Source organism: Pseudomonas sp. ICMP 561, assembly GCF_002699985.1.
Taxonomy (GTDB): domain Bacteria; phylum Pseudomonadota; class Gammaproteobacteria; order Pseudomonadales; family Pseudomonadaceae; genus Aquipseudomonas; species Aquipseudomonas quasicaspiana.
Map to the genome: position 1 here is coordinate 1 of NZ_LKBT01000008.1, position 57,671 is coordinate 57,671.

44 protein-coding genes and 1 pseudogene (1 of these 45 running past the window's edge) are annotated in these 57,671 nt (G+C 56.2%); 25 read left to right on the plus strand and 20 right to left on the minus strand.

Going from position 1 to position 57,671, the window contains the following annotated elements:
• The first annotated feature begins 408 nt into the window (after positions 1-408).
• The 10 genes and pseudogenes from poxB to AO242_RS30080 all read left to right on the plus strand — a co-directional run bounded on the left by poxB (position 409) and on the right by AO242_RS30080 (position 11,753).
• Positions 409-2,127 (plus strand): ubiquinone-dependent pyruvate dehydrogenase, encoded by a 1,719-nt coding sequence (gene poxB / locus AO242_RS07635; protein ID WP_099268239.1) that lies wholly within the window; start codon positions 409-411, stop codon positions 2,125-2,127.
• Between the two features lie 289 nt (positions 2,128-2,416).
• Positions 2,417-3,268, plus strand: a complete 852-nt coding sequence (locus AO242_RS07640; RefSeq protein ID WP_099268240.1) for a MurR/RpiR family transcriptional regulator — start codon at positions 2,417-2,419, stop codon at positions 3,266-3,268.
• Between the two features lie 49 nt (positions 3,269-3,317).
• Positions 3,318-3,878: a D-alanyl-D-alanine dipeptidase gene (ddpX, locus tag AO242_RS07645; RefSeq protein ID WP_099268241.1), complete on the plus strand. Its 561-nt coding sequence runs from the start codon at positions 3,318-3,320 to the stop codon at positions 3,876-3,878.
• A 200-nt stretch (positions 3,879-4,078) separates the two neighbouring features.
• Positions 4,079-5,647: an ABC transporter substrate-binding protein gene (locus AO242_RS07650; protein ID WP_099268242.1), complete on the plus strand. Its 1,569-nt coding sequence runs from the start codon at positions 4,079-4,081 to the stop codon at positions 5,645-5,647.
• A gap of 129 nt (positions 5,648-5,776) precedes the next feature.
• Positions 5,777-6,793, plus strand: a complete 1,017-nt coding sequence (locus AO242_RS07655) for an ABC transporter permease (protein ID WP_099268243.1) — start codon at positions 5,777-5,779, stop codon at positions 6,791-6,793.
• A 1-nt stretch (position 6,794) separates the two neighbouring features.
• Positions 6,795-7,694, plus strand: coding sequence for a D,D-dipeptide ABC transporter permease (gene ddpC, locus AO242_RS07660; RefSeq protein WP_099268244.1), 900 nt, complete (start codon positions 6,795-6,797; stop codon positions 7,692-7,694).
• Between the two features lie 2 nt (positions 7,695-7,696).
• Positions 7,697-8,716: an ABC transporter ATP-binding protein gene (locus tag AO242_RS07665; protein WP_099268245.1), complete on the plus strand. Its 1,020-nt coding sequence runs from the start codon at positions 7,697-7,699 to the stop codon at positions 8,714-8,716.
• Entirely contained in the window at positions 8,713-9,699 is a 987-nt protein-coding gene (locus AO242_RS07670; RefSeq protein ID WP_099268246.1) for an oligopeptide/dipeptide ABC transporter ATP-binding protein, read from the plus strand. The genes AO242_RS07665 and AO242_RS07670 overlap by 4 nt, the downstream gene beginning before the upstream one ends.
• Positions 9,700-9,863: 164 nt before the next feature.
• A pseudogene (locus AO242_RS30075) lies at positions 9,864-10,895 on the plus strand (HAMP domain-containing protein); the annotation flags it as partial.
• 93 nt (positions 10,896-10,988) lie between these two features.
• Entirely contained in the window at positions 10,989-11,753 is a 765-nt protein-coding gene (locus AO242_RS30080) for a methyl-accepting chemotaxis protein (RefSeq protein WP_373562200.1), read from the plus strand.
• Between the two features lie 373 nt (positions 11,754-12,126).
• On the opposite strand, the gene AO242_RS07680 is transcribed toward AO242_RS30080, so the two are convergent.
• From AO242_RS07680 to AO242_RS07720, 9 genes are all read right to left on the minus strand, one after another.
• Positions 12,127-12,951 carry an HDOD domain-containing protein gene (locus tag AO242_RS07680; protein WP_095098957.1) on the minus strand — a complete coding sequence of 275 codons (825 nt, stop codon included), beginning with the start codon at positions 12,949-12,951 and terminating at the stop codon, positions 12,127-12,129.
• Between the two features lie 335 nt (positions 12,952-13,286).
• A complete protein-coding gene (locus AO242_RS07685; protein ID WP_099268247.1) occupies positions 13,287-14,240 on the minus strand; it encodes a 2-hydroxyacid dehydrogenase in 954 nt (317 codons plus the stop codon).
• A gap of 153 nt (positions 14,241-14,393) precedes the next feature.
• Positions 14,394-15,668 (minus strand): MFS transporter, encoded by a 1,275-nt coding sequence (locus tag AO242_RS07690; RefSeq protein ID WP_099268248.1) that lies wholly within the window; start codon positions 15,666-15,668, stop codon positions 14,394-14,396.
• A 467-nt stretch (positions 15,669-16,135) separates the two neighbouring features.
• Complete coding sequence (locus AO242_RS07695) at positions 16,136-17,443, minus strand: OprD family porin (protein ID WP_373562201.1); 1,308 nt, start codon at positions 17,441-17,443, stop codon at positions 16,136-16,138.
• A 283-nt stretch (positions 17,444-17,726) separates the two neighbouring features.
• Positions 17,727-18,146, minus strand: coding sequence for a GFA family protein (locus AO242_RS07700; protein WP_027902769.1), 420 nt, complete (start codon positions 18,144-18,146; stop codon positions 17,727-17,729).
• 462 nt (positions 18,147-18,608) lie between these two features.
• Positions 18,609-19,505 (minus strand): arginase family protein, encoded by an 897-nt coding sequence (locus tag AO242_RS07710; protein WP_099268251.1) that lies wholly within the window; start codon positions 19,503-19,505, stop codon positions 18,609-18,611.
• Positions 19,506-19,651: 146 nt separating this feature from the next.
• Positions 19,652-20,107, minus strand: coding sequence for a helix-turn-helix domain-containing protein (locus AO242_RS29935; protein ID WP_306475045.1), 456 nt, complete (start codon positions 20,105-20,107; stop codon positions 19,652-19,654).
• Positions 20,108-20,154: 47 nt separating this feature from the next.
• The gene (locus tag AO242_RS29940) at positions 20,155-20,580 is read right to left on the minus strand and encodes a hypothetical protein (RefSeq protein ID WP_306475046.1); all 426 of its coding nucleotides are present in this window, start codon (positions 20,578-20,580) and stop codon (positions 20,155-20,157) included.
• Positions 20,581-21,312: 732 nt separating this feature from the next.
• The gene (locus AO242_RS07720) at positions 21,313-22,110 is read right to left on the minus strand and encodes an Abi-alpha family protein (protein ID WP_099268252.1); all 798 of its coding nucleotides are present in this window, start codon (positions 22,108-22,110) and stop codon (positions 21,313-21,315) included.
• 617 nt (positions 22,111-22,727) lie between these two features.
• Between AO242_RS07720 and AO242_RS07725 the strand changes: the two genes are divergently transcribed.
• Together AO242_RS07725 and AO242_RS07730 are read left to right on the plus strand one after the other, a co-directional pair.
• Positions 22,728-23,771 (plus strand): AlbA family DNA-binding domain-containing protein, encoded by a 1,044-nt coding sequence (locus AO242_RS07725; protein ID WP_257153396.1) that lies wholly within the window; start codon positions 22,728-22,730, stop codon positions 23,769-23,771.
• Between the two features lie 251 nt (positions 23,772-24,022).
• Positions 24,023-24,700, plus strand: a complete 678-nt coding sequence (locus AO242_RS07730; RefSeq protein ID WP_099268253.1) for a hypothetical protein — start codon at positions 24,023-24,025, stop codon at positions 24,698-24,700.
• A 216-nt stretch (positions 24,701-24,916) separates the two neighbouring features.
• Here AO242_RS07730 and AO242_RS07735 read toward each other — a convergent pair whose 3' ends face one another.
• Positions 24,917-25,915, minus strand: a complete 999-nt coding sequence (locus AO242_RS07735; protein WP_099268254.1) for a DUF4238 domain-containing protein — start codon at positions 25,913-25,915, stop codon at positions 24,917-24,919.
• Between the two features lie 150 nt (positions 25,916-26,065).
• Positions 26,066-27,076: a hypothetical protein gene (locus AO242_RS07740; RefSeq protein WP_099268255.1), complete on the minus strand. Its 1,011-nt coding sequence runs from the start codon at positions 27,074-27,076 to the stop codon at positions 26,066-26,068.
• A gap of 814 nt (positions 27,077-27,890) precedes the next feature.
• Between AO242_RS07740 and nfsA the strand changes: the two genes are divergently transcribed.
• Positions 27,891-28,718: an oxygen-insensitive NADPH nitroreductase gene (gene nfsA / locus AO242_RS07745; protein WP_099268256.1), complete on the plus strand. Its 828-nt coding sequence runs from the start codon at positions 27,891-27,893 to the stop codon at positions 28,716-28,718.
• A gap of 27 nt (positions 28,719-28,745) precedes the next feature.
• On the opposite strand, the gene AO242_RS07750 is transcribed toward nfsA, so the two are convergent.
• Both AO242_RS07750 and AO242_RS07755 read right to left on the minus strand, forming a co-directional pair.
• Positions 28,746-30,137, minus strand: coding sequence for a heavy metal sensor histidine kinase (locus AO242_RS07750; RefSeq protein ID WP_099268257.1), 1,392 nt, complete (start codon positions 30,135-30,137; stop codon positions 28,746-28,748).
• Entirely contained in the window at positions 30,134-30,808 is a 675-nt protein-coding gene (locus AO242_RS07755) for a heavy metal response regulator transcription factor (RefSeq protein WP_099268258.1), read from the minus strand. Before AO242_RS07755 ends, AO242_RS07750 begins: the two co-directional genes overlap by 4 nt.
• Positions 30,809-31,265: 457 nt before the next feature.
• Between AO242_RS07755 and AO242_RS07760 the strand changes: the two genes are divergently transcribed.
• The 3 genes from AO242_RS07760 (at position 31,266) to AO242_RS07770 (ending at position 37,143) form a co-directional block, all read left to right on the plus strand.
• Positions 31,266-32,570, plus strand: coding sequence for a TolC family protein (locus AO242_RS07760; protein ID WP_099268259.1), 1,305 nt, complete (start codon positions 31,266-31,268; stop codon positions 32,568-32,570).
• A gap of 67 nt (positions 32,571-32,637) precedes the next feature.
• Positions 32,638-33,975: an efflux RND transporter periplasmic adaptor subunit gene (locus AO242_RS07765; protein WP_099268260.1), complete on the plus strand. Its 1,338-nt coding sequence runs from the start codon at positions 32,638-32,640 to the stop codon at positions 33,973-33,975.
• Positions 33,976-33,999: 24 nt separating this feature from the next.
• Entirely contained in the window at positions 34,000-37,143 is a 3,144-nt protein-coding gene (locus AO242_RS07770; protein ID WP_099268261.1) for a CusA/CzcA family heavy metal efflux RND transporter, read from the plus strand.
• 316 nt (positions 37,144-37,459) lie between these two features.
• Here the strand turns inward: AO242_RS07770 and AO242_RS07775 are convergent, their stop codons facing one another.
• Positions 37,460-37,669 carry a hypothetical protein gene (locus AO242_RS07775; protein ID WP_099268262.1) on the minus strand — a complete coding sequence of 70 codons (210 nt, stop codon included), beginning with the start codon at positions 37,667-37,669 and terminating at the stop codon, positions 37,460-37,462.
• A 253-nt stretch (positions 37,670-37,922) separates the two neighbouring features.
• Here AO242_RS07775 and AO242_RS07780 point away from each other — a divergent pair, with 253 nt between their 5' ends.
• Positions 37,923-38,252: a DUF2790 domain-containing protein gene (locus tag AO242_RS07780; RefSeq protein ID WP_099268263.1), complete on the plus strand. Its 330-nt coding sequence runs from the start codon at positions 37,923-37,925 to the stop codon at positions 38,250-38,252.
• Positions 38,253-38,314: 62 nt separating this feature from the next.
• Here the strand turns inward: AO242_RS07780 and AO242_RS07785 are convergent, their stop codons facing one another.
• The gene (locus tag AO242_RS07785) at positions 38,315-39,256 is read right to left on the minus strand and encodes a LysR family transcriptional regulator (protein ID WP_099268264.1); all 942 of its coding nucleotides are present in this window, start codon (positions 39,254-39,256) and stop codon (positions 38,315-38,317) included.
• 157 nt (positions 39,257-39,413) lie between these two features.
• Between AO242_RS07785 and AO242_RS07790 the strand changes: the two genes are divergently transcribed.
• Positions 39,414-40,739: an MFS transporter gene (locus AO242_RS07790; protein ID WP_099268265.1), complete on the plus strand. Its 1,326-nt coding sequence runs from the start codon at positions 39,414-39,416 to the stop codon at positions 40,737-40,739.
• A gap of 30 nt (positions 40,740-40,769) precedes the next feature.
• Positions 40,770-41,810, plus strand: coding sequence for a histone deacetylase family protein (locus tag AO242_RS07795; RefSeq protein ID WP_099268266.1), 1,041 nt, complete (start codon positions 40,770-40,772; stop codon positions 41,808-41,810).
• Between the two features lie 146 nt (positions 41,811-41,956).
• Here the strand turns inward: AO242_RS07795 and AO242_RS07800 are convergent, their stop codons facing one another.
• Positions 41,957-43,387 carry a mechanosensitive ion channel family protein gene (locus AO242_RS07800; protein WP_099268267.1) on the minus strand — a complete coding sequence of 477 codons (1,431 nt, stop codon included), beginning with the start codon at positions 43,385-43,387 and terminating at the stop codon, positions 41,957-41,959.
• Positions 43,388-43,504: 117 nt separating this feature from the next.
• Between AO242_RS07800 and AO242_RS07805 the strand changes: the two genes are divergently transcribed.
• Together AO242_RS07805 and AO242_RS07810 are read left to right on the plus strand one after the other, a co-directional pair.
• The gene (locus AO242_RS07805) at positions 43,505-44,410 is read left to right on the plus strand and encodes a LysR family transcriptional regulator (RefSeq protein WP_099268268.1); all 906 of its coding nucleotides are present in this window, start codon (positions 43,505-43,507) and stop codon (positions 44,408-44,410) included.
• Between the two features lie 451 nt (positions 44,411-44,861).
• Positions 44,862-45,731, plus strand: coding sequence for an AraC family transcriptional regulator (locus AO242_RS07810; RefSeq protein ID WP_099268269.1), 870 nt, complete (start codon positions 44,862-44,864; stop codon positions 45,729-45,731).
• Between the two features lie 417 nt (positions 45,732-46,148).
• Here the strand turns inward: AO242_RS07810 and AO242_RS07815 are convergent, their stop codons facing one another.
• Complete coding sequence (locus AO242_RS07815) at positions 46,149-47,330, minus strand: MFS transporter (protein ID WP_257153398.1); 1,182 nt, start codon at positions 47,328-47,330, stop codon at positions 46,149-46,151.
• A gap of 90 nt (positions 47,331-47,420) precedes the next feature.
• On the minus strand, positions 47,421-49,544 hold the full coding sequence (locus AO242_RS07820) for a TonB-dependent receptor family protein (protein ID WP_099268270.1): 2,124 nt from the start codon (positions 49,542-49,544) through the stop codon (positions 47,421-47,423).
• A gap of 318 nt (positions 49,545-49,862) precedes the next feature.
• On the opposite strand from AO242_RS07820, the gene AO242_RS07825 reads away from it, so the two are divergent.
• On the plus strand, positions 49,863-50,519 hold the full coding sequence (locus tag AO242_RS07825) for a transferase (protein ID WP_099268271.1): 657 nt from the start codon (positions 49,863-49,865) through the stop codon (positions 50,517-50,519).
• A gap of 54 nt (positions 50,520-50,573) precedes the next feature.
• Here AO242_RS07825 and AO242_RS07830 read toward each other — a convergent pair whose 3' ends face one another.
• Together AO242_RS07830 and AO242_RS07835 are read right to left on the minus strand one after the other, a co-directional pair.
• Entirely contained in the window at positions 50,574-51,347 is a 774-nt protein-coding gene (locus AO242_RS07830) for an L-iditol 2-dehydrogenase (RefSeq protein WP_099268272.1), read from the minus strand.
• 57 nt (positions 51,348-51,404) lie between these two features.
• On the minus strand, positions 51,405-52,718 hold the full coding sequence (locus tag AO242_RS07835; protein ID WP_099268273.1) for an ABC transporter substrate-binding protein: 1,314 nt from the start codon (positions 52,716-52,718) through the stop codon (positions 51,405-51,407).
• Positions 52,719-53,007: 289 nt separating this feature from the next.
• On the opposite strand from AO242_RS07835, the gene AO242_RS07840 reads away from it, so the two are divergent.
• The 3 genes from AO242_RS07840 to AO242_RS07850 form a co-directional block, all read left to right on the plus strand.
• Positions 53,008-53,952, plus strand: a complete 945-nt coding sequence (locus tag AO242_RS07840; RefSeq protein WP_099268274.1) for a helix-turn-helix domain-containing protein — start codon at positions 53,008-53,010, stop codon at positions 53,950-53,952.
• Positions 53,953-54,176: 224 nt separating this feature from the next.
• On the plus strand, positions 54,177-55,199 hold the full coding sequence (locus tag AO242_RS07845) for an aldo/keto reductase (protein WP_176560586.1): 1,023 nt from the start codon (positions 54,177-54,179) through the stop codon (positions 55,197-55,199).
• A 486-nt stretch (positions 55,200-55,685) separates the two neighbouring features.
• Positions 55,686-57,671, plus strand: partial view of a TonB-dependent siderophore receptor gene (locus AO242_RS07850; protein WP_099268275.1) — the 5' portion only. 237 nt of this gene lie beyond the right edge of the window; 1,986 of the gene's 2,223 nt are visible here — the first part of the coding sequence; its start codon is at positions 55,686-55,688; the stop codon falls past the right edge of the window.

A 57,671-nucleotide genomic window follows, 5' to 3' on the forward strand; every position in this document is an offset into this window, starting at 1 on the left:
CTCCACAGCTACAACAACTACTTGTCGCCAATAGCTATGGAGCAGCAGGCGGCTTGATCACCGTAATCGGTGTCCGGAAAAACTTGACCAGAACAAGTTCGCTCCTGCCGGTTTGCGCTGGGTCAGGTAGGAGGCAACTTGTTGGCGATAGGGCTGATGCGGTGAGTCAGGTCTGACGCCTCGCGAACAAGTTCGCTCCTACCGTTGAGTTCGGGATAGTGCACTGCGGTGCGTCTCAAGAATTTTCGTGCTTGTCTTTCGGGCAAGCACCGCCCGCAGGTAATCCGCTCTTCACAGATTGATCTGTGTTCTGTCACCAGCTGAACTGTGCGCCGCACAGCCTGTCGATCACTGATGCGTACCAAGACACTGGCTACGTTTTCCATCTGTCTCGACAAGGAAACCAGCATGTCCAAAACCATTGCCGATCACCTCGCTCAAACCCTCGCCAGTGCTGGCGTCAACCGTATCTGGGGGGTGAGCGGCGACAGCCTCAATGGCTTGACCGATAGCCTGCAGAGCATCGACTCCATCCGCTGGATGCACACCCGCCACGAAGAAGTCGCCGCCTTTGCCGCCGGTGCTGAAGCAGCCAGCACGGGCAAGCTGGCGGTGTGCGCGGGCAGTTGCGGGCCGGGCAATCTGCACTTGATCAACGGACTTTATGATTGCCATCGCAACCAGGTCCCGGTGCTGGCAATTGCGGCGCATATCTCGTCTTCGGAAGTCGGTCTGGGTTATTTTCAGGAAACCCATCCTCAGGAACTGTTCAAGGAGTGCAGCCACTTCGTCGAACTGGTCAGCACCCCCGAGCAATTTCCCCGGGTGCTGGAGCGCGCCATGCGTGCTGCGATTGGTCAGCGTGGCGTTGCAGTGATCGTGTTGCCGGGGGACGTGGCGCTGAGCGATGCCCCTGACGCCCTCGCCAAGTGGGTGGACACCGCGCCACCGACGGTCACCCCGAGCGAGCCGGACATCCAGCAGATGGCCGACATCCTCAATGAATCCAAAGCAGTCACCTTGTTGTGCGGTGCCGGTTGCGCCGGAGCCCATGACGAGATGGTCGCCCTGGCCGACCGTCTTGGCGCGCCCGTGGTGCACGCCTTGCGCGGCAAGCAGTACGTCGAGTATGACAACCCGTTCGATGTCGGCATGACCGGCCTGATCGGTTTCAGCTCGGGTTATCACGCCATGTTGTCCTGCGACACGCTGGTAATTCTGGGCAGCAGTTTTCCTTACCGGAACTTCTACCCGACTGACGCCAAAATCGTCCAGATCGACATCGATCCCACAGCCCTCGGTCGACGCACGCCGATAGCCCTGGGCTTGACCGGCGGCGTGAAAGAAACCCTTGCCGCGCTGCTGCCCAAACTGAATCGTCAGGAAGACCGTCGCTTCCTCGACAAGGCACTCAAGCATTACGCCAAGTCACGGGAAGGGCTGGATGATCTGGCCACGCCATCGGCACCGGGCAACCCGATCCATCCGCAATATCTGACCCGGCTGATTGATGAGCAGGCCGACGCTGACGCGATCTTCAGCGTCGATGTCGGCACACCCACAATGTGGGCTGCCCGTTATCTGCACATGAACGGCAAGCGCAGTTTGCTGGGTTCGTTCAACCATGGCTCCATGGCCAACGCGATGCCTCAAGCATTGGGCGCGAAAGCGGCGTATCCGGATCGACAAGTGATTTCCCTGTGTGGCGATGGCGGATTGTCGATGCTGATGGGCGACCTGCTCAGCGTTCGTCAACTGGACCTGCCGATCAAAATGGTGGTGTTCAACAACAGCTCGTTGGGTTTCGTGGACATGGAAATGAAAGCTGGCGGCTACGTGCCCCACGGCACTGATCTGTACGAGACCAACTTCGCCGGTATCGCTCTGGGTGCGGGCATTCTGGGTATTCGCGTAGAGAGTTCAGAAGAGTTGCCTGCTGCATTGCGCAAGGCGTTCGATCATCCGGGCCCGGTATTGCTGGATGTTGTCACTGCCAAACAGGAACTGGGCATTCCGCCCAAGATCAAACTGGCACAGGCCAAAGGCTTCAGCCTGTACATGATGCGTGCTGTGATGAGCGGGCGAGGGGATGAGGTGTTTGAGTTGGTGAAGACTAACTTGCGCTGATCGGCCTCCTGCCCCGAAACACTGTCGAAAAGCCGTAAGGACGCCGCGTGCAGGCGCGACCTTGCTGGCTTCTCGGCGGCATCTTCATGATCTTTTTTGCCCGCGTATGGCGCATTTTTCATTTCCTTCGCACCGTTCTGAATCGCAATAAAAGCCCCCGAAATATCCTCCAAAAAAAGCATTGTGCTGGCTGGAAAGTGAATGTTATGTTGGTAACAAGATTTAGTTATTTGATTTATTTATAACATTTCACAGGCGCTCCAGGGATGCCGCAACCAGCATGAATGCCATGGAAAAACATACTTTTCTCGAGATACTCGAACAGCGCTTTACCGAGCTGACGCCCACGGGCAAGCGTATCGGGGGATACCTGCTGGCCAACCCCCAACAGTTGCCGTTCGAGACTGCGGACAGCATCGCGCAGCAGACCGGTACAACCGGAATTTCTGTCGGCCGGTTCTTCCGTTCGCTGGGCTATCGCAACATTGATGACGTGAAGCAGAGTCTTCGCGGCGACTCCACGGGGAGTTGGTTGCTGACAGACCGGCTTGGGGCATTCCGCGAGGAAAGCACCCACGGCGATGCACTCGACCGCTCGCTGACCCGTGAGCTGGAAGCCATCCAGCACGTTTATGGCCTCGCTCGCAGTGATGCGTTCGCAACCATCGTCGAACGCATCTTCAGCGCCGACGCGGTCTTTATCATCGGCATCCAGACCACCCGAGGCATTCTGAATACCTTCTTCAGTCACCTGGAATATATCCGTCCGCAGGTTTACTACGTTGACGGGTTATCAGGTACGTATGCCGAGTCGCTGAACTCGGGTTTCAAAAATCCCTACGCACTCATTGCGGACTTCCGGACGTATTCCAGCATGACCCGCAAATTTTGCGAGGTCGCCAGTGGTCAGAATCTGCCCTTGGCGTTGATTACCGATTTCCATTGTCCCTGGGCGCGGGATTACTCCATGGACTTGTTGCAGTTGAAGTCAGACATCGGGCAGTTCTGGGACTCCCCGGCACCTCTCGCTTGCCTGTTCAACCTTATGGTCTCAGCTGTGGCCGAGAAATACGGTGAGCGGCTCGACGAGCGTCTGGCGAAAAATCGTCAGCTGCAAGAACTTTTCGGTCAGTTCGAATGAATGACCCATTCATCATCTTCTTCGCTGTTTTTGTTAATGGAGTGTTTGAGTGAATAACGGCCCACTTGTGGAAGTCGATGCCCACGCGCTTCAGGTCCAGATCGACCTGATTTATGCCGGTGCCGACAACCTCGCTGGCAAAGTGATTTATCAGGACCCGCGTTGCTTGCTGCATGTAGACGCTGAGCGTTGTCTGCGCATGGCCAGCCGATTGGCGCGGCAGGCCGGTTACCGCTTGAGGATATTTGATGCCTACCGCCCGCCCTATGCGCAGTTTCTGTTGTGGGAGGCGCTGCCTAACCCCGAGTACGTCCGCGATCCGGGGCTGGGGTCGCACCACAGTCGTGGCGTCGCAGTTGACCTTACGCTGATTGATGCCGACGGCCAGCCTCTGGACATGGGCACCGGCTTTGACGACATGCGTGAGCCTTCCCATCAGTTCTTCAGTGATCTGTCACCGCAGGTGCAGCGCAATCGCCTGATGCTTTTGGGGATCATGTTGGCTTCCGGTTTTACCTGGATCGACAGCGAATGGTGGCATTACGAGTTGCCCGATGCTGAGGATTATCCGCTGATCGACGATAAATCGCTCCAGCCTGTCGGCCATTGAGAGACGCGCTCAATAGCGCCGCATGACAACAGTATTCACAAACAAATGACCGGGGCATTAATGAATCCCGGCGTGAATTCGGCAAGACCTGCAATGCAGTGATTGCCCGTTTCGGACGAGAGTCCGAGTTTTAACTGCCCGGTATAGCTTCAATAAAAAACCTGACGAACTTCCACATATCGAATGATCAAGGAACCGGCATGAATCTGATTTTCACTCCGCGCCTCAATCCGCGCTCCCTTGCCACGGCGTTGCTCTGTACGGCCATGGGGCTGGGGGCCTGGCAGTCTGCAAGCGCCGCTGCTCCCAAGGACGTTTTGATGATCGGCAAACCCGCCGACCCGCAAACCCTTGATCCTGCGGTCACCATTGATAACAACGACTGGGCCGTGACTTATCCGGCCTATCAGCGGCTTGTGACCTATAAGGTTGAAAACGGCAAGGGCAGCACCGAGGTCGAGGGCGAACTGGCCTCCGGCTGGACCACTTCGGCGGACAGTCTGGTCTGGGAGTTCAAACTCAAGCCTGGCAACAAGTTCGATGACGGAAGCGAAGTCAGTGCAGAGGCCGTCAAGTTCTCCTTTGACCGCGTCATGAAGCTCAAGCAGGGCCCGTCGGGTGCGTTCCCGGATGACATGGTGGTGTCAGTGGTCGATCCGTCGACCGTGCGTTTTACGCTCAAGACCCCTTATGCGCCTTTTCTCTCGACACTGGCCCATAACGGCGCTGCAATCGTGAACCCTGAAGTGGCGAAGAAAAGTGAAGGTGCCGAGGCGTACCTGTCGACACATACCGCAGGTTCCGGTGCATTCAAGCTGGTCGGCTGGCAGAAAGGTCAGTCATTGACCATGGAGCAGAACAGCTACTACGCCGGACCCAAGCCGACCCTCAACAAGGTTGTGGTGAAAATCATTGGCGAGGCGTCGGTGCGACGCTTGCAACTGGAGCGTGGCGATCTCGACATCATTGAAGATATGCCTGAGGACCAACTCGATGCTCTGAGCAAAAAGCCTGGCGTCGTTATCGGTGACTATCCGTCCTTGCGCGTGACATTGTTGTACCTGAACAACAAGAAAGCGCCGATGGACAATCCCGATGCACGCCGGGCCATCGTCGAAGCGCTGGATTACGACGGCATTATCAACGGCCTTCTCAAAGGCAAAGCCAAGCCCATGAACGGGCCGATTCCACAGGGCATGTGGGCTTACGATGAAAAATTGCCAGTGCCCAGGCAGGACCTGACCAAGGCCAAGGCAGACCTCGCCAAGGTTCCGTCCAAAATCAGTTCGCTGAGTTTCATGTATTCCGACAAGGACCCGAACTGGGAGCCTATCGGCCTTACCCTGCAAGCTGGCCTGGCGCCGCTGGGCGTCAATCTGAAACTGGAGAAGCTGGCTAACGCCACGATGCGTGAGCGTTTGGGCAAAGGTGATTTCGACGTCGCTATCGGTTCGTGGAGCCCGGACTTCGCCGACCCCTACATGTTCATGAATTTCTGGTTTGACTCCAAATTGCAAGGCCTGCCCGGCAATCGCTCATTTTATGAGAACCCGGCGGTGGACAAGCTGATTCGTGAATCCGCAGCCACCAACGACGCAGCCAAGCGTACTGAGTTGTATCAGCAGGCTCAGAAAATTGTCCTTGATGACAGCGTTTACGCCTACCTATACCAGAAGGCTTACACCTTGCCGATGCGCGATACGGTCAAGGGCTATGTGTTCAACCCGATGCTGGAGCAGGTGTTCAACGTCGGGACGATCACCAAGTAATACGTCACGGATTCAACATTTCTACCGTTAACGTTCGGCGCTCCCTTTTGATCCTTAAAGGGGAGTGCTGCGACGCCGTGCCCAAGGCAGCCATTTGAGCTGCCGCTAAACGCATGACTGAGGTGCCTGATGGCCTTCTTGAATATCTTGCGAAAACGACTTTTCGGCCTGCTACTGGTTGTAATTGGCGTCTCCGTGATTACCTTTTCGATTTCCCACCTTATCCCCGGGGATCCAGCGCGACTGATTGCCGGGGATCGGGCCACCGACGCTATCGTGGCCAATATCCGTCATCAGTTGGGGCTGGATTTGCCGCTTTATCAGCAATATGGCCGCTACATGCTCGACCTGGTACATGGCGATCTGGGCACCTCAATTCGTACCAGTCGGCCAGTGCTTGAGGATTTGCAGACGTTTTTTCCTGCCACCCTGGAGTTGGCGATGGCGGCTTTGCTGCTGTCGATTCTGGTCGGCGTACCGCTGGGCGTACTCTCAGCGGTTTACCACAACCGCCTGATCGATCAGATCGCTCGCACGCTGGCGGTCACCGGTATCTCCACCCCTGCGTTCTGGTTGGGGCTGGGCCTGATCGTGTTTTTCTATGGCCACTTGAACTGGTTGCCTGGCAGCGGTCGCCTGGATGATGGGCTGGACCCGCCGGTTACCGTCACTGGTTTTTACCTGATTGACTCATTATTGATGGGCGACTGGGCGCTATTCAGCAATGCCCTGCAGCATCTGATCCTGCCCGCCGTGACCTTGGGTTTTGTCAATCTGGGGGTGGTCGCCCGGCAGATTCGTTCGGCGATGCTTGACCAGTTGGGCGAGGACTACATCCGCACCGCGCGGGCTTATGGTTTGTCGAAGTGGTCGGTGATCCTGCGTCATGCACTGCCTAACGCCCTTATCCCGTCGGTGACCGTACTGGGCCTGACGCTTGGTGACTTGCTCTATGGCGCGGTGCTGACAGAAACAGTATTCGCGTGGCCCGGGATGGGGGCTTACGTGGTCAAGTCCATTGAGGCTCTGGATTTCCCGGCAGTGATGGGCTTCGCAATCGTAGTTTCCTTTATCTATGTGTTGCTCAACATGGTTATCGATCTGCTTTACCGCTTGATCGATCCGCGCATCAGCGAGGTCAACTGACATGACAACTCCACTCACACCTTTGAGTGTTGCACCCGTTGCGCAGGCTGCGGGCTGGCGGGAGCGGTTGAGCTTTTTACGCTACCAGATCGGGCGCAGCCCGCTGACCATTGCTGGCCTGGCGATCACCTGCATCGTGCTCCTGTGTATGATTTTCGCGCCATGGCTGGCTCCCCATGATCCCAACGCGGTCAATCTGGCCCATCGACTGGCTGCACCGTCTGCCCAGTACTGGTTTGGCACCGATGAAGTGGGGCGCGATCTGTTCAGTCGAGTGTTGCATGGCAGCCAGCAATCGGTTGGCGTCGGACTGTTCGTGGCCTTTTCCTCTTGCCTGATCGGCGGCCTGCTGGGCTGTATGTCCGGTGTGATCGGAGGTCGTTTTGACAGCCTGATCATGAGGCTGATGGACATCATGCTCTCGGTGCCCTCCCTCGTGCTGATCATGGCCCTGACCGCTGCACTCGGCCCAAGTCTTTTCAATGCGATGCTGGCGATTACGCTGGTACGTATTCCATTTTATGTGCGGTTAGCCCGCGGCCAGGCGCTGAGCATCCGGCAGATGGGCTACGTGAAGGCTGCGCAGACCTTCGGCGCCGGGCGCTGGCACATTGTGCTCTGGCACGTGGCGCGCAACGCCACGCCGCCATTGCTGGTGCAACTGAGTCTTGATATCGGCGCAGCGATCCTGATGGCTTCCGCGCTGGGTTTTATCGGTCTTGGCGCACAACAGCCCACGGCCGAGTGGGGCGCAATGGTCGCGACCGGTCGCAAATACATCCTTGATCAGTGGTGGTACTCGACCTTCCCGGGTCTGGCGATCCTTATCACTGCCACCGGATTCAACTTGCTGGGCGACGGCGTGCGCGACTTGCTCGACCCGCGTCAACAGGGGAAATGATCATGTCGACTCCATCTATTGCAAGCCCGAAGCTTGCGGCTGCGCCGGTATTGACGATCGATAACCTGAGCATTGAGTTCCCGGCTTATCGCGGCACGGTGAAGGCACTCAACGGCATCACGCTTCAGGTGGATCCGGGGGAGATCGTCGGCGTGATCGGTGAGTCCGGTTCGGGCAAGTCGGTCACTGCCATGCTCAGTATGCGTTTGCTGCCGGAGCGCAGTTACCGGGTCAGCGGCGGCAGCCTGCACATACTGGGTCGTGACATGCTGGCGGCCAAAGAGAAAGACCTGTTGAAGGTACGCGGTCGTGACGCGGCGATGATTTTTCAGGAACCCATGACCGCCCTGAATCCGACCCGGCGTATCGGGCGACAGATGACGGATGTGATCATCCATCACCAGCACGTGAGCAAATCCCAGGCGCGAGCCAGAGCTGTCGAGCTGTTGCGAGACATGCACATCGCCGACCCTGAGCAGGTGCTGGAAAGCTATCCGTTCGAGCTTTCCGGCGGGATGCGTCAGCGTGTGATGATCGCTCTGGCGTTTTCTTGCGACCCTCAGTTGCTGATTGCCGACGAGCCCACCACGGCATTGGACGTTACCGTACAGCGTCAGGTTTTGCTTTTGCTGAGAGAAAAGGCCCGTGAGCGCGGGACGGCAATTTTGCTGATCACCCACGACATGGCGCTGGTTTCCCAGTTTTGTGACCGGGTTTACGTGATGTACACCGGTGCTGTGGTGGAGCAGGGGGATACCGCTGCGGTCATGGCTGATCCGCGTCACCCTTACACCCGCGGTCTGCTCAGCGGCTTGCCTGAGCAGGTGCAGCCCGGGGAGGATTTGATGACGATACCGGGCCAGGTGCCAAATCTTTCTGCGCTGCCCGAAGGGTGTACGTTCCGGGACCGCTGTCCGTCCGCGATGCACAAGTGCATTGAGCGGCCACCGCTACAGCTCATCAATGGCCGCGAGCTACGTAAAAGTGCCTGCTGGTTGAGCGAACAGGAGCAAATTTCATGATCAGCACCGCACGTAAACGCCTGCCTGAAGACAGCTCGCCGATTCTTTCCCTTGAAGATGTTCGCGTGCATTTCCCTGTGGGCAGCGACTGGCTCGGTCGGGCCAAGGGCGTAGCCCATGCATTGAACGGTATCGACCTGCAGGTCCGTGCCGGTGAGACACTGGGCGTGGTAGGGGAGTCCGGATGTGGCAAAAGCACTCTGGCGCAGCTATTGATGGGGTTGATCAAACCCACAATGGGTCGGATGGACTGGATTTATAACAATGCCCGTGAGCAGGGCAGTAATGTGCAGATTGTTTTTCAAGATCCGCAGTCTTCGCTGGATCCTCGCTTACCGATATGGAAGATCATTACGGAGCCACTGTTCGTCCAGCGTTCAGCGCCGCGACGGGACATGCGTGACATTGCTGCAAAAGTCGCCTCTCAAGTGGGTATTCGGACTGAGTACCTGGACCGTTTTCCGCACCAGTTTTCTGGCGGTCAGCGTCAACGAATTGCCATTGCTCGTGCGTTATCGTCCAATCCGGACATTATTGTTCTCGATGAACCAACTTCTGCGCTGGATATTTCGGTACAAGCGCAAATTCTCAACCTGCTGGCAGAGTTGCAACGCAGTCGTGATTTGACCTACATCCTGATTTCGCACAACGTCTCGGTGGTGCGCCATATGGCCGACCGGGTAGCGGTGATGTACCTGGGCCAAATCGTCGAATTGGGCAGTGCAGCCGAGGTGCTTGAGCGGCCTCAGCATCCTTACACTCGCCTGCTTCTGGACGCCGTTCCGCGCCTGGGGGCTCCGCTGGATAACGCATACATCTCGGCACCTACCGAGTTACCGGGCAATCGTAAACTGCCCGCCGGCTGTTTCTTCCGGGACCGCTGTCCGCACGCTACGACAGGTTGCGACAGGCCACAGTTGCTGGCGCCTGCGAAAGAGGGGCAGGGGTCAGTCAGATGTCATCTCATGTCGGGTGTCGCTTAGAGCTATGCACACTATGTCCCACCTCTACTGAGGTGGATCCAATAATATATTTATCGAGATACTTTCTTTTTACTTGGAGAGTACGTAAAACGCGGCACGGCCTTTGCTAACTTGATCCCAGGCCGTCCCGTTGTAACTCTTTTGTAATGGAAGTATCCGCAATGATGAAAAGTCTGGGTTTCAGCAGAAAGATTCTGCTCGCCGCCGCGTTGGTGGTCGTGGTTGCATTTACCTGTTTTATTGTTGTTAACGATTACCGACAACGTCAGACTTTGAAATCCAATGTCTTTGCTGAACTTCAACAGTTGGGTGGCCTGACGACTCAGAATATTCAGACCTGGCTGGAGAGCCGTACCCAGCTGCTGCAATCCATGGCGCAGCGGATCGCGGCGGATGGCAAGGCCATTCCGGATCTGCAGAGCTCCATTGGTATCCCGGCTTATACCGATAATTTCCAGCTCAGTTATTTCGGTGGTACTGACGGCGTGATGTTTTCGGTGCCAGCGGGTAATCGCCCGGCAGATTATGATCCCCGTGCGCGTGGCTGGTACAAGGCGGCGCAAAACGCCCCAGGCACTGTTGTGACTGAACCGTACATTGCCGCTTCGTCTGGCAAGTTGGTCGTGACACTGGCGGCGCCGGTCAAGTACCAGAACCAGTTCATTGGCGTTGCCGGTGCTGACATTTCCCTCGAGAGCATTACCAAGACCATCAATTCGCTGAACTTCGGTGGGCATGGTTATGCATTCATCGTCAGCGGCGACGGCAAGATTCTGATTCACCCGGACAGCAAACTCATCCTGAAGAACATCAGCGAAGCCTATCCGACCGATACGCCGAAGATTACTGCGGGCGTGACCGAGATTGCGTCCGCCGGTAAAGCGGAAATCATGTCGCTGACCAAGGTAGAAGGCGTTTCTTCGGCTAACTGGTATGTGGCGCTGGTACTGGATCAGGATGCGGCCTACGCCATGCTCGGCGAATTCCGTACGTCAGCGATTACTGCGATGGTCATTTCTGTGGTGATCATCATTCTGCTGCTGGGCATGTTGATCAGCGTGCTGATGCAACCGCTGCATCAAATGGGCCGCGCCATGCGTGACATCGCGGATGGTGACGGCGACCTGACCAAGCGTCTGGCCATTACCTCACAGGATGAGTTCGGCGAATTGGCCCAGTCGTTCAACCGATTCGTTGAGCGTATCCACGGCTCCATACGCGAGGTGGCTTCTACGGCTGGCCAGTTGGGCGATGTGGCGATGCGGGTGGTGAAGGCTTCGAATTCCTCCATGACCAACTCCGACCAGCAGGCCAATCGTACCGAAAGTGTGGCGGCGGCGATCAACGAGTTGGGGGCGGCTGCCCATGAAATTGCCCAGAACGCGGCGCGTACTTCTCAGCAATCTTCCGATGCCAGCCAGTTGGCGAGTGATGGTCAGCAAGTCGTACAGCAGACAATCAGTGCGATGAACGAGCTGTCGGCGAAGATCAGCGAATCCTGCGCCAACATCGAGAACCTGAACGGCAAGACGGTCAACATCGGTCAGATTCTTGAGGTGATCACCAGTATTTCCCAGCAAACCAATCTGCTTGCACTGAACGCGGCGATTGAGGCCGCGCGTGCCGGCGAAGCAGGGCGTGGCTTTGCGGTGGTGGCCGATGAGGTGCGCAGCCTTGCACACCGTACTCAGGATTCGGCGCAACAAGTGAAGAAGATGATCGAGGAACTGCAGATCGGCGCTCGGGAAGCGGTGGTCACCATGACCGAGAGCCAGCGCCAGAGTGAAAGCAGTGTGACTGTTGCCAATCAGGCGGGCGAGCGGTTGAGCAGCGTCACTCGCCGTATCGATGAAATCAACGACATGAACCAGTCCGTAGCCGCTGCGACTGAAGAGCAAACCGCGGTGGTGGAGTCGATCAACGTCGATATTACGCAGATCAACACGCTTAACCAGGAAGGCGTCGACAATCTGAAGCTGACGCTGGATGCTTGCTCCTATCTGGAAGAGCAGGCTGCCCGGTTGCAGCATCTGGTGGGGACTTTCAGGATCTGATGTGAAGAGTAAGGCTTGAAACCGGGTCGCCCTTATCGCGGGCAAGCACCGCTCCCACAGTTTGAAATGCAATGCCATGTGGGAGATTCTATGTTGGCCTGCAAACCTGTGGAGCGAGGCTTGCCCGCGATGCAGACGACTCGGTTTTTCAGCTACACCGTGTCATCGTTCATCGCGAGCAAGCTCACTCCTACAGATGAGTACCAATATTGTGAGCGGTGCCTTGGCCGAGCCGCATCCGGACAGGACGATAAACGATAATGTAGTGTGTCTTCCAGCCTGGTCTCATGTATCGCGGGCAAGCACCGCTCCCACAGTTTGAAATGCGATGCCATGTGGGAGCGGTGCTTGCCCGCGATAACGGCGACTCGGTCTAACTCAACAACTCTGCAAACGCCTTGTCCGCCTCCAGTACGGCGGGCAGTCCGGCAAACAATGCATCCAGATTGACCCCTTCAGTCAGCGGTCCGACCACCGCCTGTTGCGCTTCTGGCGTAGCACCGCCGTGGGCTTCGAGCGCATCGGAAACCAGCATCGCCTGAGCCACGATACGCGGCAGGGGAGCATTGCCTGGCGCTTGTAACGGTTTTGCCTGATACGCAATGGCTTGCTGGATCACCTCCGGCAGATGCCAGCGACGGGCCAGTTCCTCACCTACCTCGGGATAGCCAAAACCTAACTGGACCGTTTCATTGGCCGCGCGGCCCGGCGTGCCCGTTTTGCTCGCAGCGTTGATACGCTCGGCGACTTCCGGCGCGCCGGTCTGGATCAACAACTCGCCGATGTCATGCATCACGCCGCAGGTAAACGCAATCTCCGGGTCCACGCCGCTCTGTTTCGCCAGCATCCGGCAGATCCCGGCCACCTGAAAACTCTTCAGCCAGAAACCTTTCAGATCAAAACTCGGTCCGGCTTTGAACGCGCCCGTTACCGCCGAAGCGAGCACCAGCGTGCGCAGCGTGTTGAAACCCAGACGCATGGCTGCGTCTTCGATACTGGACGACTCCCGGGAGCCACGAAATCGGGCCGAGTTGGCCAGGCGGAGAATCTTCGCCGAAATCACCGGATCCTTTTCGATATTGCGAGCAATGCTTTCCAGGCTGGAAGAAGGGCTGTCAAATTGCAGGATCAGATCCTGAGCGACTTTTGGAATGCTGGGGAGGCTATGCAGATTGGCGAACAGCGTTTCAATACTCATGGAAGACTCACCTTTTTTCGTCCTGAAACAGAACGATAGGTGATTCTGGCGAGCTTGCATGGTCAACGATCGTTAAATGCGTGAAACAGTAGGCAAATCCAACAGCTACGCTGGTCAACTTAGGGGAGCTGCCATCTTTGACGAGCAGCAAACACGGACCCTGTAGGAGTGAGCTTGCTCGCGATAGCGTCAGGCCTGACGGTAATTTCTTGAAAGGTCTACCGTTATCGCGAGCAAGCTCACTCCTACAGATCCTGTGTTTGCTTCACGACAACGCGGCATTTAGACGGGGCGTTACCTCCCACCAAACGAGTGTTCCAATCCGTCCGGGGTGATTAACCCAATACTGGCGTAACCAACTCACCCTCATCGATATAACGACTCAGATTGGCGAACACCAGATCCGCCATGGCCTTGCGGGTTTCATAGGTGCCGCTGCCGATGTGCGGGGTCAGTACAACCTGGTCCAGGCTCAACAGCTCGGCGGGTACGTTCGGTTCATCTTCGAATACATCCAGCCCGGCACCGGCGATCTCACCCGCCTGTAGCGAGGCGACCAGGGCTTTTTCGTCGACGACCGTGCCGCGTGCCACGTTGATCAGGAAAGAATCCGGACCCAGTGCCTTGAGCACCGATGCGCTGATCAGCTTCTCGGTATCGGCACCGCCCGGCACGATCACCACCAGGTAATCGCTGACCCTGGCCAGTTCGTGGAGGTCAGCGTAATGGGTGTAGGACACATCGGAATACGCCTCACCGCGACGGAAATAGGCGATTTCCATGTCGAACGCCGCAGCACGAGTGGCGATGGTTTTACCGATCTTGCCCAGCCCGACGATGCCGCAGGTTTTGCCTGCCAGATCGCGGCCCAGAGGGAATTTGCCGTTTGGCCATTTACCCGCACGCACAAAACGCTCGGCTTCACTGATCTTGCGGCTCACGCAGAGCATCAGTGCGAGGGCAGTTTCCGCGACGGCTTTGTTCAAGACATCCGGGGTGTTGCTGAATTTGATGCCGCGCCCTGACAAATAGTCGGTGTCGATGGCGTCGTAACCCACGCCGAAGCTGGTGACGACTTCAAGATTGGGCAGACGATCCAGCACCTGATTGTCGGTGCCGTACACGGCGCTGGTGACGATGGCGCGAATCTTCTCGCCGTGGGTGGAGAGCCAAGCTTCCAGGTCTGCAATCTCCCAGCGATTGTGCACGGTAAAGTCCCGGGCCAGCGCTTCAGTGAGAGAGGCGTGCATCTGGCCCCAGACCAGTACTTCGGCTTTGCTTTGAGTCATAGTGGATCGCTCGTCATTTTATTGTTGGGAAAACATGAAGGCATGCTTAGCGTCATATGTCATCGTACAACTAGGCTTGATCATATACGCATGGTGCCGTCATTCAAGCCCGAATGTTCGATTCCCAGCCTGGCGATGTGTTCAGAAAACCTTCTAGCCAGCGACCTGCCGACCTTTCGGTCCCGTTTCCAGAATCAATAACGCTAGCACGATTGCGAGCACGATGCCCCCCAGCAACCACGCGCCGGCAGCCTGGAATATGGGCAGGGTCAAGGCACCGCCCATTGCCATGCGCGCCAACAAGTAACCGAATACCGGTGTAAGCAGGGCGCTGAAGGTAAAGACCAGAAAGTTGATGGCGCCGGTGGCACTGCCCTTGACGTTGTCGGCGTTGACTTCCTTGATGATCGAGTAGGGGATCATCGCTGCACCGGAACCGATACCTAACAACAGCCCGAACAGATACGGCGGGGCAATACCAGCTGGCAGATACAGAATCGCCGCGCTGGCGATCAACATCAGCGACGCGCCACCGATCAGTACTGGCTTGCGTCTGCCGATGCGGTCGGAAATATAACCGAGCAACGGGCAACCAATCACCCAGCCCAGCGGGATCATGCTGCTGCGGTTGACTGCCTCGCTGTACGTGACCGCCAGACCGTCACGCAGGAATGGAACGCCCCAGATCATGTCGCCGATAGTCGTCGGCAGAAACAACAGGCCCGCCGTGAAACCGCATAACCATGACTGTGGATTACTCAGAACCTGCTTGTAGGGCGTCAATACTGAACCCAGTGAGTTGCTGCTCCCGGCGGGGCGTGGATCGTGACCTTTGGGCGTCATTAACAGCACCAGAATGGCAATCACGAACAGGCAACCGGCAGCGATGAACCAGAATTGTTGCCACGGGATAGTCCCGTGAATGATCGGGCCCACGGCAAATTGCCCGGCGAAGCCGCCCATCATGCCGAAGCATTGAGTGAAACCGACGGCAGTGGCCAGATACCGCGGCGGGAAGCCATGCGTTGCCAGATACACTGCGCCAATGAAGGCACTGGCCGATCCCGCGCCCTGCAGCAGGCGACCGATTTGCGCGACGTGCAACTCACCCAGGCCGAATAAGGCTGCGCCCGCTGCAACCATGAGAATGCCCGCCGGTATCACGTACTTGGCACCCAGTCTGTCCAGTGCCGCGCCCGCAATGATCGAGAAAATCGAGTAGGTGTAGTAATACAGACCGACCAGCGCGCTGACGGCCACCACATCGCGGCCAAACGCTTCGGTCAACTCCGGCATCATCACGCCGGGTGCCGAGCGCAGGGCGTATTGCACAAAGTAGAAGAGGGCGCAGAACAGCCAGGCGACCACGAACCCCATGTGCAGTGGTTCGGAGCGGACGGACAACGGCGCGGACGAAGCAGGAGGCATGAGGATGGCCTTGTTGGAGGGGCGATGGACCTCAGCCTAGTCGCTTTCCGGGATCCGAAAGCTGCGCCGGATCAATGGATGGGCATTGAAGCAGCTCATACCATGCAATTCGCAGCAAACTTCGTCCCCTGTAGGAGTGACCGGGGTGGCGATCCACATTGCTCGCGATGGCGTCATGCCTGACGGTAATTTATCGACGGAAAAATCGAATCGCGAGCAAGCTCACTCTCACCAGACAAAATGCAAATTAATGGATTGAAATGCATTTTCTGTAGGAGCTGCCGAAGGCTGCGAAGCATTTGTCCTGATACACCGCGATCGCAGCCTTCGGCAGCTCCTACAGATCCAGTGTTTACTCTAGACAAAAAAGTAATGACCAAAAAAAGGCGCTCGCGAGAGCGCCTGAAACACCTTGGTTGCAGAGCGGGAGCTTCCAGGGCGGTGTTGCTAAAACCTCATGCCGCTCTTCACAAAACGCTCAGCGGATACTCGACAATCACCCGGACCTCATCAAGGTCTGACTCAAATGCAGTCGCTCGTGTGGTGGCCTGTCTCACGCGCAGTGACAGGTCCTTCAGATTGCCAGTCTGCACGATGTATTTCGCTTCGATATCCCGCTCCCAGCGCTTCTGATCGGTGAGTGGATTGCCATCCGAATCCCGGCGCATGTAAGTGCTGTTCGCATTGGAATAGTCTGCATCGGTGCCTTTGCCGTAGCGCGTCATGAACGATAGGCCGGGTACCCCGAACGTGGTCATGTCCAGGTTGTAAGTGACCATCCACGAGCGCTCTTTCGGTGAGTTGAAGTCGCTGTACTGGATAGAGTTCGCCAGGTAAATCGAGTCAGATTGTCTGAGGTAATCGAAGTCGTCGTCGCCTTCATTTCGCTGGTGAGAGAGGGCCAGGGTATGAGCGCCGTATTGCAGGCCGATCTTCGCACTCCAGATGTCGTTGTCGAATTCACCGAGGAGCTTTTTGCCTTCGTCGGTGGCGTTGTAATAATTCAGGCTACCGGTCAGTGCCAGATTATCCGAGAGCGGCAATGTGTAAGACGTGGAGGCGTAAGTCTGGTCCCACGCGTCTTTCAGCCTGCTGGTATACAGGCTCAGGCTCAGACTGTCGGTGGCAGCGTAATCGCCTCCAAAATAGGCGACCCACGGAGCGTTGACCGAACCTGCATAAAACGTGGCGAAGTTATCGCGCATGCTGCTGGAGGCTGGCTGGCTCATTGAGTGAAGGCGGCCACCCTGAAGGGTTAAACCGCTGATACTGGTGTTGGTCGCTGTTACACCGCGGAAACTTTCAGGCAGCAGTCGCGAGTCGCCAAAAGAAACCACAGGCGTAGATGGAAAGACATCCCCGACCTTTACAACCGTATCGAATACCCTGGCTTTCAGCGCGCCACCGACCTTGCTGTATTCGTCTTCGGCCTCGCCATCACCATCAACCGGCAGCACATCGAACGAACTGCGTCCGCCGTTTCGACCATCACCGGTGTCGAGTTTGATGCCGAGCATTGCGAACGCATCGACACCAATACCAAACGTACCCTGAGTGAAACCGGATTCGAATTTGCCGATAACGCCTTGTGCCCATGCTTCGGAATAGCCATTCCCGGTAGGGCTTGACTCGCCTTTGCGATGGTCACGGTTCATGTAAAAACTTCGATTGAGCACGGTCAACGTACTGCCTTCGATAAACCCTTCCTTTTGCTCTTCTGCAAAAGCGGCAAGCGGTGTGACGCTCGCAAGGGTCGATAAAACGGCCAAAGTCATTTTGTTGAGGTGAGTCATAGTCGCTCCGTTCAAATCGGCAGATTTCTTATGTGTCGACCTGGCTTTTTTATAAATTCGAGCGCTGCCAGTGGGGCACAATCTTGACGAGTTGAAGATGACGACGAGATGGTTGAAAGATTACAAATGTGCAATCAAGCGTTTATGTTTTGGAGACTGAAAGTTGCCGGTCACTGCTGATGACTTATTTGCGGGAGATCGCTGCGTCCGCTTGATGCATCAGCCTTCGACCCAATTTAGCGAGGCCGGAAGGCTGATATCGCATTCAGCCGGGGGCGTTGGTCGGTGGCTCGCGGTCAGCGGGATGATTGACGCCGTCACTGGTCTTGATCTGGCCAAGGTCGTAAGGGTTCACGCCTTCCAGACAGCCCAGATTGAAGCCGTACTGATCCGGTGAGGAGCGCCGCTGGTGATGGGTGTAAATCCCGCAATTGCCGCAGAAATAATGCTTCGCTGTGCGGGTATTGAATTGATAGAGCTTGAGCTGGGTCTGGCCCTGAATGACTTTGACGCCGTCCAGCGCGACCGACGCAACGATGGCACCTTTGCGGCGACACATCGAACAATCGCAGCGCCGAGGGTCGACAATGCCGTCGGGTAAATCCAGCTCCAGCACCACCGCGCCGCAATGGCACGATGCGCGGTGTTTGGGTTTTATTTCAGTGGGGCCGACTTTCTTGATCACGGGCTGTTCCTCCTGAGGTAATTCAACAGGGTAGCCGTTTAGAGTTAACGGTGCACATGTTGGCCAGCAGACACAACTTCCGCGAACTCATTACCAAGAGGCCGGTATACCGCCGGACTTGTGGAAGATTCTATGTTTGCCCGCAAGGTGAATTGCGACGCAGAACCTGTGGGAGCCGAGCTTGCTCGCGATAAGGGCGCCGCAAATATCAGGCAGATTGCGTCCAGCCTCATCGCGAGCAAGCTCCGCTCCTATCAAACAAAATATAACTATCTGATTTGGAATGCTTTTTACTGTAGGAGTGACCGGGGTGGCGATCCACATTGCTCGCGATAGCTCCAGCACAGGCAATATATTCATCGACCAACAGATCGAATCGCGAGCAAGCTCACTCCTACAGGTCCCGTGTTTGCTGCGCGACAGCGTGGTGTCAGGGACACCGGGGCATCTCCCACATGAAAGTCAGGTATCAGCTCGCGGGCAACCGTTGCCCAGCAATGGCAGGCTCGCCAACATGTTTTTAAGCGCCAGCGCGTCCCAGGGCAGATGCTCTGCGACACCCATCCCGACCACATCCACGACGTTTGCCACATCGCGTAGCAGGCGTACGACTTGATCCATGGTCATCTTGCCTTGGGCGATCCCTTCAAAGGTGTCATCCGGGACGTTGGGTTGGGCGAATAGCAGCGAGCGGAAGATGCTCGGGTCCAGCACATCAAGGTCCAGGTGAATGGCCAGATGCCTGGCCCCGGTCTCCTTGAGCCATTTCAGCACGGGTTCGCTGGAGTCCGCCAGGTCAGCAGGACTCGCGCTGCGAAGGCCGAGGCGCTTGATGGTGGCGGTTTCGACTTCCATGGTTTCCTGCAGGCCAGCGTACATGACATTCGCCGGTTTCAGCGGGCGCTTTACTGCCCGGGCAAAGTCCGGATCTCCCTCGCCCAGGAGGTTGCCCAGCACCATTGCGTGTGCATGCTCGAACTCCTTAGGGGTCAAAACGTCAGGATGGGCGTCGACCCAAAGCACTGCCAGCTCGCCGCCGTAGCGTTCATTGAGATAAGCAAATGGTGCAAGGTCGACCAGGCTATCACCGCCCAACACAACCATACGATCCGGTTGATGTTTCTCAATCAATTGCCGCGCGTGGCTCAATTGCTCAAGCAAGCTCTGACGAGCGACGATGCCGTTTTCGTTTTGCAGCGGTTTGCCGTCGGGCTTCGCGACATGCACTTCCTCTACGGGGCCATTCGTCTCGGGGGCGAGCCATGACAGCAGTTGAGCGCCGAAGAAGTACGGAGCATTGTTGCCACCTTGCCATTGCGGGAATAACAGGCGCAGGGTTTTATCTGAGGCGTTAGCCATCTGTTCACCATCGGGTTGGCTACGTTAAATCATTGATTGGTCACCGTTGGCGCGAGTCTAAGCCGCGCACTGTTGATACTGCGCCGTAAAGGAATAAGCCGCTTTGCCGGAAGTGCCAGATGCTGTGCTCAGAATGCCAGGTGTAATCAGGCCCGATGCAGCAGTTGCTGAGGCGAGATGCCATAGGCTTTTTTGAACGCCCGACTGAAGTGTGAGAGGTTGCTGAAACCAAAGCTCAGCGCAGCATCGCTGACCTGGTTGAACGACTTTTTCAGCAGGGCGTCATGGCAGGCCGAGAGGCGCTGCTGCCAAAGCCAGCGAATGACGGTAGTCCCTTCCGTGGCAAAGAGTCGATTCAGTGTTCTAGGCGACATATGCACGGCGGCGCAGATGCTTTCCACGCTCATCCCGGTCTGGCCAAGATTTGCCAGAATGTGCTGTTTTACTCCAGCAAGCTGCTTGTGCCGGTGTGATGCCTGTTTAGGCGTTGCGGAGCCGTATGCTGTCTCGAACGCGCTGGACAACACATCCAGCAGCGCACCATTGAGTCGGTCGCCGATAGCAGCATCAGGCGTCTCGGCCTTCCACATCTCAATCAGCATTCATTTTGCGAGCCCGCCCAGCGGCGACTGGCTATCCAGCGTCCGGCTTAAAAAACTTCGTAATGAGGAATATGGGACAGCAACAGCGAGCGAGGTACCGCCAGCACTATCTGATCGTCGCCAGCGGGAAGGGTGCAGGTGAAGGGTTGAGCGCTGTCGTATAAAACGATGTCCCCGGGTAACTGGCGCGAAGTTCTGCCTGACTGGCTGATGTAGGCTTCCGGGCACAAGGTGAGGGTCAGGAAGAGCGTGCCATTTCCCCGATCGTCTCGGGGGCGTTTGTACTCCACCGGCAAGGATCTGATTCGGCTGAATAACACACTGCCCTTGGTCGCGACGTCCAGTGAGCCATCGAACAGCTCATCTGTTAACTGGCGGTTCTTGGTGGGGGTGTAGGTCGAGCAGACGACATCTTGCCAATAATCGAAGCGCTCCTTCGCATCAATGTGTGCAGTGGGAAAGACAATCGCCATGGGCGCTCCGGTAAACAAGCTGACAAAACTTCGCAAATCACCGTATCAGATATTCGGCGGAGTGGAGGCGTGCGGCGACGTGATGCAACTGGATGCGTCTCTGGCTGCGTCAGTACATTGAGACGCAGCCAATTGAGGCGTTTTCCATCGCGACTTCAGCAGGCTTTAAATCGCACAGCGTCAGAGAAGTTTCTTTCGCAGTCTGCGGTCCCTGCGTCGGTGATGTTTTACCGCAAATAACTCAGCGAACGAGGCAAGGTACCGCCCGCGCTGAAAGTCGGTATCCCCAGATGTGGGCCGTGAACGAAACGAGGCTGAATCCAGCAAACACGCCTGGTTGGGGGGCGTGAGCATTTGCTCGTTCTGGGGCCAGGTGCGTAATTGTATGGACTTGACCAGTCGTTTGCATTGGTTCTGACCAGCACGCTATGTGTCCTTTAGCGGCAGAAATCGGCCAATTGCTGCCCGTAACGAATGGCAAAAACTCTCCCATTATGTCGCTACGCCAGCCTGCTCATGTTCGAGCCGCGCCCGTGCAGGATCAACGAACCCCTACATATTGGACAATGCTTCGAAATCGAACTTTCGCCGCCGGTGAGCAGCGAACGCCTTATCCATGAGCGCAGCAGTTCGGCCATTCGGATCTGTAACCAGATGGGCAATCGGTGAGCTATCGGTAGTCGGTAGGTTTGCTCCGACAACCAAAACCGTGCTTAGCTGGCCTAAAAATGTTCAGTCTCTATTAGCTCTCAATCCGCTTTCCAAGGAGTCTTTGATACAAGCCAAGTGGAACAAACGGCCAAAACTAGTAAGCTCAATAGTCCACCACTTCTTTCCCCACTCATGATTTCCAATCACACTGAAGAACTCTGGATCAGAAGTATTGTTGTATGTTATCAGACCAAGCGACTGGAGGTGATGAACGTACATCTGCAAATAACTTGGAAAATTCAAAGCTTCCGGGTCGACTGCAAACCGGGGAAGCCACTGCCTCGGCTCCCCTGGAAAGCCGCATCGCTGAAGCTCAGCGGCAATTAGGTCAAAACTTACGGTCCATTCTTGAGCAGACAAACCAAAGTAGACCTTTCCCGTTTCAGAAGACAAAATATTTATCAGGTTCGCCTCATCAGGTGAAAGCTGGCTTATCACGTTGACAAATGCAGGGTGCGCTTCGCCTAATCTGTCCCTATCGAAAGTCCTCGATAACAGGTCACTGTACATATTTCCAAGTAATTCGCCATCATCAAAATATTTTAGTTTATCAATAATTGACAATGCCAATGATGGAATTGGCGCTACTCTTCGAGGTTCTGGGACAGACCTGATTGTTTTATCAATCCAGCGTGCCACGCGATCTTGGTAGGCAGCAGTGAGCTGCAAAGGCAATAGTGCTAGCCGAATAGTTTTGACCGCATCCACGCCGATTTTGGATGCTTCCTTGATGGAGTCTTTTGCGGCCTCAGTATAAAAATCTTCCGCAACCTTGCTAAGGTCAACGCTGACTTCTGCTTTTAATTCGGGAATTACCATGGCCTGCCTCCATATCCTTGAGCGACCGAGTATCGTTCAAGGTGTTACAACAGGCCAGCTCTGCTCAGGTATTTCGCTGCAAATCGTGCCGTCAACCGCGGGGGGCGAGCAAAGCCCAGTCCAGTGACAGTAACAAGGCCATGGCCGCGCATCGGGGCTTTTTCCCCCGCCAGCTTTTCATTGTTCGAAGACTGATGGCAGTAGGTAGCATTGTGTACATGGCTTGTGCTCCACGTGATGGAGGACAAGGATCGGCGTGCCAGCAACGCGCACTAAGGGCCGACGTAGCCATCCATGATCCCACTACTGAACGTTGCGAGGGCATGACAACTATAAGAATCCGTAAGCCCTCTTTGCTTAGCATAGGCTTTCGCCAGCGATGGCTATGCACCAAACGCTGGGTGATTTACTGCCGCGCTAGACCTTGGAGGCGCAGCGGGATCGACCGTAAGGATGTGAGTTCCATCTAGTCAGAATCTGTTCTCAAACACGAAAGGAAAATGCGCCTTGATAGAAGAGATGATTACTGCGTTGCGCTACAAGAGTGAGGGCACTGACATTGATTTCAAATCCGCGCAGTACCGTTTCGTGGGCGGAGTGAGAACGACAAGGCTGAAATGCTCAAGGACATACTTGCAATCGCTAACTCTTGGCGGGATGGTAACGGATACATCCTCTTAGGATTTAAAGATCAGCGCCCTCATCCTGCTGAGATCGTTGGTATTTCGGGAAGCATTGATGACGCGGCGATGCAGCAATTCGTCCATGGGAAAGTGAAACCCAAACTGACATTTCACTACGAAGAGCACCTATATGACGGTAAGACTGTTGGCGTCATTACTATTCCAAAACAAAAGCGAAGCTTCTACCTCTCTAATCCTTACGGAAAACTGAAAAGTAATGTCGTGTACGTTCGACGCGGCAGCAGTACCGACGAGGCAGAGCCTCCAGAAATTGCAGCAATGGCGATCGCGGATAGTGGCCGCACGGAAGTCAGCGTGGATCTTTCGATTCTTACTCTACATAACGACGAACTCCCAACTAGGAGTGCACACCGCTATCTCCAATTCACCGAAAAATTCCCGAACTATGAGAGCCCTCGGCGAACCTTAGGCCCCTTCGACATTGACATAAGGTCACCTATGTCAGGAGACAACCGTAATTTTTGGAGAGAGTACGCAGAATATATTCAAGTCAGCGAGGCGGTCATTCAGATGCAGTTTGTGCTCCATAATCGCTCCGAGGTGCAACTCTCCAACGCTAAACTTGAGGTGTTGGTCGAGCCTCAGGAGGGGCAATCCGTCCACCTACTCGCGGGAAGTGACCTTCCAGAAGAGCCGAGCAGCAAGCAAGACTTCACCATGGGACTTCGCACATTACCCGAGGTGTTAGCTAGTCAAAATCCGCGTCTAATTGTTGACGAGAATGGTAACGCGCCACGATGCCTCGTGCGTTTTGGCTCACTATTGCCGGGGGAGGAAGGATGGTCAGTTGACACTTTTGCCATAGTCCCTTCAGCTCCTGGAAAGCTACTGCTGCGCTTCCGCATTCTAGCTGGGGAGATAGCGACGCCTATACAAATGGAGCGTGTGATAGAAGCGACCGGCTCAGTTGAATCGCTTGATTTTTCAAGTTTTAAGAGCTTTGTACGCGCGCGATGATCCGGTATTTTCTTCATTGTGGACTGAGCAGATTTGGTTCTCCCGACCCCATGACAGTCTGCTCTGGGTCGGAAGCGAACAGCTTCTTTCGGCCAGCGGTCCATGAACCGCTGGCCGCTTGCCCCTGTGGCAGAGGGCTCGGTGATTTGCTGCTAGTCTCCAGTGGTTTTTGGCCGTCCGTTTTTTAACTCGACACGTTGTTTTAGAAAAGTGAACGCATCACCCCTAATTGAATCGTGAGAATTTTAGACATGGACAATGGACACACCATCCAGAGCGAGCACGTCGAAGCGCTTTTGCAGGCGCTGGAACGAGACAAGGACGCGCTGCTTACGCTAGGCATGGAAGTTGTTGGCCCTGCTGGCAGTCCAATGTACCCATTGGACTGGATGGTGTTCGCTGCCATTAAGCGAAGTGTTAGCACCTCGAGTACTCTGGCGGCAATGGTCAGGACCTGGAATATGGTCTGTGCGCGCTCATTGTTGCGAATGCACATAGACACGGCACTGCGATTTTCAGCCGCCTGGCTTGTACCTGACCCGCATTCATTTGCCACAAATGTGATGAAAGGGGTGCCGATCAACAAAATGAAAGATCGAAGTGGCAAACAGCAGCTGTCAGACGCCTTCCTTGTTGAAACGCATAAGGGGGAGTACCCATGGCTTCCCGACGTTTACAAAAACCTCTGTGGATATGTGCATTTCTCAGGTTCACATATCGTTGATTCAATCTCTAGTTTCGAGGATGAAACCCGGACCATCGAGTTTGAGATATCTGCCACTGATTCGAAGTTTCCTGAGTTCAGTTGGGTTGAAGTATTGGACTGCTTCAGGAAGTCGACCTCGATCCTTTCCTTGTATCTCCAAGGATATGCCGAAACAAAAAAGCTCACTCCAGCTGAATTAGAGACGCTGCGTAGCATCAGATAGCAATGTTGCAACCTTCACAGATCGCGATGGGACACCTTGAGAAAAGATGTCTTTTCGCTTATGACCTGATCCGTTTGGCGTACGGGTGCATCGCGGGTGTAACGAGAGGTACAGCAGCGTGTGGTGACCGAACTCGTGCCCGGATACCGTTGCTTCCGAGTGGCAGGAGTGATGGAGTCGTAACTATGTGTAGTAAAGACCGATTGGCCTGTTCAGTCAGACTATGATATGGCCATCAGTAGTTCTTTTGTAGCGCCGCCCGATGTACTGTTTGAAGGGTAGAATGGCGTTCTCACTATCGCCGATGATGTGTGTCATGGATTGAGCTGCCACTTTGCTATTGAGTTCCAGCACGGTGGCCTCATCAACCTCATTTCTACCCGTCATGAATCGTTCGGAATTGCAGATGATGTAGGCGACCCTCGGCGAGATCGGATAGTAGAAGTCGACATACTCAGGTGCGGCGAATTCTGTCACTGAGACACAAGAGTGCACGTTGACTACAGGGTGGTCGGACGTGATGAAAGGCACTCTAGTGTCATTCACCAGTAATGCATGCCTATCCTCGTGGCGGCTTACGTACAGGCTGAAGCCGATACTCATCCCGAACATGTAGCTTAGGAACCACCACGCATGCGCCATAGCATCGGCCACTTCAATTTCAAGGGCATTGCTCCGTGGCTGAACCTGGATCAGGCCATCTCGGAAGGTTTTCGTGCGGGAGATCTGGTGACCGAAGAACATCATGAATTCGATTATGTGATGTTTATCTTGCAGTACATCGAGTTTTTCATCAGCGAGCGCTGCTAACACTGGCAATGCCTTTTCTTCGTGGGATGCGTGGAGATTTTCCAGTAGGTTGCACTTCACCGCATGAAGATGCAGCTCGGCTTTCTGATCCCGAATGCCAGATTTACGGTAGATGGTCTCAAGCTGCTGCATCTTAAGAAAGTCATTAAGATACGACATGTGCTGTTGATGGAGGTGATCGGGGCTTTTTCGGGAGAAGCCTTTAATCACATGAACATCCATGTCGGTAAGCGTGTTGGTCTTGTAGAAATAGTCGTCAACAACTATGGCTCGCACGCTGTCGTGCGCAATCTTTCCAGTTTTCGTGGTGTAGAAAACATTCTTCGTGCCGCAGCCCCAACGGGTCAGGTATTTCGCCCAGACGTAATGGTGACGCTTCTTGGCTTCAAGGTCTTTGCGCGACATGATCGTCCTTTCCATTGGGCGTTGGTCGCAAGCTCTCAGCTTACGAGCCTCGCGTCTAGCGATTCAAGTGCCTGCTCGAAGGTGACTGCTCGCGTTTGAAATCACACCCGGATGCTAGCTTGGATCACTGTAAAGTTAAAATGGTTTGAGTCATGAATAAAATTCAGAACTTAAGCTTGCATAATACTTGATCGGGCAGTTCGGCTTTATGTCTGCCTCGTCGTGTTGATATATTGAAAACATTCCATCATCGGGTAAGCGCTCGGAAATACAGAAGAGAAGAATCTCCTCTAAAAAATAGAACATATTATTTAGATAAGCATCAAGCTCTTGATGAATAGAGACGGACGATTCTTGTACGTTTATTTTATTGGTAAGGTCGTAGCTCCAAGTCGGGAGCGAGAATTTATTACCTGGGTAAAGTTTCGTGTTTTCTATCGTAAGAGATTGGCCTGGCCCTGGGTGCTCAAGAGCATTCCGGCACTCCGACAATCTGCGAATCCAAAACAGGTCATTGCTGAGGGCTAAAGATAGTTCTTTTAAATTAGGGCGATTCTGCTCCAGCCATTTTATGTGCTTATCGAAATGTGCCTCGTCTCGCGCCCCCAAAGGCAAGTCTGTAAACAGGCTTATTAGTTTGAAGCAATCTATTAAGAACTGCTTTCCGACCAGAAGGAAAGATTTCGCGTCATTTTCTAAGTTTTTAACTTTAGCGAGCGGCGGGATGGCGCGACTGGACTTGTTCTGCTCAATGATGATGTCGCATTTTTGCATAACCTCATCAAGTTGCTCACGAATATTAGACTCAAACTGTGCACAGAGTAGTAGTTGCTCGTTTAGATTCCAAACTTGTTCCAGAAGCTTCGGCTTTATGGAGTCCTCCGGAAGAACTTGGTCAATAATACTTTTAAACTGAAGAAAGATCCGGGCTACATAGGGGGAGGCAGCACCAACCGCTGCTATTTTCTCATACGTGTGCCCGGTATCTGGTTGGGTTTTTTGTGGGTCAGTTGAGTCAGCAGTTAACAGCTTGTAAATAGTGTTCTCTTTAAATATTAAAAGCAATACATCATTAATGTTTTCCATTGCTATTATTGCAGATCTGTCAATCAAGTCAGGATCATTAATCGTAATGGAAAAGGCATCGTCTCTTTTCTGCATAAGCCAAACACTCTTTTATTAGTGACACGATTAGTAAAAAAACACTCCGACCCTGCCCTGGCGGCGTTTCTTGGAATAGTAGGGCGGTCGCTGCATTGACTACTTCAGAAATCCCGCTGCTAAGGCAGAAGCTACAGATGGTAATCGAGATGATTGATTCGTGTCTAACGGATAGGCAGCGGCCAATACATGGCGGCGTTTGGCATTTACGTACCTACTTACCAATATCCGCTATAGTCCACGCCGTCTATAGCTGCGCGCAACGCATAACAGTAATAGCTACAATCACGGCCTCGAATCCAAGGCTGCCGTCACTGAATGGCTGCTTTTAGCCGAAAGCTTGCGGCCGATTCTGTTGAAAAAGTCGGTTTTCTCAAACTGCCAGCATATTGATCGGTGAAAGCGTTTTTTTTATGCGCTGCCACGTGAAATTTGAGTCCCAATACATCTGCGCAGATTCTAGTTTTTAAGCTCAGGCGCGTACTTTTTCTGCGGTGAAAACCACTCCCGACTTTTTCAACAGAATCGGCCGAAAGCGGCCGATCGTATATCGCAACTTTTGGCCGACTCCTGCCGGTCAGTGATACGCAGTGCACTGCTCAAGCCCGATGCAAACGCTTGCTAAGTCCGAGTGCCAAACGGCTGATCAAGTGGAATGCAATCCCCCAACCAAGCTCAACCTGCAGCACTCACTCGCCATCGCCACCCCCTGACATCGTCTAACCGCGCTTTCCGCTGCGTGCTAATTTACCTCCAGATTAAAAACCCCCGCTCATCAAAGGCTCTGCCCGTTTAAGGCCTATTGGATATTTTCATGACACAAGCCACACAAAACGGCCTCGCCCTACGCTACGGCGAAGCAGATACAAACACAAAAATCCACGAGAACTGGAACCCGGTTCTTGATCAACTGGTGAATCATCGCAGCGTCCGCGCGTTCAACGACAAGCCGCTACCAGAAGGAACGCTTGAGGCGTTGATCGCGGCAGCACAGTCAGCCGCGACTTCATCAAATCTACAGGTATGGAGCGTGATCGCCGTTCAGGACCCATCTCGCAAAGCGCGCCTCGCGGAACTTGCCGGTAATCAGGCCTACATCCGCCAGGCCCCGCTGTTTCTGGTCTGGCTCGCTGACCTCTCCAGAGTGTCCCGAGTAGCAGAGCGTGCAGGCGTCGAGCTTGAAGCCTTGCCTTATATCGAGAGCCTGTTACTGGGCACTATCGACGCGTCGCTGGCCGCCCAGAACGCGGTGGTTGCTCTGGAGTCGATGGGGCTGGGTGGCGTCTACATCGGCGCTATACGCAATGACATCAAAAGTGTTGCGAAGGAGTTAGAGCTGCCACCTCAGGTATACCCGGTGTTCGGCATGTGTGTGGGTTATCCCGACGCTGAACGTCCGGCACAGGTAAAACCGCGCTTGCCCCAGGCGGCGGTCTTGCATCACGAGCGCTACAGCGTGGAGTCGGAAGTGTCCTCGGTCGCGCAATATGACCAGTGCCTCGGCGCCTTTTATCAGCAGGAGGGTATGAAGGCTGCTGGCTGGTCGGAGCAAGTTGTTAATCGCTTGCGCAGTATTTCCAGCCTGCATGGGCGTGAAGAGTTGGTCAGTGCGCTACAGCAAATGGGCTTCGGCCTGCGCTAGCAGGCTGGGCTCAGTTCGGTTAATCAGTCACTTCGCTCGCGGAAAAACCAGCCTGAACGTCGTGACCCGTTCCAGCTCACTCTCCACCGTCACGCGCCCTTGATGAACAGTCATGATGGAGCGAACAATCGCCAGCCCCAGACCGGTGCCGCCCTGTTGTCGGGAGCGGCTGGCATGGACCCGGTAAAAACGGTCGAACAGGCGCGGCAGGTGTTCGGCTTCGATGCCTTCACCCTGATTGCTGACGGCCAGAGACACTTCGTTGGCGTGGCTGTCGAGGGTGATGGTCACTGTGCTGCCGGGATTGCCGTGCCGGATGGCGTTGGAGATCAGATTGGAGATCGCTCGCTGGATCATCAGTCGTTCTCCCAAAGTCTTTGCACTGCCCTGAACCACCAGCGTCATGTCTTTTTCTTCCGCTGACTGATCAAAAAGCTCGGCGACCTTGTTGGCTTCTACCTCAAGATCTACAGTGATGAACGTCAATAGCGCCGAAGGCTGGGTCACGCTGGCCAGGAAGAGCATCTGGGAAACCATCAATGACAAACGCTCAAGCTCTTCGGTGCAAGACTCAAGTGCCTGTTTGTATTCCTCGGGTGGCCGCTCTCTGGACAAGGTGACTTGCGCCTTGCCCATCAGGTTGTTCATGGGCGAGCGCAGTTCATGGGCCAGGTCATCCGAAAACTGCGCCAGTTGCTGAATATCCTCGGCCAGTCGGTTGAGCATCACGTTGACCGCGTGGGCCAGGTCACGGAGTTCGTCAGGTAGTCCGGCCGCCTGCATCCGATGGGACAAATCCCGGGCCGATACCTTGTGCGCCACCTTGCGAAATGCGCGCAGGGGTCTTAATCCACGATGCACGATCCACCAGGCACAACCGCCGACCAGCAGCAGGATGAGCGGCAAGGCAATGAGCGTGGACTTCACATAGGCGCCGAGTAACAGGGCATCGCTCTCTCTGTCGAGCGCGAGCAGCACCAGCACCTTCTGGCCACCTTTGAGACGCACCTGTTTGCTGGCAATCAATATCTCGTGACCGGCCGAGGATTCCACCCGCTGGAAATGGTCCCGGCTGTCCCCGGCCAGAGGTATTGGAGGCACCATCTGTTCGTCCTGACCCAGACTCAGCAAGCGTTTTCTCGGGACGCTCGAATCGAGGATGGTCAGGGTCAAGTCATCGTGCCCGACAATCTGGTCTCGCAAGTGGTGAGGCGCCAGCACCACGTCAGCTACCGAGCTGAAGCCCTCTGACAGGCTGTGTTCGATTTGCTCCAGCTTTTCCTGCAAGCCGTTTCTCGCCCGGAAATCCAGCTGATGTGAAATGGACGCGTAGGCGAACGCTGCCATTACCATTACCAGCACGGCACTCATTGCGGTAACGGCAAGGCCCAGACGGGTTGAAAGGCGCGTGGGTTTCATTCACGTATTTCCAGAACGTAGCCGACGCCGCGCAGGGTATGAATCAGTTTCTGCTCGAAAGGTTCGTCGATTTTTGCCCGCAGACGGCGGATCGAGACTTCGACAACATTGGTGTCACAGTCAAAGTTCATGTCCCACACCAGCGAGATGATCTGCGTGCGAGACATGACTTCACCGCTGTGACGCATCAACAGGTGGAGCAGGGCGAATTCCTTGGTCGTCAGGTCGATGCGCTGGGTGCCGCGAAAGGCTCGGTGTCGTCCCTGGTCCAGTTCAAGGTCGCCGACCCGCAGCACCTCGGGCAAACCGGCCTGCTCACTGCGACGCATCAGCGTGCGAACTCTTGCCAGCAACTCCGGAAACTCGAACGGCTTGACCAGATAATCGTCTGCGCCCATTTCCAGCCCCCGGACCTTCTCTTCAAGGCGACCACGGGCAGTGACCATCATGACCCGGGTGTTGCTTTTTTTCCTCAACCGGGTCAACACCTCCCAACCATCCATCTCGGGCAGATTCACATCCAGAATCACCAGATCGTAAGTTTGATGTTGAGCCAGATAAAGCCCATCAAGCCCCGTGACGGCCAGGTCCACAACATAGCCACTCTCGGTTAAACCCTGATGCATGTACTCGGCAGTTTTCGGCTCGTCCTCTACAACAAGGATTCGCATATCAGTGTCCTGTATTAATAGGGTAGGTAAGTGCCGCTGTTATTTTATTGTCGGCTTTAAAGTTGCGCGTCCCGCCTCTGCCAAGGTAACCGGCAGAGTTCCACGATCAATGGATTCGCGGCGATTCTGGAGTCTGTAGCCACTTCAGGGTCAACCCCGCAGGTGGCTGAATATCCAGATTTTTTAAACTGTTCTGAAGCCAGAAAGCTTTAACGTTTCCACTTTGCCAGCGCGTTAAAAAGCAAGTTTTAAGGTGTTGCTATTTATGTCTGTGGTATCAATTAACTTGATGGCGTCGCGCAGTGTAATAGCGTGCGACTGCAACTTTTCTTAAATGACAGGATTGTAATTTTTCAGCAATCCTTCTGCTAACTCCCTTTGCATAAAGTCCCCCGCATCCAACTCCGCTGAACGCAGCCGGAGTCTGTTCTGGTTATTTGATGGGGTGGTCAGTCATATGCAAAGGCGCGACGGGAGCAGTGCAAACCCGCTGAGGCACAGAGTTTTTTCCTTGTTAACCGACGTGAAGCCCACCGTGAAAACAGGTTTGCTTTATGCCTTTTTGCTGTCGTTCGCCGCGCCCGGTATTGCGACTGCTCAAAGTCTGAGTCTGCCCCAGGCCATCGAGGCCGCATTTGCGGAAAACCCGGACCTCGCCGCCGCACGATGGGAAATTGGCATCGCCGAGGGCGACAGGCAGCAGGCCGGTCTGATGCCTAACCCGGAGTTGTCCTGGGAGGTGGAAGACACTCGGCGCAATACCAGCACCACCACGGTCATGCTCAGTCAGGCACTGGAACTGGGTGGCAAGCGCGGGGCCCGCGTTGAAGCAGCCAGCCGGTCCCAGGATGCTGCGCAGATCGAACTGGAACGACGGGGCAACGAGTTACGTGCCGAAGTCGTGCAGGCCTTCTTTACCGCAATGCGTGCGCAAACCGGTCTGGAACTGGCGCGACAATCCCATGCCCTTGCCCAGCGCGGCCTGGAAGTGGCTGACGGGCGTGTGCGTGCGGGAAAGTCTTCTCCCGTCGAGGTGACCCGTGCGCAGGTACAACTGGCTGAAACCGACCTGATGGTGCGTCGCGCCGAAACCCTGAAAACCAATAGCTATCGCGACCTGGCGCGCACCACTGGCTCGTCGGCTTCTTCGTTTGATCGTCTGGAGTACGCCGACCTGTCGCCGGGCAAATCCCCGTCGGAGGCGAGGATGCTCACAGCGATCAATCAAGCTGCCGAGCTGCGCCTGGCCCATGCCCAGATCGAGCAGCGTGATGCGGCGCTAGGCTCTGAGCGGGCGCAGCGCATCCCCGACCTCACCGTCAGCATTGGCAGCCAGTACAGCCGCGAAGACCGTGAGCGGGTGAATGTCATCGGCTTGTCGGCACCGCTTCCTCTGTTCAATCGCAATCAAGGCAACGTTCTGGCCGCGTCGCGTCGCGCAGATCAGGCCCGTGATTTACGCAACGCGGTAGAGCTCAGGTTACGTACGCAGACCCAAGCCGCACTCGATCAATGGTCGACGGCGAGCAGAGAAGTCGAGTCCTTCAATCAGGTGATTTTGCCCTCGGCGAAAAGCGCGGTGGATGCGGCGACCCGTGGTTTCGAGATAGGCAAGTTCGGCTTTCTCGAAGTTCTCGACGCACAGCGCACCCTGATTGCTGCCCGCAGCCAATACCTCGAATCGCTGGCCATCGCTACGGACGCCAGAGTGACGGTCGAGCGTATCTACGGCGACATCAGCCCATTCACTGCCAATCCTTAACCCCTCATTTTTCGCACTTATCGGGCGCATCGCTGTGTACATCCGTACGTGATCGCCGGGAGCATCCATGGATAACAACCGAAGTATGACCATTGCCCTGGCGGTGGTTGCAATCATTGGACTTGGCAGCCTGACGCTGGGTAATCAGGGGCTTCCTGTTGCAGCGGAAGCAGCCAAGGGCTCAAAGCACGAGCACGCGGAAGAGGATGGGCATGCCGACGAGAAGGGGCACGCCGAGAATGACAGTCACAGTGACGGCAAGGTTGATGAGAAAGGCCACGCTGACGAAGCGCACGGTGAGGAAAGCCATGGTGATGAAGAGCATGGCGAAAAAGGGCATGGTGCAGAAGCATCCGGCGGTGAAGCTCATGAAGAGGAGGGCAAGCTCGAACTAAACGCTGAACAGATCAAGTCTGCGGGCATCGAACTGGCCGTCGCTGCACCTCGGTCGATGAGCACTTCTGTGACATTCCCCGGTGAAATTCGCTTTGACGAAGACCGCACCACCCACGTCGTGCCCAGGGTTGGCGGGATCGTGGAAGAGGTCAAGGTTGACCTCGGCCAGTCGGTGAAAAAAGGCCAGGTGCTGGCCGTGATCGCCAGCCAGCAAATCTCCGATCAACGCAGCGAACTTAACGCAGCGCAGCGCCGCCTTGAGCTTGCCCGGTTGACGATGCAGCGCGAGAAAAAGCTTTGGGAAGACAAGATTTCCGCCGAGCAGGATTATCTGTTGGCGCGTCAGGCGTATCAGGAAGCAGACATCAGCTACGCCAACGGTCGACAGAAGCTGAGTGCTATCGGCGCCAGCCTGAAATCTTCCGCAGGCAATCGATACGAACTGATCGCTCCCTTTGATTCGGTGGTCGTCGAAAAGCACCTGGCCATAGGCGAGGTGGTTAACGACAGCACTTCAGCTTTCACACTCTCCGATTTGTCGCGGGTCTGGGCGACCTTTGGCGTTGCGCCCAAGGATTTGAACAAAGTCGTGGTAGGCAGGGCAGTCACGGTCAGTGCGCCCGATCTCAATGCCGAGGTTGAAGGCCGCATCAGCTACGTAGGCAATCTGTTGGGCGAGCAAACCCGCGCGGCTGCGGTGCGCGTGGTACTGGCCAACCCCGAGGGCGCGTGGCGTCCGGGGCTGTTTGTCTCGGTTGATGTGACAGCAGACAAAGCCAATGCGGCGGTCAGCCTGCCTGAGTCTGCCATTCAGTCCGTTGAAGACCAGACGTCGGTGTTCGTGCGCAATACCGAAGGCTTTGAAGTGCGTCCGGTGAAAGTCGGCAGACGCGACGGCGGTTATGTGGAAATCGTTCAAGGCCTGACGGCGGGCACTCAAGTGGCCGCCGCTGGCAGTTTCATTCTCAAGTCCGAGCTGGGTAAAGGCTCCGCTGAGCACTCCCATTGATCTGCCTCGCAAGAGTACAACGTCATGTTTGAACGGTTGATCCAATTCGCAATCGAGCAGCGCATCGTGGTGATGCTTGCCGTGTTGCTCATGGCTGGGCTCGGCATTGCCAGCTACCAGAAACTGCCCATCGATGCTGTGCCTGACATTACTAACGTCCAGGTACAGATCAATACTTCGGCGCCCGGTTTTTCTCCGCTGGAGACCGAGCAACGGGTGACGTTCTCGATCGAGACAAGCATGGCGGGCCTGCCGGGTCTGCAGCAGACACGTTCTCTGTCGCGCTCGGGCCTCTCACAGGTCACGGTGATTTTCGAAGATGGCACTGACCTGTTCTTCGCCCGCCAGTTGGTCGGCGAGCGCCTGCAAATCGCCAAGGATCAGTTGCCCGAAGGTGTCGATGCGGTCATGGGGCCGATTTCCACCGGGCTTGGCGAGATTTTCCTCTGGACCGTAGAGGCGAAGGAGGGCGCGCTGAAGGAAGACGGCACGCCTTACACCCCGACCGATCTGCGGGTGATTCAGGACTGGATCATCAAGCCGCAGCTGCGCAACGTGCCAGGCGTGGCCGAGATCAACACCATTGGTGGTTTCGCCAAGCAATATCAGATCGCGCCCGACCCGAAGAAACTCGCCGCGTACAAACTCACCTTGAATGACTTGGTGGCTGCCCTTGAGCGCAACAACGCCAATATCGGCGCCGGTTACATTGAGCGCGGCGGTGAGCAGTTATTGATTCGCGCGCCGGGTCAACTGGGCACGGTGCAGGACATTGCCAACATCGTCATCGCTAACGTCCAGGGAACGCCGATCCGGGTCAGCAGCGTGGCCGACGTGGGTATCGGTCAGGAGTTACGCTCCGGTGCTGCCACCGAAAATGGCCGGGAAGTGGTACTCGGTACCGTGTTTATGCTGATCGGTGAAAACAGCCGTACGGTTTCCCAGGCCGTGGCCGCCAAGCTGGCTGATATCAACCGTTCATTGCCGGAAGGTGTTGAGGCGATCACGGTTTATGACCGCACGACGCTGGTTGAAAAAGCCATCGCTACCGTGAAGAAAAACCTGATCGAAGGGGCGATTCTGGTCATCGCGATTCTGTTTTTGTTCCTCGGTAATATCCGTGCCGCGTTGATCACCGCCATGGTGATTCCCCTGGCCATGCTGTTCACCTTCACCGGTATGTTCACCAACAAAGTCAGTGCCAACTTGATGAGCCTCGGCGCGCTGGACTTCGGCATCATCGTTGACGGCGCAGTCGTGATCGTCGAAAACGCGATCCGCAGACTGGCGCACGCACAGCAGAAGTACGGACGGATGTTGACCCGTTCGGAGCGTTTTCATGAGGTGTTCGCCGCCGCAAAAGAAGCGCGTCGACCGCTGATTTTTGGTCAGTTGATCATCATGGTCGTGTACCTGCCGATCTTCGCCCTGACGGGTGTCGAGGGCAAAATGTTCCACCCGATGGCCTTCACCGTGGTGATCGCGCTGCTGGGCGCCATGATCCTGTCGGTGACATTTGTACCGGCGGCCATTGCCATGTTCGTCACTGGCAAGGTCAAGGAAGAAGAGGGCGTGGTGATGCGTACCGCGCGTCTGCGCTACGCACCTGTTTTGAAGTGGGTATTGAGCCATCGGTCGATAGCGTTCTCCTTCGCTGTGGCGTTGATTGTCTTGTCCGGGTTCACCGCCAGCCGCATGGGCAGTGAGTTCATCCCGAGCTTGAGTGAGGGCGACTTTGCGTTGCAGGCACTTCGGGTTCCAGGCACCAGCCTGACTCAATCAGTGGACATGCAGCAGCGTCTTGAAAAAGCCATCGTCGAGAAAATGCCGGAAGTGGAGCGTGTGTTCGCCCGAACAGGCACGGCAGAAATCGCTGCGGACCCGATGCCGCCGAACATCTCTGACAGTTACGTCATGCTCAAGCCGCAAAGTGAATGGCCAGATCCTGGCAAGTCTCGCGAAACGCTGATTGCCGAATTGCAGCAAGCCGCTGCGACAGTGCCGGGCAGTAACTATGAACTGTCACAGCCGATCCAGCTGCGCTTCAACGAGCTGGTTTCAGGTGTGCGCAGCGACGTCGCGGTGAAGGTTTTCGGCGATGACATGGCGGTACTGAACCAGACTGCCGCTAAAATCGCTGCGACCTTGCAGAAGGTGCCGGGATCTTCTGAGGTCAAGGTTGAACAAACCACCGGCTTGCCCGTGCTGACGATTAACATCGATCGTGACAAGGCCGCGCGTTATGGCCTCAATGTAGGCGATGTTCAGGACGCCATTGCCATCGCAGTAGGCGGGCGCCAGGCGGGTACTCTCTATGAAGGTGATCGTCGCTTTGACATGGTAGTGCGACTGTCGGAAACCTTGCGTACAGACGTGCCCGGACTCTCGAGCCTGCTGATCCCCGTGCCTGCGACGGCGAGCAGCGTCAATCAGCAGATCAGCTTCATTTCGCTGTCCCAGGTGGCAAGCCTGGATCTTGTGCTGGGGCCGAATCAGATCAGCCGGGAAAACGGCAAACGTCTGGTCATCGTCAGCGCTAACGTACGCGGTCGCGACCTCGGCTCGTTTGTGCAAGAGGCGGGCGAAACCATCGAACGCGACGTGCAGATTCCGGCGGGATACTGGACCAATTGGGGCGGCCAGTTTGAACAGTTGCAGTCAGCTGCCAAGCGCTTGCAGATCGTGGTTCCGGTGGCGCTGCTGATGGTGCTGGCGCTGCTGTTCATGATGTTCAATAACCTGAAGGACGGTTTGCTGGTTTTCACCGGTATTCCGTTTGCCCTGACCGGTGGCGTAATGGCGTTGTGGTTGAGGGACATTCCGCTGTCCATCTCGGCGGGGGTAGGGTTTATCGCCTTGTCGGGTGTGGCGGTGCTGAACGGCCTGGTGATGATCTCGTTCATTCGTAACCTGCGCGAGGAAGGGCGTTCGCTGGGCGATGCGATCAACGAAGGTGCGCTGACCCGCTTGCGCCCGGTGTTGATGACCGCGCTGGTCGCGTCGTTAGGCTTTATTCCGATGGCGCTGGCGACCGGCACCGGGGCTGAAGTTCAGCGTCCGCTGGCGACCGTGGTGATTGGCGGGATACTGTCGTCCACCGCGCTGACCTTGTTGGTTCTGCCTGCGTTGTATCAATGGGCGCACCGTCGGGAAGAAGAGCAGACATAGCGTCAGTGTTGTAAATAAATAGCCCGCGACAGGTGACTGTTGCGGGCTTTTTTATGTGTCAAGTGTAGCCCGCGGTTCCTGTAGGAGTGAGCTTGCTCGCGATGCATTTCTTCTGGCGATACTTTCTTTACGGATAGATTGCTATCGCGAGCAAGCTCACTCCTACAACTACCGTATTAGTTGTGTTGAGAGAGGGAGTCACGGTTATGTGTTTATCAGAAATAAAAAAAGCGCCCCGAAGGGCGCTAAAGATTCACCTTGACCAAAGGAGCTTGTCAGCTGCTAAAGGTGAATAGAGTGGAACCGAAGTTAATCCTTAACCTTTTTCAGGCTCATTAACCGAGGTCTTTTTCTCGGTATTTACAATGCGCGATGATTCGCCGTTGATTTGATCGTTGAAGCGCTGCTCCTGAGCGACCTTGATTTTTTCAGCGGCCGGGCTGGCGCGTTCACTTCCGTCGTGGGCCATTGCCGCGGTGGATGAGAGGGCGACGAGTGTGAAGGCGATTGCTTTGATTATAGTCATCGTAGTTACCATTCTGTTTAAGGGCAGTGACTGCGGAGTCTTGAAGCAAGCTGCGTCGTGCTCCTCAGTGTTAGCGTTGAGTATAAATAGCGAAGCTAACAGGACGGTGAGTGAATAATGACAATGTTGTTATTAAGCACAGGAGGACGATATTAATGTCTTTTGCAGATGTCCAAATCGTCATGTTTGCGCCACCTCGTTGTTAGCGATGGACTGGTATCTTTCAATCACCCACTAAACGGAGACAGAGAAAATGAAAATCGCTAAATCGTTGATGCTTGCGCTGGCCGTACTTGTTCCTGTTACTTCTTTTGCTTCCAGCGATCATGAGCCGGTAGCCAGCAAGATTATCAAAGAGCACCAGGCGTTTGTCGCGGATTATGCCGCCGATAAAAATCAGGCTCTACCCGGCATCGTGAAGTATGAGTACGGTATGAAACTTGACGTTGAGAAAGTTGTGCGTATGTCTTCGGCTTCTAAAGTGTGCGGCGTCAACCCGCAGCTAATGACCTACGAAGATTCCAACGGTGCGTTGAAAACTGTTAAATATCAAGCGTTGAATGATTGCCGAAATAAAAACTGATTGGGAATTACCTGTTTCAGTTCTGTATTAAAGCGCGGCGGGTTAATCATGAAGATAAAACTTCATGTATTTTCCAGCCGCGCTGCCAATCCTTCGATAAACACCGTTTCAGCACGGCTCATGCGCTGTTCACGGTTCCACAGCAAATGAATATCGACGTCCGCAACGCCCTCCAACGGCGGCACCCGCCACAGTAACCCCTGTTCAACGTCGTCAACCACGACATGCTCGGGCAGGCATCCCAGACCAATCCCCGCAATGACCAGGCGCCTGATTTCTTCGAGGCTTGAAGATGACGCCACAATCCTTCCGCCAAAACCTTGCTGATCACGAAAGATGGTCAATGGCGAAAGCATCCCGCCAATTTGGTCACTGGTGAAACTGACAAAGTTTTCTGACTGCAGATCGCTCTGACTGAGGTCGGTGCGACCATACAGCGGATGGTTCCGGCCGCAGAAAAACACGTAACGCTGACGTTGAAACAGGCGTTGTTCCAGTCGAGGTTGTGGGCGGCGGTTCAGGCTCAAGCCCAGGGTGGCGGTTTTCTCCAGCAGCGCGCTGACGATGTCGGAGCTGCGCATCACGTCCACTTCCAGGTCAACCCGGGGGTGTTGGCGGTGGAACTCCGTCAGGAAATTATCAAAGTTGCTCGACACGATCCGGCTGATCATCAGCAAGCGGACTTTGCCGATCACTTCATCCCCCGGCATCTGCAAGGTGTTGCTCACTTGCGAGACCTGGCCGTAAATCTCACCCGCCAGGGCGAAGATTTTCACACCGGCTTCGGTCAGGTCGAACCGTGGCCCGCGACGGGCGATAAGCTGACAACCCAGTTGTTCTTCCAGACGCTTGAGGGCCTGACTGACCGCGGGTTGGGTCAGGTGCATTCTGGCAGCGGCCCGGCTGATGCTCAGCTCCTGGCCAATCACCCGGAAGGTACGTAGCAGATTCCAGTCAAGGCGGTCATTGAGCAAGGGAGAGATATCACGGGAAGAGTCGGTCACGGCAGCCTCACTATAATTGCGGCTTATAGTTCGAATAATAAATAGAAATTTGACTGATTATGCCTGTCGAGCAAAAAATCCGTCCATAGTCGTCAACAGAGCGGCCTCAGCAAGATCATTTTCTCCTGCCAAAAATACTAACCAATGGAGTTGATTCATGAAGCCCACTGCTTCTGCGCAGCCACGCCGGGCTGCCGCCGCCGCGTTCATCGGTACGATGATCGAGTGGTACGACTTTTATATCTATGCCACCGCCGCTGCGCTGGTATTCGGTCAGCTCTTTTTCCCTTCCGAAGATAAATTGTTCAGCACCATGGCAGCCTTCGGCACCTTTGCCGTGGGCTTCTTTGCCCGACCGTTGGGCGGCATCGTGTTCGGTCACATCGGCGACCGTATCGGCCGCAAGAAATCGCTGGTCATCACCCTGGTGATGATGGGCGTGGTCACAGTCTGTATCGGTTTGCTGCCGACCTATGCGCAAATCGGCGCAGCGGCGCCGGTGTTGCTGATCCTCCTGCGTGTGGTTCAGGGCATTGCCGTTGGAGGCGAGTGGGGCGGCGCAGTGTTGATGGCGGGTGAACATGCGCCCAAAGGCCGACGTAATTTCTTCGCCTCATTTGCGCAGTTGGGCAGCCCTGCGGGGTTGATTCTTTCGCTGCTGGCGTTCAGCGCGGTAACCCGTCTGCCCGAAGAAGACCTGATGAGCTGGGGCTGGCGTCTGCCGTTTCTGGCCAGCGCAGCGTTGCTGGTGGTCGGTCTGGCGATTCGCCTGGGCGTCAACGAGTCACCTGAGTTCCTCAATGACAAAGAGCAGGCACGGCTGGATGTCGCCAAGTCTGGCCGCAAGGCACAGGCCCCTGTATTCGAGGTGCTCAAGACTTCATGGCGGCCTTTGCTGCTGTGCATCGGTGCAAACACCTTGGGCATCGCGGGTGTGTATTTCACTAACACCTTCATGATTGCTTACACCACTCAGCAACTGAACCTGCCACGGTCACTGATTCTGGAGTGCCTGTTCGTGGTGGCGATCATCCAGTTCTGCATCCAGCCGCTAGCAGCATGGGTCGCGGAGAAGGTTGGCGCCACGCGCTTCCTGTGCGGCGTGACGATTCTGGCGATGGCCTCGCCGTATCCGATGTTCATGCTGGTCAGTAGCGGTCAGGCACCGATGATCATTCTCGGCATTGCCCTGGCGGTGGTCTGCATGGCGTCGTTCTACGCGGTGATCGCCGGTTACGTCAGCGGCATGTTTGAAACCCGGGTTCGCTACACGGCGATTTCCCTGGCCTATCAGGTGTGCGGTGCGCTGGCAGGTGGTCTGACGCCGTTGATCGGCACCTGGCTGGCGCATTCCTACCCCGGCCAATGGTGGCCGATGGCGTTGTTCTACAGCCTGATCGCAGGCACCTCACTGATCTGCGTGCTGGCACTCGCCAAGCGACATGCCACGGCATTCGAGCTGGAAACCGCTCGCGAAGCCTGATTGGCGCGACCTACTGAATGAGGAATACCCATGCTCAGTTTTTTTCATCCGGAACAGCTTCTGCACTTCCCAAAAAGCTATTACTCCCGCGGACAGATGCGCACGCCACAGGAGGTCCCGCAGCGGGCACAGAATCTGCTGCAAGCGGTTCAGGGGCTGGCGTTCGATATTCAGCAACCGGCTGATTTCGGTCTCGATCCTCTGCTGGCAGTCCACAGCGATGCATATCTGACGTTCTTGAAAAGCGCGCATACAGAGTGGAAGAAGATGCCCGAAGACTGGGGCGATGAAGTGATGTCGAACATCTTCGTCCGTGAGCCCAATGCCTTGCGCGGGATTCTGGCCCAGGCCGCGCGCTATCTGGCCGATGGCAGTTGCCCGGTGGGTGAGAACACCTGGCGCTCTGCGTACTGGTCTGCTCAAAGCGCGGTGGCGGCTGCCAAGGCTGTGCTTGATGGTGAGCCTGCAGCATATGCGCTATGCCGTCCGCCCGGGCATCACGCTCGCAAAGAAGCCGCAGGTGGGTTCTGCTACGTCAACAGCGCCGCAGTGGCTGCTCAGGTTTTGCGTGACGGCTTTGAGCGGGTCGCAGTGCTGGACACTGACATGCACCACGGTCAGGGGATTCAGGAAATCTTTTATGATCGCGATGATGTGCTGTACGTCTCCATTCATGGCGATCCGGAGAACTTTTATCCAGGCGTCGCCGGGTTCGAAGACGAGCAGGGTGAAGGTGCCGGGGCTGGCTGCAACGTGAACTTCCCGATGCCTCACGGTTCGCCTGAATCGGTGTTCATGGACAAGCTTGAACAGGCTCTGGATGCCGTTAAATCTTTTGACGCGCAGGTGCTGGTGTTGTCCCTGGGCTTCGATATCTACGAGCATGACCCGCAGAGCCAGGTCGCGGTGACCCGGGAAGGATTCGCGAAACTGGGCGAGCGGATTCGCAGCCTGGGGCTGCCGTGCGTCATCGTGCAGGAGGGCGGTTACCACCTGGAAACACTGGTCAGCAATACCCATGCGTTTTTTGATGGCGCGCAGGTCTGGAAGGATGCTGTGATCAAACGCTGATGTCAGGAAAACGGTATTTCTGACGAGGCCTATGTGGCGAACAGGCTGACGTCCTCGCGGCTAAAGCCGCTCCTACGGTGGTGTGATGTCAGTAGGAGCGGCTTTAGCCGCGAGGGCGTCAGTTATACGTGAGGATTATCCAGATATCACCGCTTCTGTAACCACCCCAGGAAACTGCCTTTCTTGATCGCTGCCGGTTTCTCGGTCAGTAATGACTGGCTGCTGTGCTGGCGCACGGCCTGGAGTTTCGTCAGGGCATTTTTGATCTGGCTTTCATGCTCCATGGTTTCCCGGGCCACGCTTTTGTCGATGCTGTAGACCACACACGAGGTAAGGGCGGTGAAACGGGCTTCGGACGGCGTGTCGTCGAGGATGCTCTGTTCGCCCATCACTTCGCTTGGTCCCATGCGCCCGGCTTCAATGAACGCCTTGCCGTCGGACACTTCAGCCGACACCACGCCGGTTGCAATCACCAGCAGGCTGTCGGTGACCTCATTGGCTTCGATGATCACTTGGCCTGCACTGTATTCCCTGGCTGACATGCTCTGCGCCAGATGGTTTTTCTCTTCAGTATTCAGCGCGCGGAATACCTTCACTTCGTCCAGCAAGGTCCGGGCGCGTGACACCGGTTCTGCCGTAACGTCGGACTGCCAAGCAATACCCGCGGCTTCGAGGTGACGGTAGGCGAGGTCGAACAGCAGGTTGCGGACTTCGCTTTTCTTGTCCAGATCCCTGATGAAACCAGTGACGGTGTATTCGATGGTGGTCGGGCTGGCTTCCTTGACCACCGCTCGGGCCTTGGGGAATGGCAGCAAGGCGCTGCTGCCTTGCAGGGCCCGGTCCAGTGCATCCAGTACGCGGCGCGGGCGGATGTGCGGTGAGACCATGATGTTGATCGACACGCCGAACATGTCTCTGGGCCGGCTGAGGTTGACGATTTTGGCCTTGGCCGCTACCGAGTTGGGGATGACCGCCGTGCTGCCCGTGCCGGTCAGCAAATGGGTGGCCCGCCAGTCGATGTCGACGACCTTGCCTTCAACCCCGTCGATGCTGATCGAGTCGTCAACCTGATAAGGCTTGGTGGTGTTGAGGATGATCCCTGAGAACACGTCGGCCAACGTGCTCTGCAACGCCAGACCGACCACGATGGCCATTGCCCCGGACGTCGCCAGCAAGCCTTTGACGGGAAGCTGCATGACATAACCGGCGGCTGCCACGATAGCGATCAGAAAGATCACTGCGCCGATCACTTCCTGCAACAAGCGACCGCTGTGACCGATGCGCCGCATCAATAGCGTGCCGATGATTTCGGTCAGGGTCCTGGCCGCCAGAATCCACCAGATGATTTCCAGTGCGGTAGCCGCCAGATGCCGGGCGCTGTCTTCTTCCCAAGGGGCACTGTCCAGTGGGCTCAGGCCAGCGCTGATAATCACTACGCTATAAACCAGAAACAACGCCAGCCGTACTGCAACTTTCTGCAATCGGTAGGGGTACGGCACCAGGTTCCAGCTGGCCAGATCCAGCAGAACCAACAACAGGCTGCAGATCAGCGGATAGCTTTGAATGAGTGCGGGCATGATCTGATCCTGTAGGAAGTCAGTGCAGCAAAGGGAATACAGTCAGCGCAGATTAAGCCCATGCATTGGCCCGATAAAGCTGGTAGAAAGCGTTGGACTGTCAACCGGTGAGCGACAATGAACCCTTTCGAAGATATGCGCATATTTACCCAGGTGATGGAATCCGGGAGTTTCACTGCTGCCGCTGAGCAGTTGGGGCTTTCCAAGCAATTCATCAGTCGCCGTCTGATTCAACTCGAAGAGCGTCTCGGCGTACGTCTGCTCAACCGTTCAACCCGTCGGCTAGACGTCACACCGCTGGGCCAGGCCTATTACGAATCGGCGTTGCGGCTGATAGCGGATCTTGAACAGGCCGAACAGAGCATAGCCGGGCAGAACACTCAGCCGCGAGGCACCATTCGCATCACTGCACCGTTGTCGTTTGCCATTGAGCATTTGGGGCCCTTGTTGCCGGTTTTCCTGCAGCGCTATCCCGAGGTGTCGGTAGAAGTGGACCTGAGTGACCGCGCCGTGGACTTGCTGGGCGAAGGTTACGACCTGGCGCTGCGTATCGGGGTGCTGGAAGACTCGACGCTGATCGCCCGTCACATTGCCAATATCGAGCGGGTGTTCTGTTGCAGTCCCGACTACCTTGAACGACGCGGCGCACCTGCCGAACCGGAAGCGCTCAAGCATCATGATTGCTTGCCTTATGGTCACAGTCGTCAGGTGCAGTGGCGCTTCGAGCGAAATGGCAAGCCGTTGGCGGTCAGCCTGTGCGGACGCATGCGCGCCAACAATGGCGAGCTGTTGCGCGACGCTGCCATTGGCGGGCTAGGGATCACCTATTTGCCGCTGTTCATTGTCGGCGCGGCTTTGGAAGACGGGCGTCTGGTCCGTGTTCTCAATGAGTTCCGCACGCCATCACTGGCGTTATCGGCGGTCTACCCGCAACACCGTCAGGGCTCGCGTCCGGTGCAGGCGCTGATCGGGTTTCTCAAGGAGCATCTGGTTCAATGCCCATCATTGGTATCGCCCGACTGAACGAGCCCGGTATTATTTGGCGCTGCCATGATCAATGCACGACCTGCAACCGGTTGATGTTGATCTGTAGAAGTGGCCCGGTGTGCGTGACACCGCGCCGTCTCGCGGCAAACACTGGATCCTGTAGGAGTGAGCTTGCTCGCGATGGCGGTCGAAATGTTGAGAAATTATCGCCTGACCAAACGCTATCGCGAGCAAGCTCACTCCTACAAAAAAGTAGGTGAATTCAAATAGTTATTTTGTGTTTGATGAGCGCGCACGAGCACCGCGAGGTCGCGATGGCGGTTTATCAGGCAGGCCGTCATCGCGGCCTCGCGGTGCTCGTGAGCTCCAGAGAAAAACATTTATTCAGTAAGCCACATATTGTCCGATCAGAGCCCGGTCGCAGATGTCTGGTTTTGCCGATAGAGTAGGGTGAACGTGTTTCCCGCCCCGAGCCGAAGGAATCAACTTGAGCGCCCCTGTCATCGCCCATTTGCATACCGAAAAGTTCTCCGCCACGCGGGTGGTGGATGCGCGTCCGGATCCTGAGAAGATCATCGATATTCCCTGCCTCGATGCCTTTTCGATCATCGTCCAGCTCGAAGATTTTGCCGAGCATCGGTTATGGCGGGGGCGACGTCTGAGTTATGCCGGTGGCTATCGTCAGGGCAGTGTTTCCTTGCCATTCATGGGGGATGAACTGCGCTGTCAGCATCGGGCTTCCTATGACAACCTGCGGTTCAATATCCCTCGGCAAACCTTCGACGAATACCAGCGTGAGAATGGCGGGCGGATCATCAGTGGATTTCGCTACGAACAGGGCGCTCAGGACCCGGTGCTGTATCACCTGGCGCAGGCGATGCTGCCCGCGTTACGCAACCCGGCAGCCGCCAATCAGTTGTTCATTGATCACATTTTGTTAGCGATGTGCGCGCACTCGGTCACTCAATACGGCCGTATCGCTTCTACTTCCGGAAAGTTCACGACCACGCTGACGCCGCTTCAGGAGCGTCTGGCCAAGGAGATGATTGCCAGCAATCTGGGCAACGATCTTTCCGTGGAACGGATTGCTCAGGAGTGTTCGCTGAGTCGCAGTCATTTCTCCCGCGCGTTCAAACAGGCCACGGGTGTTGCGCCGCACACCTGGTTGCTGCAGATGCGTGTCGAGAAGGCTAAAGAGTTGTTGATGGCCCAGCCCGGGCTTTCGTTGGTCAACATTGCCCAGGCGTGCGGGTTTTCAGACCAACCGCACCTGACCCGGGTGTTCACGCGGCTGGTGGGAGTGACGCCTAGTGCATGGCGAGGAGCTCAGCGTGGTGCGGTGATTGTTTTGGGTTGAAGAACTCGCCCGAGCTGCTCACTCGATGGCCATGATGAAGAGGAGGCTGTCGTCCAGCAGCCCACAGTTATCAGGTTCAAAATCCCACAGGTTGGTAGCATCTCAAGCTTATGCAAAACCTGTGGGACCGAATTCATTGGGAAAGGGCCGGCAGATTCAATACTTCTGTCGCCTGACAAGACGCATTCGCGAGTGAATTCGCTCCCACCGGGAACAACCCTTGCAGGCCAACATAAAATCTCTCACATAGACCACCCCATTCCGTAGGACCGGCTTTAGCCGGGAGGACGTCGGGCTGTTCGCTAAATTTTCTTCGGCAGACATACCGCTCTCCCGGCTAAAGCCGGTCCTACGGATTGAAGGTGAACATAAAGTCCCCCAGAGGGAGACAGTCTGCAATTCCGTAGATCAGCTCTATCACGCCTTACGCCGCGTCACCAGTCGGGCAAGCCACAGGCACAACCCGAAGGCAATCAATGCCATGGCTGTCAGCACATGGATCATCGCTTCGCTGCCCAGCTGCGAGATCACATAACCGCAGGCGATGGGCGCTACGGCCTGGGCCAGCAATGCCGGGCGTGCCATTTTGCCGGACACCACCGCGTAATCGCTTTGATGCACCACCACCAAAGGCAAGGTGCTTTTGACGATGGCGCGCAGGCCGTTACCTGCGCCGTAACACACCAACCCCCAGGCCACGAGGCTCGGTGCGAAGTCCACCAGCAGCAATCCCAAAGCCGTAAATCCGCTGGACAGGAGTGCTGTGAACATCGGCGCTTTGCGTTTGAACATCAGGTCGATGACCCGACACAGCACCTGAGCCGGGCCGATCATCGCGGCCAGTGCAATGGCGGATGCCAGGCTATGCCCGCGGGCTTGCAGGATGGTCAGGATCACAATGGAGAGACAGGTCATCAACGCTGCGGCAATGGCGAACAGCGCTGTCATAGACCAATAGATGGAGGAGGCGAGCGGCGTGCCGCTGCCTTGGCTGGCATGTCTGGATGCTGCGACCGGCACATGGGCGTCCAGCGCATAGCGATATAGCGGATAGAGCATAAACAAAACAACGGTGCCGAACACCCCACAGGTCATGCGCCACCCCATGAGGTGATCCATGACTGCCAGCAACGGCCAGATGACGGTGGTACAGAATCCTGAAATCAGCGTGATTCCGACGATGATCGGTCGCGCTTCCAGCCCGTAAGTCGAGCCCAGTGAGGTGAAGAGCGCATCATAAAGCCCGCTGGCCATGGCGACTCCGATGATGACCCAGGCCAGCAGAAAGACGGGTAATGAGGGTGCCAGCGCCATGATCCACAGACCGGCGGCGAGGATCAGACCATGGGCGGCCAACACTCTGCGTCCGCCGATGCGGGCAATCAGTCGTCCGCACAATGGTGACAACAGGCTGGCCACCAGCAAACCGATGGATGCTCCGCCCAGGACCCACTGATGCGGCCAGCCTGTGTCGGCAGCGATAGGATCGGCCAATACGCCGAGCAGGTAGAACGATCCGCCCCAGGACAGTATTTGCAGCAGCCCGAGCAGGGCTATTTTTCCGTTGCCGGGGCGGCGGGGCAGTGCAGCGGTATTCAATCAAAGTCCTTAGCGTCAAGCGGTGAGTACGCCAACAGCAGGGCCGAATCCTAGCAGCTTCAAACCGCTCAATGACAGCCGTTCAGGCCTTCAGCGCAAACTCCACGACACCCCGACATAAACCCCCAGACCTTCGCCGGGCGTTGAGCGCGCCGCGTCCAGCCCTCGGTCGTCGTAGCCCGGCGTGACAGTGGCGGCGTAATGTTTGTTGGTCAGGTTGCGCATGTCGACCCAGGTCTGCCAGTCGTTCTTCGGGGCGTTGTAACCCACTGTCGCGCCGAACAGTGCGTAAGGGTCGGCGTAGTAGCTGTTGGCATAATCCACGGCGGCTTTGGACACCAGTTGGGTGTTGACGGCGGCGAAGAAGCCTTGCGGCCAGTCGTAGCGAAGTTCGCCCTGGTAGTAATGCATTGGTAGGCCCGGCAGGCGGTTGTCGCCGAAGCGATCATCGTCGCGGTAGTGGAAATCACTGAAGGTATAAGCCTGACGCAGGCTCAGTTCGCCTCCTTCATGGGACCACAGTTGGCTCTGCAGGCTGGCTTCCACACCCTGATGAACCGTAGGGCTGGCGTTAAGCTCGTAAGGTGTAGTTGCGTTGGCGTCCGGCAGCACAGAAAGCAGTTCGTGACGGACTTGCGAGTAGTACCACGCCAGGCTCCATTCGCCGAGTGTGCTGTCGCCCCGTCCGCCCAACTCCAGGGTGGTAGCGGTCTGGTTGCGAAGCTTGACCGGGTCGCGCTGCGCACCGGTGGCGACGCCGCTGCCCGCCGGGAATCGCTGGTCAGCGCTGTAGATCAGTGACCACGGATGCGGGCCTTCCACCGAGCGGCTGAGATTGGCGAACACCTGCATGTCAGGCGTCAACTGATAGCGCATGCCCAGTCGTGGCGCGTAGTCCCAGTCGCCCATGCTGGTTTTGCCACCGCCATCAGGGTAGGTCACGGCACTCTCACGGCGGGTGTAGATCGCTGCGAGGCCCGTGGTCAGCCACAGGTCGTCGGCAATCTCCAGATCATTGCCGACGTGCAGAACAGTGTCCGAGCCTTGATAGGTGAAGTTACGAATGCGGGTGCCCGGCGCATACCCGGCGGTGTTGCCGGTCGGGATACGCACGAACTCGCTGGCGCCGGAGTTGGGCAAGTGCTTGGTCACGCGCAAACCCAGCGTGCTGTTGCTTTCCAGACCCCACAGGGTGTCACGGCGCTTGTAGTCGAAAGTGCCGCTGACATCCGTGTAGGCGACCCGCAGACGGTTCGGCCCCTCGCGCAGGTCCATGGGGTAATCGTGGTAGACGAGGCCGGTCTCGACGCTCGAATCGTCGTCGATGTACCAGGTGGTTTTGTTGCCGATAAACGTGCTGCCCGGCTGGTCGCGATTATAGTCCCGCGATTCATAAGTGGGATTTGCGGCACGTGGGTCGTGCTCGATAGAGTTCTTGGTGACCCGCCCGGCAAGCTCGTTATCGGTCTCGCGATGGCGGAAATAGAACCGGGTTTCCAGATTCGGGTTGAAGCGATAGCCGAAGTTGGCGATGACGCCCTGGCTTTCGCTGGAGGTGTGGTCCTGATAGCCATCGGAGTGTGCATCGGTCATCGCCACGTAGTAGTCGAAGTCGCCCAGCACTTGCCCGGAGCTGATCTGCCGCTGTTGGTATCCGTGGCTACCGGTTACGTAGCGCACCTGCAACAGCGGCGCATCGTAGCCAGTGTGGCTGACGTAGTTGATGGCACCGCCCAATGCCAGAGCACCCCGGTCAAAACCATTGGCGCCGCGCAGCACCTCTACATGGTCGAGCCACAGGGGCTCAAGTAGCTCATAGGGCGTTCCGCCGGGACCGGTAAGGGGCAGGCCGTCGAGCATGGCGTACACCCCCGAAGCGTGGGCGCCCGGCGCGCGGTTGATGCCCGAGCCACGTATGGAAATCTTTACCCCTTCGTTGCCCGCAGACTGGGCATAGACCCCGGGCTGATACGCCAGTACATCCTGATTGCTCGCTACGCGGCCCTGTAACGGCTGACGCAGGTCGATCACGTTGGTTCCGCCGGGCACCTTGGCCAGTTGTTCCTTCGCGTCTTCGACTGACTGGTCCTCGCCGCCTCGCTCCTGGTAACGGATCAGCACCTGGCCCAGCTCCACTTCCTGCGCCTCGGCCAGCGCCGGACAGACAAGGGCCAGGCCCAACAGCGCAGTGGGCAGGGATTTCGGCGAAAGCATTGGGGGGCTCCAGACATAGAAAACAGGCAATGAAGCTTGCGACGTATGAAAGAACGAAAGAAGCACACGGCAATTTTGTTTTTTTGCCGGGTAATGCTTTTCGCGGGTGCAGACGCAAAGCACTCTGTTGGAGCGAGGCTTGCCCGCGAAGGACCCCGACTCGTCGTATCTGATTCACCGAGTAGGGCGATTCGCGGGCAAGCCTCGCTCCAACATGGCACAAATGCTGTCTTCCCGATGATCAAACATGTGCAACCATTCAGTGAACCTGCTGCCCGCAATCGGCAACGTTCTACTCACTTTTCAAAGGAAGTCTGAATGCACGGGATATCGATTTCAGAATTCATCTCGCACTGGGAGGCGCTAGGTCTTGATGCGCAAGCCCGCTCACCCTGGCAGATCACGCAGCAGTGCGAAAATTTTGTACGCACCATCCTGGCTAAGCTTGGGCCCGATTATCAGCGTCAGGGCGATATCGCTATCCATAAAACGGCGCAGGTCGAAGACGGCGCCGTACTCAAAGGGGCGATCGTGATCGGGCCTGACTGTTTTATCGCCGCAGGTGCCTATTTACGTGGCGGCGTGTTCCTTGGCAGCGATTGTATTGTCGGTCCCAGCTGCGAATTGAAGAGCAGCTTCATGCTCGACCGCAGCAAGCTGGCCCACTTCAATTTTGTGGGCGACTCATTATTGGGTCACGACGTGAACATCGAGGCCGGCGCGGTTATCGCCAACTATCGCAATGAATTTGCCGGGGCCGATATCCGGATTCTGTACGGCGATACGATCATTGAAACCGGCGTCGCAAAATTTGGCGCGCTGGTGGGTGATGGTACGAGGATTGGTGCCAATGCTGTGGTGGCGCCGGGGGCCTTTCTGCAGCGAGGCAGTATTGTGCCGAGGCTGGGGCTGGTTGACCAACACCCAGGTTCACCTGAGTCCGTCGATCGCGATCAGGTGGTTTACGCACGTTGATATCTTCCTACGTGCGTCGCTCATCCGTGGCGCCGTCACACGGGCAGGTGCCAGTCAACTCATCCAGTTACCCCCATCGACGTTATAGGTCTGGGCCACGATGTAGTCGCTTTCCTGCGAGGCAAGGAATATCGCCATGCCGGTCAGGTCATCGGCGGTGCCCATGCGGCCATAAGGAACCTCCTGGCCAACGAGTTTTTTCTTTTCTCCCAGCGGGCGATTCTCATGTTTGGCGAACAGTGCATCGACGCCGTCCCAATGCTCACCGTCGACGACGCCGGGGGCAATGGCGTTGACGTTGATTCGGTGTTTGATGAGGTTTAGCCCCGCCGATTGTGTGAGGCTTATTACCGCCGCCTTGGTGGCGCAATAGACACCGACCAGCGCTTCACCGCGTCGTCCTGCCTGGCTCGCCATGTTGATGATCTTGCCGCCGGTTCCCTGACTGATCATTTGTCGGGCTGCTGCCTGCAAGGTGAACAGCGTGCCTGCCACGTTGATGGCGAACAGGCGGTCGTAGCTTTCACGGGTTATGTCAGTGATCGGGGCCAGGTCGAACAGTGCCGCATTGTTGATCAGGATATCCAGCTTTCCGGTTTTTCCGACCACTTCGGCAATGGCGTTATCAATGGAAGCTTGCGCAGTGACGTCGATCTTTACTGCGTAGGCCTGTTTGCCTAATTCATCAGCAGTCGCGCGTGCCCGTTCAAGGTCGATGTCGGCGATGGCGACCGTTGCTCCTTCGCGAATATAGGCCTCGGCGAATGCCCGGCCGATGCCTCGTGCAGACCCCGTGATCAGGGCGCTTTTACCTTCAAGTCGTTTCATGTCAATCCATCCTTCAAAAGTACAAAGTTCAGGTCATTTCGAGAGCTATAGCGTGAGTTATTTTTTCGGATAGCCCGCGCGTTTCATTTCCCTGATGGTGACTTTTTGTGCGGCATCCAGCGCTTGTGCAACGGAGGTCTGCCCGGTGAGTGCAGCGGCGAAAAGCTTGCCCACTGATGTGCCAATGGCCTGGAACTCTGGAATGGTCACGTATTGAATGCCCACGTAAGGCACTGGCTTTGCCGACGGGTGGGCGGGGTCAGCGTTCTGCATCATTTGCAGCGTGACTTTGGCGAACGGTGCGGCTTGCAGATAAGCCTCACTGTAAGTGGAGGTGCGAGTACCTGGCGGTATGTTGGTGATGCCATCCTTCTTCGCGACCAATTGAATGTATTCTCTGGAGGTCGCCCAGGTGATGAAGGCTTTGGCCGCGTCTTTATGTCTGGAGGTCGCAGGGATCGCCAGTGACCACGCATACAGCCACGAAGAACCCTTGTCAGTGACTTCAACCGGGGCCGGGGCAAAGCCGACGCTGTCCACCACCCGACTTTGTTCTTTGTCAGTCGTGAAGGAGCCCGCGACGCTCGCATCTACCCAAATCGCGCATTTGCCGCTGTTGAACAAGGCCAGCGTTTCATTGAAGCCGTTGCTTGAAACACCGGGCGGGCCATAGTTCTTGAGCGTATTGACGTAATAATTGGCGGCCGCTGCCCACTCGGGCCCTGTCAGTTCAGGTTGCCACTGCTCATCGAACCAGCGCGCACCGAAGCTGTTGGCCATGGTGGTCAGCAGTGCCATGTTTTCGCCCCAGCCGGATTTACCGCGCAGGCACATGCCGTACTGTTCTTTATCAGGGTGATGAAGTTTTGCTGCAAATTCGCCGAGCTGGGTCCAGGTCGGATGTTCCGGCATGCTCAAGCCGGCCTGCTTGAACAGATCAGTGCGGTAATAAGTCACTGTGCTTTCGCCATAAAAGGGCAGGGCGTAAAGCGTGTTATCAACTGATAGGCCTTGGCGCACCGAGGGAAAGATATCTTCCAGATCGTAGTCAGATGGTAAGTCCTTCATGGGTTCGAGCCAGTTTTTGGCGCCCCAAAGCGGCGTTTCATAAGTACCGATGGTCAATACATCAAACTGGCCACCCTGAGTGGCAATGTCCGTGGTCAGCCGTTGGCGCAGGACGTTTTCTTCCAGCACTACCCAATTGAGTTTGAGGTCGGGGTGCTGCTCCTCAAAGACTTTCGACAGCCGCTGCATGCGGATCATGTCGCTGTTATTGACGGTGGCGATGGTGATGGTTTCGGCGGCCTGGCTGGACGCGACAAACGCCAGACCAGCGGACAGAAGGAGCGCTTTCGGGATCATTTGCATGATGCTCTCCACTCCACGCCTGTGGCGCGGAATTCTTATTGTTGTTTTATGCCCTCACTGATCACATCCGGATCAGCAGGAGGCTACGGGCCGATTACAGCAGTTGCCAGAATCCCCGGCAAACGCAATGGGGACGGCGTGTTGATACTTTTTTAACCGTGACAGTCGAATCATCTCAGGGTTAAAAAAGTATCAGTCGCCGGTCCGTTTGAGGTGGAGCAGGGGATCGTGACGGGCGTATGGTGCGTGTTATCACCAAGCTCACAATGACAATAAAAAGGAGCGGATCATGGCTGAAAGTCTCACGAGTCTTTTTGAGCACTCACCGGCTGAACTGGAGATTATTCTGCCGCAGCCTGAGCAGAGCTTTCGCTGGTATGAACACGATTATCCTTACTCACTCGCACGCTGGAATCACCATCCTGAGTTTGAAATTCATCTCATCCGTCGTGGCAGCGGCAAACTGGTGGCGGGTGACTATATCGGCGCGTTCAGCGCCGGGCACGTTGCTCTGATCGGTCCGGATTTGCCTCATGACTGGATGGGGGACCTGGCACCGCACGAATATTTGCAAGGGCGGGATGTGGTCCTGCAATTCGACGGTGGATCATTGTTGAAACTGCGCCAGTTGTTGCCCGAACTTGGCCATTTACAGTCCCTGTTCGAGCGGGCCAGACGGGGCATTGAGTTCACTGGCGGGACGGCCATCGAAGCCGCCCGGTTACTCGAAGCCATTGGACCTGCGCAGGGATTACAGCGCCTGGTGTTGTTTCTGCAGTTGCTGGGCGTGCTGCTCAATGCGCCGCCGACTCACACGAAGCTTCTGGCCAGCGCGTGTTATGCGCCTACCCTGGATGCAAAAAGTGCCGAGCGTATTCACAAAGCCTTTGAATACTTGCAGGCCGAGCTGACGGGCGATATCCGGGTTTCAGTCATTGCTGATCGCTTGCACATGAGCGAGCCGGGTTTTTCACGCTTTTTCAAACGCGTTACGGGCCATGGCTTCATCGACCTGATGCGCAAACTGAGAATTCAACGGGCCTGCCGATTGCTGGTGCAGACGCCAATGTCAGTGGCCGATGTCTGCTTCGAAGTGGGTTACAGCAACCTGTCCAACTTCAACCGGCATTTCCGTCATGAGATGCAGCTCACGCCAAGTGAATACCGCCGCGATCCTGCTGTGACGTTGTTCAATCTGCACAAGGCTCAGCCTTCAGTGGCTGCAAGAGCTTGATGTTGACTGAAGTTCTCCTCGCAAAATCTAACCCTTTGAACTGGAAATACATTTTCTGTATGAGCTCGCTGTGCGCCCCCGACACCGCGCTGTCTCGCGGCGAACATTGAATCTGTAGGAGCTGCCGAAGGCTGCGATTGGCATCCCCATGCATTTGTTTCAGGAGTATCTTGCAGGGCGAGCCAACTCAACGCCGAAGTCATCAACCCATTTCTGGAGCACCCATGAGCGCTATCGAATACCGCAACCTTGGCCGTAATGGTGTCAGGGTCTCGCCACTTACCCTGGGCACCATGATGTTCGGTGAGCAGACCGATGATGCGGTCGCAAAGCGGATTGTCGACAAGGCCTTTGAACAGGGCATCAATTTCATCGACACCGCCAATAACTACAACGGCGGAGTATCCGAGGAAGTGGTCGGCCGATTGATCGCGGAGCGTCGTTCGCACTGGGTTCTGGCTACCAAGTTTGGTAACCCTAATCCCGGTGGCCGGGCACCCAATGATCGTGGCGCATCGCGGCCCAGCATCATTCAGTCTGTGGAATCCAGCCTCAAGCGTTTGAACACCGATTACATCGACTTGCTTTATCTGCATCGCGAGGACGACAGCGTGCCGGTGGAAGAAACCCTGCGTGCGCTGTCGGATCTGATCCGGGCGGGCAAGATCCGATCTTATGGCTTGTCGAACCACCGTGGCTGGAAGCTCGCAGAGTTCAGCCGTACTGCTGATCTTTTGGGCATCGAGCGTCCTGCTGCCACTCAGCCGTTGTACAACCTGGCTAACCGTCAGATTGAAGTCGAACACTTGCCTGCTGCCGAGTACTACGGAATTGGCGTGGTGTCTTACAGCCCGCTGGCCCGTGGGGTATTGACCGCCAAGTACGATCCGGGCCAGCCACCGGCCGAAGGTACCCGGGCCGGACGCAACGACCCGCGTCTGCAACAGACCGAATGGCGTGCCGAGTCGCTGGATCTGGCTCAGCGAGTCAAGGACCACGCCGCAGCACGGGGTATTACGTCGGGTCAATTCGCGTTGGCCTGGGTGCTCAACAATAAGCTGGTGACGTCAGCCATTGCAGGCCCGCGTACCGAAGAACAGTGGAATGACTACGTGCCCGCGCTGAACTACGGGTTCACGGCCGAAGACGAGGCGTTCGTGAATGAACTGGTGGTCACCGGGCATTCTTCGACCCCGGGCTATAACGATCCAAGTCATCCGTTTATTGGGCGTCAATCGCGGGTTTGACGATAGCTTTCCAGCGCCTGTATTGCGGGCAAGCACCGCATACAGGTTGGTCATGATTTCAGGCTTATGTTGGACCCGGGGGACCGCTTTCATTCGGGACAATACCCAAGTTGGGAATGTACCGGCCCTTCGCGAATGAATTCGCTCTAATAAAGCAACATGTAATCTAGTGGATTGAAATGCGTTTTCTGTAGGAGCTGCCGAAGGCTGCGATCGCGGTGTGTCAGGATGAATGCTTCGCAGCCTTCGGCAGCTCCTACAGGTCCTATGTTTGCCGCGATACAGCGCGGCGCCATGGACACCGGGGCAGCACCCACGGAAATTGTGTTTGCATATCACCTGCATGAAGCCAGGCTCCTACCGATCGCATTCCTCCTGCCTGACGTCTTCTCTCCTTGAAAAATCCAGTTGTAACGCACTGTTTGCAGGCCTCGCGCTTGCGTCCGGCATAAAGCGTCGGTATACAGCGCCCACAAAGGAGCTTTCATGGTTATGTCTTATCGAATGTCTGAGTCACCCGCGCCGAGGTTTTCGCCAAATCTGTTGAGAATTGGGGTGTTGATGGCCTGTGGCGTGGGCAATGGTTGGCTGGCGGGTGCGGCGTGGGCAGAAGACGGGAGCGCCGCAAATACTGGCGTGCTGCTGGACGCGATCACGGTCAACGGCGAGCAAGACGCTGGCTATCAGGCCATTGAGGCTGCGGTGGGCGGTTTTGGCCCAGCGCCTTTGCTGGACACACCGGCGTCGATTGGCGTAATCACCGAGCAACGACTCAAGAATCAGCAGGCCAGGCTGCTCAGTGAAGTGCTGCGTAACGACGCTTCGGTAGGCGAGAGTTATGCGCCAGTCGGTTACTACGAGAATTTCGTGGTCCGCGGTTTTGCCCTTAATTCTGCCAGCAGCTACAAGATAAACGGCCGGACGATCACCGGCGAGCAGAACGTCGCGCTGGAAAACAAGCAGCAGGTTGAATTGCTCAAGGGCCTTGCGGGTTTGCAAAGTGGTGTGTCCGAGCCCGGTGGTGTGGTCAATTACGTGAGCAAGCGTCCGGAAGATGTACGTTCCGTCACTGTCTCGACCAATGAGCAGGGTGAGCGTTACCTGGCTACGGATCTGGGTGGCTGGTTCGGCAGCGAACGGCAGTTCGGTATTCGTACCAACCTGGCACATGAAGACATTCGTTCTTACGTGGATCACGCCGACGGCAAACGTGATTTCGCCTCGCTGGCGGTGGACTGGAACATCAGCCCAGACAGTCTTTTGCAACTGAATGCCGAGTACCAGAACCGCGAACAGCGTTCCGTGCCGGGTTACCAGTTGCTGGGCGGCACCAGAGTTCCGCATAACCCTGACCCCCGTGATCTGCTGGGCTACCAGAGTTGGTCCAACCCGGTGGGTATCCAGTCGCTGAACCTGGACGGGCTTTATGAGTACCGCTTCAACGATTCATGGAAAGCCAGTTTCAGCGCTTCCCGCAGCCGTGTGGTAATCGATGATTACAGTACCTTCGCCTGGGGCTGTTATGGCTCGGCCAGTTGCGCAGGCGTGAACGTCGCGAACTATTTCAGCCCGGAAGGTGAATACGATATCTCGGACTACCGCAGCCCTGATGATACCCGTCGCAATGACGAAGCCCAGGCCGCAATCAGCGGGCAGTTCGACAGCGGATTTCTCAAGCATGAACTCACGTTCGGAACTACAGCATTCCGCCGTGTGGTGGACCGTCGTGATGCACTCAACGAGTTCATTGGCAGCGGGGTAATCGGCACCACGCCGGATACTTTCGAGCCATTTTCGGGGGCGGCGGGCCACACTTACCGTCACCTCGACAGCCGTCAGTACGGCCTGTTCGCCACCGACCGGATCAGTTTTAACGAGCAGTGGCAAACCGTGCTTGGCGGGCGGCAAGTTCGCCTTGACGAAAAAACCTATGACGAGGCAGGCGCCACCACCCGGCATACCCAACGGGCGGAGTTTCTGCCTCAGGCGGCACTGATTTACAAACCGCGTCCGGACACTGCGCTGTACATCAGCTACAGCAAAGGCTTGTCGCTGGGCGGAGAGGCGTCCTGGTTCAGCACCAACGCCGATGAGATTCTGCCACCGACCACATCCCGGCAGATCGAGGCGGGGGTCAAGCACGACTGGCAGCGTTTGAGCCTGACCGCCGCTCTGTTCCAGATCACTCAGGACTACCAGTACAACCGTCCCAACGACGACGGGACCTTGACCTACGTGCAGCAAGGCAAGCAAAAAAATACCGGGCTTGAACTGTCTGCCAATGGTCGAGTGACTTCGAATCTGCAAGTATCGGCCAGCGTCGCCGCGATTCGGGCACGTGTCACTGGCAGCGGCACCGACGCCTACGACGATCATCAGGCGATCAACGTACCCAAACTGCGTGCCGCCCTGCACGGTGATTACAGTATTCCCGGTTTTAACGGGCTGGCCTTGTTAGGTGGTGTGCAGTAC

What these genes read in the sequence shown, in the direction of transcription:
- poxB (WP_099268239.1), top strand. Translation starts at nt 409, where the DNA reads ATGTCCAAAACCATTGCCGATCACCTCGCTCAAACCCTCGCCAGTGCT.
- AO242_RS07640 (WP_099268240.1), top strand. Translation starts at nt 2,417, where the DNA reads ATGGAAAAACATACTTTTCTCGAGATACTCGAACAGCGCTTTACCGAG.
- AO242_RS07650 (WP_099268242.1), top strand. Translation starts at nt 4,079, where the DNA reads ATGAATCTGATTTTCACTCCGCGCCTCAATCCGCGCTCCCTTGCCACG.
- AO242_RS07655 (WP_099268243.1), top strand. Translation starts at nt 5,777, where the DNA reads ATGGCCTTCTTGAATATCTTGCGAAAACGACTTTTCGGCCTGCTACTG.
- ddpC (WP_099268244.1), top strand. Translation starts at nt 6,795, where the DNA reads ATGACAACTCCACTCACACCTTTGAGTGTTGCACCCGTTGCGCAGGCT.
- AO242_RS07665 (WP_099268245.1), top strand. Translation starts at nt 7,697, where the DNA reads ATGTCGACTCCATCTATTGCAAGCCCGAAGCTTGCGGCTGCGCCGGTA.
- AO242_RS07670 (WP_099268246.1), top strand. Translation starts at nt 8,713, where the DNA reads ATGATCAGCACCGCACGTAAACGCCTGCCTGAAGACAGCTCGCCGATT.
- AO242_RS30080 (WP_373562200.1), top strand. Translation starts at nt 10,989, where the DNA reads ATGACCAACTCCGACCAGCAGGCCAATCGTACCGAAAGTGTGGCGGCG.
- AO242_RS07680 (WP_095098957.1), bottom strand. Translation starts at nt 12,951, where the DNA reads ATGAGTATTGAAACGCTGTTCGCCAATCTGCATAGCCTCCCCAGCATT.
- AO242_RS07685 (WP_099268247.1), bottom strand. Translation starts at nt 14,240, where the DNA reads ATGACTCAAAGCAAAGCCGAAGTACTGGTCTGGGGCCAGATGCACGCC.
- AO242_RS07690 (WP_099268248.1), bottom strand. Translation starts at nt 15,668, where the DNA reads ATGCCTCCTGCTTCGTCCGCGCCGTTGTCCGTCCGCTCCGAACCACTG.
- AO242_RS07695 (WP_373562201.1), bottom strand. Translation starts at nt 17,443, where the DNA reads ATGACTTTGGCCGTTTTATCGACCCTTGCGAGCGTCACACCGCTTGCC.
- AO242_RS07710 (WP_099268251.1), bottom strand. Translation starts at nt 19,505, where the DNA reads ATGGCTAACGCCTCAGATAAAACCCTGCGCCTGTTATTCCCGCAATGG.
- AO242_RS29935 (WP_306475045.1), bottom strand. Translation starts at nt 20,107, where the DNA reads ATGCTGATTGAGATGTGGAAGGCCGAGACGCCTGATGCTGCTATCGGC.
- AO242_RS29940 (WP_306475046.1), bottom strand. Translation starts at nt 20,580, where the DNA reads ATGGCGATTGTCTTTCCCACTGCACACATTGATGCGAAGGAGCGCTTC.
- AO242_RS07720 (WP_099268252.1), bottom strand. Translation starts at nt 22,110, where the DNA reads ATGGTAATTCCCGAATTAAAAGCAGAAGTCAGCGTTGACCTTAGCAAG.
- AO242_RS07725 (WP_257153396.1), top strand. Translation starts at nt 22,728, where the DNA reads ATGCTCAAGGACATACTTGCAATCGCTAACTCTTGGCGGGATGGTAAC.
- AO242_RS07730 (WP_099268253.1), top strand. Translation starts at nt 24,023, where the DNA reads ATGGACAATGGACACACCATCCAGAGCGAGCACGTCGAAGCGCTTTTG.
- AO242_RS07735 (WP_099268254.1), bottom strand. Translation starts at nt 25,915, where the DNA reads ATGTCGCGCAAAGACCTTGAAGCCAAGAAGCGTCACCATTACGTCTGG.
- AO242_RS07740 (WP_099268255.1), bottom strand. Translation starts at nt 27,076, where the DNA reads ATGCAGAAAAGAGACGATGCCTTTTCCATTACGATTAATGATCCTGAC.
- nfsA (WP_099268256.1), top strand. Translation starts at nt 27,891, where the DNA reads ATGACACAAGCCACACAAAACGGCCTCGCCCTACGCTACGGCGAAGCA.
- AO242_RS07750 (WP_099268257.1), bottom strand. Translation starts at nt 30,137, where the DNA reads ATGAAACCCACGCGCCTTTCAACCCGTCTGGGCCTTGCCGTTACCGCA.
- AO242_RS07755 (WP_099268258.1), bottom strand. Translation starts at nt 30,808, where the DNA reads ATGCGAATCCTTGTTGTAGAGGACGAGCCGAAAACTGCCGAGTACATG.
- AO242_RS07760 (WP_099268259.1), top strand. Translation starts at nt 31,266, where the DNA reads ATGCAAAGGCGCGACGGGAGCAGTGCAAACCCGCTGAGGCACAGAGTT.
- AO242_RS07765 (WP_099268260.1), top strand. Translation starts at nt 32,638, where the DNA reads ATGGATAACAACCGAAGTATGACCATTGCCCTGGCGGTGGTTGCAATC.
- AO242_RS07770 (WP_099268261.1), top strand. Translation starts at nt 34,000, where the DNA reads ATGTTTGAACGGTTGATCCAATTCGCAATCGAGCAGCGCATCGTGGTG.
- AO242_RS07775 (WP_099268262.1), bottom strand. Translation starts at nt 37,669, where the DNA reads ATGACTATAATCAAAGCAATCGCCTTCACACTCGTCGCCCTCTCATCC.
- AO242_RS07780 (WP_099268263.1), top strand. Translation starts at nt 37,923, where the DNA reads ATGAAAATCGCTAAATCGTTGATGCTTGCGCTGGCCGTACTTGTTCCT.
- AO242_RS07790 (WP_099268265.1), top strand. Translation starts at nt 39,414, where the DNA reads ATGAAGCCCACTGCTTCTGCGCAGCCACGCCGGGCTGCCGCCGCCGCG.
- AO242_RS07795 (WP_099268266.1), top strand. Translation starts at nt 40,770, where the DNA reads ATGCTCAGTTTTTTTCATCCGGAACAGCTTCTGCACTTCCCAAAAAGC.
- AO242_RS07800 (WP_099268267.1), bottom strand. Translation starts at nt 43,387, where the DNA reads ATGCCCGCACTCATTCAAAGCTATCCGCTGATCTGCAGCCTGTTGTTG.
- AO242_RS07805 (WP_099268268.1), top strand. Translation starts at nt 43,505, where the DNA reads ATGAACCCTTTCGAAGATATGCGCATATTTACCCAGGTGATGGAATCC.
- AO242_RS07820 (WP_099268270.1), bottom strand. Translation starts at nt 49,544, where the DNA reads ATGCTTTCGCCGAAATCCCTGCCCACTGCGCTGTTGGGCCTGGCCCTT.
- AO242_RS07825 (WP_099268271.1), top strand. Translation starts at nt 49,863, where the DNA reads ATGCACGGGATATCGATTTCAGAATTCATCTCGCACTGGGAGGCGCTA.
- AO242_RS07830 (WP_099268272.1), bottom strand. Translation starts at nt 51,347, where the DNA reads ATGAAACGACTTGAAGGTAAAAGCGCCCTGATCACGGGGTCTGCACGA.
- AO242_RS07835 (WP_099268273.1), bottom strand. Translation starts at nt 52,718, where the DNA reads ATGCAAATGATCCCGAAAGCGCTCCTTCTGTCCGCTGGTCTGGCGTTT.
- AO242_RS07840 (WP_099268274.1), top strand. Translation starts at nt 53,008, where the DNA reads ATGGCTGAAAGTCTCACGAGTCTTTTTGAGCACTCACCGGCTGAACTG.
- AO242_RS07845 (WP_176560586.1), top strand. Translation starts at nt 54,177, where the DNA reads ATGAGCGCTATCGAATACCGCAACCTTGGCCGTAATGGTGTCAGGGTC.